Annotated in this window: 37 protein-coding genes, 1 pseudogene and 1 CRISPR repeat array; of the genes and pseudogenes, 25 read left to right on the top strand and 13 right to left on the bottom strand. The window is 42.6% G+C overall.

The window, feature by feature from the left end; all coding sequences use genetic code 11:
• From BV372_RS26965 to rpsT, 4 genes and pseudogenes are all read right to left on the bottom strand, one after another.
• Positions 1–5,643: pseudogene (locus tag BV372_RS26965) on the bottom strand (DNA-directed RNA polymerase subunit beta''); the annotation flags it as partial.
• Positions 5,644–5,874: 231 nt separating this feature from the next.
• On the bottom strand, positions 5,875–9,174 hold the full coding sequence (gene rpoB / locus BV372_RS26975; protein WP_086689561.1) for a DNA-directed RNA polymerase subunit beta: 3,300 nt from the start codon (positions 9,172–9,174) through the stop codon (positions 5,875–5,877).
• A 799-nt stretch (positions 9,175–9,973) separates the two neighbouring features.
• A complete protein-coding gene (locus BV372_RS26980; protein ID WP_086689562.1) occupies positions 9,974–10,759 on the bottom strand; it encodes a TatD family hydrolase in 786 nt (261 codons plus the stop codon).
• Positions 10,760–10,820: 61 nt separating this feature from the next.
• Positions 10,821–11,117, bottom strand: coding sequence for a 30S ribosomal protein S20 (gene rpsT / locus BV372_RS26985; RefSeq protein WP_179198250.1), 297 nt, complete (start codon positions 11,115–11,117; stop codon positions 10,821–10,823).
• A 953-nt stretch (positions 11,118–12,070) separates the two neighbouring features.
• Here rpsT and hisD point away from each other — a divergent pair.
• The 3 genes from hisD to BV372_RS27000 all read left to right on the top strand — a co-directional run bounded on the left by hisD (position 12,071) and on the right by BV372_RS27000 (position 15,486).
• Complete coding sequence (hisD, locus tag BV372_RS26990) at positions 12,071–13,372, top strand: histidinol dehydrogenase (protein WP_086689564.1); 1,302 nt, start codon at positions 12,071–12,073, stop codon at positions 13,370–13,372.
• A gap of 182 nt (positions 13,373–13,554) precedes the next feature.
• Positions 13,555–13,980: a universal stress protein gene (locus BV372_RS26995; RefSeq protein WP_086689565.1), complete on the top strand. Its 426-nt coding sequence runs from the start codon at positions 13,555–13,557 to the stop codon at positions 13,978–13,980.
• Between the two features lie 171 nt (positions 13,981–14,151).
• Positions 14,152–15,486, top strand: coding sequence for an HlyD family efflux transporter periplasmic adaptor subunit (locus tag BV372_RS27000; protein ID WP_086689566.1), 1,335 nt, complete (start codon positions 14,152–14,154; stop codon positions 15,484–15,486).
• A gap of 67 nt (positions 15,487–15,553) precedes the next feature.
• Here the strand turns inward: BV372_RS27000 and BV372_RS27005 are convergent, their stop codons facing one another.
• Positions 15,554–15,937: a hypothetical protein gene (locus BV372_RS27005; RefSeq protein WP_086689567.1), complete on the bottom strand. Its 384-nt coding sequence runs from the start codon at positions 15,935–15,937 to the stop codon at positions 15,554–15,556.
• Between the two features lie 468 nt (positions 15,938–16,405).
• Here BV372_RS27005 and hslO point away from each other — a divergent pair, with 468 nt between their 5' ends.
• Together hslO and BV372_RS27015 are read left to right on the top strand one after the other, a co-directional pair.
• Entirely contained in the window at positions 16,406–17,311 is a 906-nt protein-coding gene (hslO, locus tag BV372_RS27010) for an Hsp33 family molecular chaperone HslO (RefSeq protein ID WP_086689568.1), read from the top strand.
• A gap of 153 nt (positions 17,312–17,464) precedes the next feature.
• A complete protein-coding gene (locus tag BV372_RS27015; RefSeq protein ID WP_086689569.1) occupies positions 17,465–19,522 on the top strand; it encodes a chromosome segregation ATPase in 2,058 nt (685 codons plus the stop codon).
• A 43-nt stretch (positions 19,523–19,565) separates the two neighbouring features.
• Here BV372_RS27015 and crtD read toward each other — a convergent pair whose 3' ends face one another.
• Positions 19,566–21,098: a C-3',4' desaturase CrtD gene (crtD, locus tag BV372_RS27020; RefSeq protein WP_086689570.1), complete on the bottom strand. Its 1,533-nt coding sequence runs from the start codon at positions 21,096–21,098 to the stop codon at positions 19,566–19,568.
• Between the two features lie 240 nt (positions 21,099–21,338).
• Between crtD and BV372_RS27025 the strand changes: the two genes are divergently transcribed.
• The 4 genes from BV372_RS27025 to BV372_RS27040 all read left to right on the top strand — a co-directional run bounded on the left by BV372_RS27025 (position 21,339) and on the right by BV372_RS27040 (position 24,251).
• The gene (locus BV372_RS27025; RefSeq protein ID WP_086689571.1) at positions 21,339–22,619 is read left to right on the top strand and encodes a pitrilysin family protein; all 1,281 of its coding nucleotides are present in this window, start codon (positions 21,339–21,341) and stop codon (positions 22,617–22,619) included.
• 82 nt (positions 22,620–22,701) lie between these two features.
• Positions 22,702–23,583 (top strand): fructosamine kinase family protein, encoded by an 882-nt coding sequence (locus tag BV372_RS27030; RefSeq protein WP_086689572.1) that lies wholly within the window; start codon positions 22,702–22,704, stop codon positions 23,581–23,583.
• Positions 23,584–23,595: 12 nt separating this feature from the next.
• Entirely contained in the window at positions 23,596–23,850 is a 255-nt protein-coding gene (locus BV372_RS27035) for a hypothetical protein (RefSeq protein ID WP_086689573.1), read from the top strand.
• Positions 23,847–24,251 (top strand): type II toxin-antitoxin system VapC family toxin, encoded by a 405-nt coding sequence (locus tag BV372_RS27040; protein WP_086689574.1) that lies wholly within the window; start codon positions 23,847–23,849, stop codon positions 24,249–24,251. Before BV372_RS27035 ends, BV372_RS27040 begins: the two co-directional genes overlap by 4 nt.
• 296 nt (positions 24,252–24,547) lie before the next feature.
• Here the strand turns inward: BV372_RS27040 and BV372_RS27045 are convergent, their stop codons facing one another.
• A complete protein-coding gene (locus BV372_RS27045) occupies positions 24,548–25,414 on the bottom strand; it encodes a YafY family protein (protein ID WP_086689575.1) in 867 nt (288 codons plus the stop codon).
• Between the two features lie 100 nt (positions 25,415–25,514).
• Between BV372_RS27045 and cas3 the strand changes: the two genes are divergently transcribed.
• The 7 genes from cas3 to cas5d all read left to right on the top strand — a co-directional run bounded on the left by cas3 (position 25,515) and on the right by cas5d (position 34,863).
• Positions 25,515–27,692: a type I-D CRISPR-associated helicase Cas3' gene (gene cas3 / locus BV372_RS27050; RefSeq protein WP_086689576.1), complete on the top strand. Its 2,178-nt coding sequence runs from the start codon at positions 25,515–25,517 to the stop codon at positions 27,690–27,692.
• A 390-nt stretch (positions 27,693–28,082) separates the two neighbouring features.
• Entirely contained in the window at positions 28,083–28,310 is a 228-nt protein-coding gene (locus BV372_RS27055) for a hypothetical protein (protein WP_086689577.1), read from the top strand.
• Positions 28,311–28,561: 251 nt separating this feature from the next.
• On the top strand, positions 28,562–28,783 hold the full coding sequence (locus BV372_RS27060) for a DUF433 domain-containing protein (RefSeq protein WP_086689578.1): 222 nt from the start codon (positions 28,562–28,564) through the stop codon (positions 28,781–28,783).
• A 17-nt stretch (positions 28,784–28,800) separates the two neighbouring features.
• The gene (locus tag BV372_RS27065) at positions 28,801–29,820 is read left to right on the top strand and encodes a YhcG family protein (protein ID WP_086689579.1); all 1,020 of its coding nucleotides are present in this window, start codon (positions 28,801–28,803) and stop codon (positions 29,818–29,820) included.
• 17 nt (positions 29,821–29,837) lie between these two features.
• Positions 29,838–33,089, top strand: a complete 3,252-nt coding sequence (gene cas10d / locus BV372_RS27070) for a type I-D CRISPR-associated protein Cas10d/Csc3 (RefSeq protein ID WP_086689580.1) — start codon at positions 29,838–29,840, stop codon at positions 33,087–33,089.
• Positions 33,090–33,139: 50 nt separating this feature from the next.
• Positions 33,140–34,156: a type I-D CRISPR-associated protein Cas7/Csc2 gene (gene cas7d / locus BV372_RS27075; protein WP_086689581.1), complete on the top strand. Its 1,017-nt coding sequence runs from the start codon at positions 33,140–33,142 to the stop codon at positions 34,154–34,156.
• Positions 34,156–34,863 carry a type I-D CRISPR-associated protein Cas5/Csc1 gene (gene cas5d / locus BV372_RS27080; protein ID WP_086689582.1) on the top strand — a complete coding sequence of 236 codons (708 nt, stop codon included), beginning with the start codon at positions 34,156–34,158 and terminating at the stop codon, positions 34,861–34,863. The genes cas7d and cas5d overlap by 1 nt, the downstream gene beginning before the upstream one ends.
• Here cas5d and BV372_RS27085 read toward each other — a convergent pair whose 3' ends face one another.
• Positions 34,864–35,274: a hypothetical protein gene (locus BV372_RS27085; protein WP_086689583.1), complete on the bottom strand. Its 411-nt coding sequence runs from the start codon at positions 35,272–35,274 to the stop codon at positions 34,864–34,866.
• Positions 35,275–35,420: 146 nt separating this feature from the next.
• On the opposite strand from BV372_RS27085, the gene BV372_RS27090 reads away from it, so the two are divergent.
• The 6 genes from BV372_RS27090 (at position 35,421) to BV372_RS27115 (ending at position 41,473) form a co-directional block, all read left to right on the top strand.
• Positions 35,421–36,041, top strand: coding sequence for a 2OG-Fe(II) oxygenase (locus BV372_RS27090; protein WP_086689584.1), 621 nt, complete (start codon positions 35,421–35,423; stop codon positions 36,039–36,041).
• Positions 36,031–36,867, top strand: a complete 837-nt coding sequence (cas6, locus tag BV372_RS27095; protein WP_086689585.1) for a CRISPR-associated endoribonuclease Cas6 — start codon at positions 36,031–36,033, stop codon at positions 36,865–36,867. The genes BV372_RS27090 and cas6 overlap by 11 nt, the downstream gene beginning before the upstream one ends.
• A gap of 104 nt (positions 36,868–36,971) precedes the next feature.
• Complete coding sequence (gene cas4 / locus BV372_RS27100) at positions 36,972–37,565, top strand: CRISPR-associated protein Cas4 (protein ID WP_086689586.1); 594 nt, start codon at positions 36,972–36,974, stop codon at positions 37,563–37,565.
• 177 nt (positions 37,566–37,742) lie between these two features.
• Positions 37,743–38,747, top strand: coding sequence for a type I-D CRISPR-associated endonuclease Cas1d (cas1d, locus tag BV372_RS27105; protein ID WP_086689587.1), 1,005 nt, complete (start codon positions 37,743–37,745; stop codon positions 38,745–38,747).
• Positions 38,748–38,756: 9 nt separating this feature from the next.
• Positions 38,757–39,029: a CRISPR-associated endonuclease Cas2 gene (gene cas2 / locus BV372_RS27110; RefSeq protein ID WP_086689588.1), complete on the top strand. Its 273-nt coding sequence runs from the start codon at positions 38,757–38,759 to the stop codon at positions 39,027–39,029.
• 255 nt (positions 39,030–39,284) lie between these two features.
• Positions 39,285–40,772: direct repeats of the CRISPR family, unit length 37 nt; unit sequence GTTCCAATTAACAATAATCCCTATCAGGGATTGAAAC.
• 332 nt (positions 40,773–41,104) lie between these two features.
• The gene (locus tag BV372_RS27115; protein WP_086689589.1) at positions 41,105–41,473 is read left to right on the top strand and encodes a Dethiobiotin synthetase; all 369 of its coding nucleotides are present in this window, start codon (positions 41,105–41,107) and stop codon (positions 41,471–41,473) included.
• Positions 41,474–41,573: 100 nt separating this feature from the next.
• Here BV372_RS27115 and BV372_RS27120 read toward each other — a convergent pair whose 3' ends face one another.
• The 4 genes from BV372_RS27120 to BV372_RS27135 all read right to left on the bottom strand — a co-directional run bounded on the left by BV372_RS27120 (position 41,574) and on the right by BV372_RS27135 (position 44,789).
• Positions 41,574–42,185, bottom strand: coding sequence for a hypothetical protein (locus BV372_RS27120; protein WP_086689590.1), 612 nt, complete (start codon positions 42,183–42,185; stop codon positions 41,574–41,576).
• Between the two features lie 121 nt (positions 42,186–42,306).
• The gene (locus BV372_RS27125) at positions 42,307–43,338 is read right to left on the bottom strand and encodes a zinc-binding dehydrogenase (protein ID WP_086689591.1); all 1,032 of its coding nucleotides are present in this window, start codon (positions 43,336–43,338) and stop codon (positions 42,307–42,309) included.
• Positions 43,339–43,479: 141 nt separating this feature from the next.
• Complete coding sequence (locus BV372_RS27130; RefSeq protein ID WP_086689592.1) at positions 43,480–43,665, bottom strand: hypothetical protein; 186 nt, start codon at positions 43,663–43,665, stop codon at positions 43,480–43,482.
• Positions 43,666–43,721: 56 nt separating this feature from the next.
• On the bottom strand, positions 43,722–44,789 hold the full coding sequence (locus tag BV372_RS27135; protein ID WP_086689593.1) for a glycosyltransferase family 4 protein: 1,068 nt from the start codon (positions 44,787–44,789) through the stop codon (positions 43,722–43,724).
• Between the two features lie 449 nt (positions 44,790–45,238).
• Between BV372_RS27135 and xth the strand changes: the two genes are divergently transcribed.
• The 3 genes from xth to BV372_RS27150 all read left to right on the top strand — a co-directional run bounded on the left by xth (position 45,239) and on the right by BV372_RS27150 (position 48,654).
• Complete coding sequence (xth, locus tag BV372_RS27140; protein ID WP_086689594.1) at positions 45,239–46,021, top strand: exodeoxyribonuclease III; 783 nt, start codon at positions 45,239–45,241, stop codon at positions 46,019–46,021.
• 153 nt (positions 46,022–46,174) lie between these two features.
• Positions 46,175–47,050, top strand: coding sequence for an SDR family oxidoreductase (locus tag BV372_RS27145; RefSeq protein ID WP_086689595.1), 876 nt, complete (start codon positions 46,175–46,177; stop codon positions 47,048–47,050).
• Positions 47,051–47,157: 107 nt separating this feature from the next.
• The gene (locus BV372_RS27150) at positions 47,158–48,654 is read left to right on the top strand and encodes an HlyD family efflux transporter periplasmic adaptor subunit (RefSeq protein ID WP_086689596.1); all 1,497 of its coding nucleotides are present in this window, start codon (positions 47,158–47,160) and stop codon (positions 48,652–48,654) included.
• A 216-nt stretch (positions 48,655–48,870) separates the two neighbouring features.
• Here the strand turns inward: BV372_RS27150 and BV372_RS27155 are convergent.
• Positions 48,871–51,245 (bottom strand): Ser-Thr-rich GPI-anchored membrane family protein (locus BV372_RS27155; protein ID WP_306299018.1); only part of this gene is annotated, 2,375 nt, incomplete at its 5' end.

Raw genomic sequence — 51,245 nt, forward strand, 5'->3', positions numbered from 1 at the left:
TCGTCCGATAATCACGTTTTCTTTTAATCCCCGCAACCAGTCAGATTTGCCTTCAATGGCGGCTTCAGTTAATACCCTGGTGGTTTCTTGGAAGGAGGCAGCAGAAATAAAGCTATCTGTGTTCAAAGATGCTTTAGTTATCCCTAACAATACGGGGGTATACTGTGCCCGCGCACCGCCAGTAATTGCCATTGCTTCATTCACCTGCTCAACTTGGCGCAATTCGACCAATTCCCCAGGAAGCATGGTGGTGTCTCCACCATCATCAATCCGGACTTTATTGGTCATCTGGCGAACAATCACTTCTATGTGTTTGTCAGCAATATCAATACCTTGGGACTGATACACTAACTGCACTTCGTTCACGAGAAATGTTTGCACTTTCTGTAAAGCATGGCTAGCACAAGCATAGACTCCATCTTCAGAACCCAGGCTGAAGAAGATTTCCAAAATTTCATGTGGGTTGGAAGGGCCATCAGTCAGGGGTTGTCCCGCTATTACATGAGACCCATCTGTCATCACTAAATTTTGTCCTGGGCCTAGGGGATAATCTGTGACTACTCCATTGGGTTCTACTACTTTAATTGCGATCGCTTCATCGCCATCGCCGTAAACTACCTTCAATTCGCCAGTACGACGACATAAGATACAAGCTTCTTTGGGTTTCCGGGCTTCTAGTAGTTCCTCAATCCGGGGCAAACCTTGAATAATGTCCCCAGTTTTGGCACGTTCAAATACCAGCAATACCAAATTATCACCACGCTGTACCAAATCACCATCCTCTATCTGCAACACAGCACCAGGGCTGACTCGATAGGGACGACCAACGCGCAGAGAAACCGAGTATTTTTGAGTACTGAGAGCTGATTCCCCATTCCCAGCCGCAGCTGCACTATTCTTGACATTGATGACTTGCCCAGATTCGGGAGCAAAGACTCCAGGGGCGATTTCTGCGCCTTCGACTAGCAAGTCTCCCACTTTTACATTGGGTTGGACATTAGTATTGATTGTAATTTTGTCAACACTGTCGCGTAACACCAAACAGCGGCGGACATTTTCTGCGCCTTTTTGCACACCCCGGACTGTACCCCCTTCTTTACACAAGATTTGGGTACGGGCGACTACTGCACCAGGGGCGATGCTTTGCCCATCATGTACTTCCAGCGAGGTTTGGGTACTACCTTGGGTAGCGTCGGCAGCGATATCTCGACGAATTACCAAGGATTCCAAAATCACCAACTGCAAGCGTTGAACATCTGGGTCTTCGGTATCGGGTACTAATTCAATATCAGCAGCTAGGGGAGAAGCGTTATGGTCATGTTCGCCTTCCTGCTCGATTTCCAATACTAGTTGGGTACGTAGCAGTTCTACACCTTCCACAGACTTGACACGTTCGGAATCTTTGTAAGGTAGTCTTTGTACTGCTCGTAACTGAATTGAACGCCCAGTTTGTTGGCTTACAGATGTAGTAGAAGGCACATCTGGATTGCTGGGGACAGCAAACTCCACTACTGGACGGCTCAATAGTGCTGGACCTTCTGGTGACTCCACATACTGGATATAGCGTAATTCGGTGGCAACTGTGCCTTGGAATTCTTCACCTGGCTGAATAAAGGTGTTGTCTCGGCCGATGACTGCTTCGGGATCGTCTACCATCAGCAGTTCACCTGGCTTAATCACTACTTCCCGTAGGATGTCGTTTTTCTGGGTGACTTCCACCACACCGCTATTTTGGCAAAAGATATCCTTAACTACTTCGGTACCGGCTTCAACAAACTGTCCGTCTTCGACTAATAGCAAGGAGATGTCTTTATTGACTTCGTGGCTTTCTTCGGGAATCCACAGCAAGGTGCCTCCCTGTACCACTTCATAACCTAGTTTGGCTTTACCTTTTTTCTGGACTTCTACGCCGGCAAATTTCAGGAAGCCCCCAGTGGTGGTGCGATAGCGGTCATCAATTAATTCAGCTACAACTTGACCATTTTGTACTTTTGTGCCTGGGGTGGCTCTGAGGTTAAAAACCTGGTTGTTACCAGTGGAGACTAGGTAGTTATTACGACCTTGAGAGCTTTGAACGGTGACTGTGGCTTGGTCTAAGACCACAGAAGCAGTGATAATCTCGATTTCTCTGGTACTCTTGCCGGGAGTAGCTTCTGGCAAACGGACTGCACCACCGTGTAAAGTAGTTAATTTGGTTTCTGCCAATACACCATTTGAGGCGATCGCATCTCCAGTTTTGACAACTAATTCTGCACCAGGAGGTAAGTTGTAAACTTCCCCAGACAAAATCCAAATCAAACCACCCCTTGCGGCTGTGGTTGTGGTATTACCTTGGCGGTCTGTTTTTTGTTCGGGAACAACTTCGGCAAACTGTACTTCCCCAGCCAAGTCTGTAGCTACATCTTTCACCGCTTTTTCGGTGTTAGCACGAGTTGTCCGTCCACCGAGGGCAACTTCTGCCAGCAACTGACCCTGTTTTACTTGGTGTCCGTCGAAGACATATAGTGTCGAACCTTGCGTTAGATGCACTTCTTGGTGAGGTGGAATATCAGTTCCTTCTTTTTTTGGTTCCAGATGCAGGATACCATTGGCCTCAACATACAGAGCCTCTTCACCGTGCCGAGTGCGATATGGTCTGACTTTTAGTTTCCGAGGAATCTTAACAGTACCATCGATTTTTGAGCGTACTTGCTGTGCTACTTCCCCAGTAAACACACCACCAGTGTGGAATGTCCGCATGGTTAGCTGGGTTCCGGGTTCCCCGATACTTTGAGCGGCAATAATCCCAACGGCTTCGCCTAAGTCCACCATCTTGGCATGGGCTAAACTCCAGCCGTAACAGTGTTGGCAAACTGAACGTGCCGCTTCACAAGTCAAGGGCGATCGCGTGAAGACTTCACTCACGCCAGATTTTTGAATTTTTGCGGCCAATTCATCTGAAACTGGGGTATTACGTGGGGCTATCACTTCTTTTGTAGTGGGGTGCACTACATCTTCAGCTATTACCCGTCCATGTAAGCGTGTAGCTAGAGGAATTTTAGTTTTTCCACCTTCTACCATTGCCCGTATGGGAATACCTCTGGTAGTACCACAATCAAATTCCCGGATAATCACATCCTGGGATACATCTACCAGACGACGGGTGAGATAACCAGAGTCAGCCGTCCGCAAGGCAGTATCTACTAAGCCTTTCCGGGCACCGTAAGACGAAATAATGTATTCTGTGACGGTGAGTCCTTCACGGAAGTTGGTTTTGATCGGTAAGTCAATAATTTCCCCTTGGGGGTCTGCCATCAATCCCCGCATCCCCACCAACTGCCGTACTTGGGAGATGTTACCCCGTGCGCCGGAGAATGCCATCATATATACGGAGTTGAGAGGATTGGTTTTTTTAAAGTGAACGACTACTTCGTCTTTTAAAGCTTCACTGGTACCGTTCCAGGTATCAATTACTTTTTGGAAGCGTTCGACTTCTGTGATTTCCCCCCGTTGGTAACGAGCCTCGGTAGCGCGAATTTCTTCTTCGGCTGCTTCCAGGAGCGCTCGCTTGGAAGGTGGCACCATCAAATCATCTACACTGATGGACACCCCAGCTTTGGTGGCATAGCGAAATCCCAAGTCTTTCAATTTGTCCGCCATAACTGCGGTACGCGCTGTCCCGTAATTTACAAAGGACCAGGAAATTAAATTTCTCAATTGGCCTTTATCAACTACGCGATTGCGAAAAATCGTGTTTTCATTAGTCATGAGTGATTCATCCCCAAGTTAGCTTGCCAGTGCTTCCTGAATTGCCTTGTTGTAAATAACGCGACCTGGTGTGGTGCGGACATACTGAGACAGCAAATTCCCCTTAGCGTCTTCTCTGACTCGGCGGTATTTATAGAGCAAAGTCCGGCTGCCATCGTTGTTTTCGGTAACTTCTAGCGGTTCTGTATCTGGCCCGTCTGATTCTACTTCCCCGTCAAACCGCACATAGATATAGGCGTGCAAGTCAATTTGCTCTTGCTGGAAAGCCATAATTACATCTTCGAGAGAAGCAAAATACCGTCCCGCCCCTTTGGTAGCATCGGGATTTTCTGCGGTTAAGTAATATGCCCCCAACACCATGTCTTGGCTGGGTGTAATAATTGGTTTTCCAGTAGCTGGCGACAATATATTGTTAGAAGCCAGCATCAACAACCGCGCTTCTGCCTGACTTTCTAAAGACAGGGGAACGTGTACCGCCATTTGGTCGCCGTCAAAGTCAGCGTTAAATGCTGGACATACTAATGGATGGAGTTGAATTGCTCTACCTTCCACTAAAATTGGCTCAAATGCCTGAATACCTAAACGGTGCAGTGTTGGTGCCCGGTTGAGCAGTACTGGGTGTCCTTCAATCACTTCTTCCAGTACATCCCACACACTGGGATCGTTGCGTGATATGAGTTTTTTCGCGGCTTTGATGTTGTTGACCATACCGCTGCGAATCAAGCGATTGATCACAAAGGGTTGAAATAGCTCAATTGCCATTTCTCTAGGTAAACCGCACTGGTGGATATTTAGTTTTGGTCCGACTACAATTACGGAACGACCAGAGTAGTCAACCCGTTTACCCAACAAGTTTTGCCGGAAGCGTCCTTGCTTACCCTCAATAATGTCGGACAAGGATTTCAAAGGACGGTTATTTGCTCCTACGACAGTGCGACCCCGGCGACCATTGTCAATCAAAGCGTCTACTGCCTCTTGCAACATCCGCTTTTCGTTCCGCACAATAATTTCTGGTGCCAAAATTTCTTGTAGGCGTGCCAGACGATTATTTCGGTTAATTACCCGTCGATATAAATCATTCAAATCACTGGTTGCAAACCGACCGCCATCAAGTTGCACCATTGGACGTAAGTCAGGGGGGATCACAGGAATGACTGCCATCACCATCCACTCTGGTTTAGAACCTGTGGCGATAAAGTTGTCAATTACCCGCAACCGTTTAATTAACTTTGCCCGCTTTTGTCCTTTGGCATTGCCAATTTCTTCGCGTAGGCTTTCAGCTTCTTGTTCTAAATTAATATCGGCGAGCAAGTGTAACAGGGCCTCAGCACCAATTCCTACCTCTACACCCTGTAGCTGGGAATCTTCACTATAAATTTGGTCTTCAATTTCCAGCCACTGGTCTTCACTGAGTAACTGTTTGTAGGATAAGGTTTCGGCGTTACCTGGGCTAAGAACAACATAAGAGTTGAAATAGACGATTTGCTCCACATCCCGCAAGGGCATATCTAGCAGAATGGAAATATAGCTAGGAATACCCTTGAGATACCAGACGTGTGCCACTGGGGCGGCGAGTTTAATATATCCCATGCGGTGCCGCCGCACCCGTGACTCGGTGACTTCTACACCACAGCGTTCGCAGACTATACCTCTGTGACGCACTCTTTTATATTTGCCGCAATGACATTCCCAATCTTTTGCCGGACCAAAGATGCGTTCGCAGAATAAACCGTCCATCTCTGGCTTGAGAGTACGGTAATTAATTGTCTCTGGCTTGGTAACTTCACCGACAACCTGACCGTTAGGCAAAGTGCGTTCGCCCCATTGTCGAATGCGTTCTGGTGATGCCAAGCCGATTTTAACGTAGTCAAACTGATTAGTTTGGGCGTTTCTCATACTTAAGTACTGAGTTCTGAGTTATGAGTATATTTAGTTTTTAGGTTGAAATTTGGCATCGGGCATTGGGCAGCCAGTCGCGTGGGCGGGTTTCCCGACTTGAGGAGCCACTGCGTTGCGGGGGTTCCCCCCGTTGAAGCAAGTGGCGTCGAACTGGCGTCATTAGGCATCGGGCATTAGGCATTAATATTTATGCCGTTCCCCTATTACCCATGCCCTATTACCTAATGTTTACTCGTCATCTTCCAGTGATTCACGGGAAAGAGATTCATAGGTGGGTCGAGGCGGTGTGCGACGGGCTGATTGGTCTGCCATCAAATCGACTTCCACATCTAAGGAGCTGCCATCTGCTTGGGTTTCTACTTTGTGGACGGCAATATCTAACCCTAAGGATTGCAGTTCTCGCATCAACACTTTAAAGGACTCTGGTGTTCCAGGCCTGGGGATTGCCTTACCTTTAACAATGGCGTTGAGGGCTTCATTGCGTCCCTGCATATCGTCAGATTTAACTGTCAACAATTCCTGCAAGGTGTAAGCTGCACCAAAGGCTTCCAATGCCCACACTTCCATTTCTCCAAAGCGCTGACCACCTTGTTGCGCTTTACCACCCAAGGGTTGCTGGGTAACGAGAGAGTAGGGTCCTGTTGAACGGGCGTGGATTTTGTCATCCACCAAATGCACTAGCTTCAACATGTAAGCTACGCCTACGGTTATAGGACGGTCAAAGGGTTCGCCTGTGCGACCATCAAACACCATGATTTTGCCAGGATCATCGGGGTTGTATACCCAATTTCTGCCGGTTTCATCTCGTGCTTCTTGCAATTTGCCATGTACAATGCGGCGGGATGATTCTTCCCCATACATTTCATCAAAAGGAGTAATCTTAAACCGCACGCCCAAGTTCTGACCTGCCCATCCCAACAGACACTCAAATACCTGTCCAACATTCATCCGGCTAGGTACACCCAAGGGATTGAGGACAATATCTACTGGTGAACCATCGGGCAAGTAAGGCATGTCTTCCAAGGGCAAGATGCGGGAAATAATCCCCTTATTGCCGTGCCGTCCTGCCATTTTGTCGCCGACTTGGATTTTCCGTTTCTGGGCTACATACACCCGGACTACCATGTTGGCTCCTGGTGGTAGTTCATCCCCTTGTTCACGGGTAAATAGACGTACGTCAACGACGCGCCCTTTTTCACCGTTGGGAACTCGCAGGGAGTTATCACGTACATCCCGCGCTTTTTCCCCGAAAATCGCCCGGAGCAGTTTTTCTTCAGGAGGTTGATCGGATTCACCTTTAGGTGTAACTTTTCCGACTAAGATATCACCAGCTTCTACCCATGCCCCAATGCGAATGATTCCCTGTTCATCAAGTTGGCGCAGAGCATCTTCCCCAACGTTGGGAATTTCTCGCGTAATTTCTTCAGGACCGAGTTTTGTCTGCCTAGCCTCAATTTCATATTTTTCAATGTGAATTGAAGTGTAGACATCATCCTGCACCAATCTTTCAGAAATCAAAATTGCGTCTTCGTAGTTGTAGCCTTCCCAAGGCATATAAGCAACGACGATATTTTGACCAAGGGCCAATTCTCCACCTTCTGTGGAGGAGCCATCAGCTAACACCTGACCAGCAACAACTCGCTCACCTATACGCACGAGGGGCTTTTGGTTGAGGCAGGTATCTTGGTTGGAGCGCTGATATTTGGAAAGGGTGTACTTAATTTCTGAATTTGAGTTCTTGACTCGGACACGTATTTCTGTGGCATCGACATAAACCACATCGCCATCGGTGCGGGATACGATTACCATCCCGGAATCCCTTGCACCTTGGGCTTCTAAGCCTGTTCCCACTAACGGACGCTCTGGTTTGAGCAGGGGTACTGCTTGCCGTTGCATGTTGGAACCCATCAGTGCCCGGTTAGCGTCGTCATGCTCCAAGAAGGGAATCATGCTTGTAGCAACAGATACAATCTGTACTGGAGATACAGCTACGTAGTCCACTTGCTCTGGGGTGGTGGTGGAGAATTCCTGGCGATAGCGCACTGGCACTTGAGGGCCAATGATCAGGCCATTTTCATCAATGGGGATATCCCCGGGAGCGACTCGTAAGTCGTCTTCTTCATCGGCGGTCATGTACGCTGGCGGCAGGTCAAACCTCACCCGGGCATTTTCTACTGGTCTAAATGGTGTTTCCAAAAAGCCGTATTGGTTTACCCGCGCATGAGTTGCTAAGGAGCCAATCAAACCAGCGTTGGGTCCTTCAGGAGTTTCAATGGGGCAAATCCGTCCGTAGTGACTGGGATGAATATCCCGTACAGCAAACCCAGCCCGTTCTCTGGTTAAACCACCAGGACCAAGAGCAGAGAGGCGGCGTTTGTGTGTCAGTTCTGCTAGAGGATTGGTTTGATCCATGAACTGACTTAATTGGCTAGAGCCAAAGAATTCTTTAATTGCGGCTACCAGTGGTTTGGGATTGACTAGGGAAGCTGGGGTGAGAACTTCCGCGTCAGATACAGTCATCCGTTCCCTAATAATTCTTTCTAGGCGGTTTAAGCCTACCCGCACTTGGTTTTGCAGTAGTTCACCGACACTTCGCACTCGGCGATTTCCTAAGTGATCAATGTCGTCAATATTACCAATGTCATATTCCAAGTTAATTAGGTAGTCTACTGCTGCCAAGATATCCCCTGGAGTCAAGACGCGCATGGTGTCGGGAACAGACAGCCGCAATTTTTTGTTGAGCTTGTACCGCCCCACACGACCTAAATCGTAACGTTTGGGATCGAAGAATCGAGAGTCTAATAGTTGTTGTCCACCCAATACTGTGGGTGGTTCACCAGGACGCAATTTGCGATATAACTCCATCAGGGCTTCTTCTTCCGAAAATTGCCCTTCTTTTTCGATGGTTTTTTGGAAATACTCAGGGTGACGTAAAGCGTCAAAAATTTCGTTATCTGATAAACCCAAAGCTTTTAATAGTACTTGGGCTGAGAGTTTACGGGTTTTATCAATCCGTACCCACACCAAATCGTTACGGTCTGTTTCAAATTTCAGCCACGCCCCTCGGTTAGGAATTAAGCTAGCTGAATAAGTGCGTCGTCCGTTTTTATCAATTTCCGATTTGTAATAAACTCCAGGCGATCGCACAATTTGGTTGACGATTACCCGTTCGGCTCCGTTAATAATAAAGGTGCCACGATCGGTCATCAAAGGCAGATCGCCAATAAAGACTTCTTGTTCTTTGATATCCCCAGTTTCTTTGTTGAGTAGCCGTGTGGGGACATACATTTGTACGGCATAGGTACTATCCCGCCGTTTGGCTTCTTCGACACTGTACTTCGGTTCTTTGAGTTTGTAGTTTTGACCTAAAAAGTGCAGCTCTAGTTTGCCAGTGTAGTCTGTGATCGGACTAAAGGAGTTAAGTTCTTCTATTAGCCCTTCTTCTAAAAACCAACGGAAGCTTGAACGCTGGATTTCAATCAAGTCGGGCAACAGAAAGGCGGGTTCCATATATGTTTCGTTCGTCATGCCTCTACCTTTGTCAACCTGGTTAAACTTACCATTGGACACTGCTTTTTAACGTTTCCCACCGCTAGCCAGTGTCCGTAGCTGTTTGGGAACTTCTCCTTACGACCACCTGGGATTTACAGGTGTGGGCAAACGCAGAAATTGAAGCGGGAAAGTGCTATCTTGACAAGGGGGAAAACACCCTTCATGGAGTGACAATTATAACTAATAACCAGCTACTAGATTGATTTCTCAAAAGCAGATGGCTGAGATAGTCTGAAATTAAATTTGCTTTCGTCACTTCCCCTCCCAAAACCGCGTTAATTAGCCTCCGCAGCTTTATACTGTTGTGTCGTCAATACCCCTCTATATTTAAATTCACGGTGATATCCTAAAACTAAGGAACCGATCGGCTTGTAACCGACTCTGATTTAGTATGGGTTTATCTTGCTGGGTTATACTCACAAGGCAATTACGTTTAACAGTTTTCTATAGGGTAAATACGGAAAAGGGAATCTTCTGAAAGATTGTAGATCAACGCCAGATTATCAGGCTTTGCGATCGTCGAATAACATCCGCTTGTAGAGAGAGGAGGATGGTCAACCCCTGCGGAGAAGGAGCGTAGACACCCAGAGGGTGAGTTCTTTCAGAATTGGAATGGTCAAGTTGGTAACAGCCCAAAATTAAGCTTAGGAGTTCTAATTTCCTTCCTTTATCATTATGGCGCAAGCAAAATGTTTTGGAGGAAATAATTTTAGCATATTCTTGTCCTCCTAAGGTTTTATTTTTTTACACACCCAGACACAGTTACTGAGAAACTCTATAGTACAAGACCAAATAATTCACAAGCATTCTGGGTGGTTTGGTTTGCGATCGCCTCCACAGATTCCCCACGCAGATGAGCTAGGTACTCTGCTACATAACGGACGTAGGCTGGTTCATTTCTACCTACGCCTCGTTTAGGAACGGGAGCCAGAAAAGGACAGTCTGTTTCAATTAGCAGGCGATCGCTCCTCACCATAGTGGCTGTAGATTGGATCTGCTTGGCGTTTTTGAAGGTAACTGTCCCACTAAAACTAATGTAGAAGCCCAAGTCAATAACCCATTGCGCTTCTTCTGGTGTTCCCCCCCAACAATGCATCACACCCCGAACACTGTCTCCTTTTTGTTCCCGCCATTTTTGCAACACATCTCTTACTTGAGGTGCGGCATCACGGCAGTGGATAATCACAGGTAAGTTGAGTTCACTGGCAATTGCTAGTTGCGCCTCAAATACCATGCGTTGTTGCTCGTAGTTATCTGCTTTGTGCAAATCCAGCCCCATTTCTCCCATCGCTACTACTTTTGAGTCAGAACGAGCTAAATTTAAAATTTCATCGCCTGTCTGGCTATTCCATTGCTTAGCATCTAGAGGATGTAAGCCTACGGCAAAGCTGAGTTCGGGAAACTCGTGCGCTATGGCTTGGATACTGGAAAATTCTGATGGCTCTACACAGGAATGTACTAAACGTACTACACCTGCTTCTTGCCATCGCAATCGCACTGCTGCTAAATCTGGCTGGAAAACGTCAAAATTGATGTGAACGTGGGTGTCAATTAGCTGCATCTTGGTTAAAAGTCATTAATCATTGTCATTAGTACAAGACTAATGACTGAATGATTTTGGACTACTGTGCTGTTTGTGTAAGTGGTTTGATTTTATGAGCCAATCTTGACTTTTTCCTTGCCCCGTTGTTGGGGTGAAGCACACCTCGCTTTACGGCTTTGTCGATTTTGCTGTAAGCCTCAGCTAATCGCTCCTGTACTTGTTGATTTAACTCGGGAGTGGGATTAGCTGAATAGACTTGTACTGCATTCAGGTATTTCTTCATCAGCGTCTTGACAGCTGATTTGTATGCTTTATTACGCAGTCGATTGCGTTCTGCGATTTGGGCGCGCTTAAGAGAGGACTTTGTATTCGCCACAGTCAGTTCCAAAAAGACTATTAATATGTACACACACTACTAGATTTACTAATATAGCATCCATATTGCCAATGTTAAGATTTCCGAAAAAATATCATTGTCTTAATTTTCTTGATATCTAGCCGCAGGTCGGGAAAAAATGGCAACGACACTGAGTGACAAGCTGGTTAATCTCTCCAGTTGCAGTCGCAGCGCCAACTCTCGTTGTATCCTGATTTACCTCTGTAGTCTTCACAGTTACATACTATTGTCGCTGTGCAAAATTGAAGAACCAATTCGCTTGCGCTGAGAAACATAGGCTCCTTGTTGCAACTGATTCATAATTTCGCTGGGCATTGCCTACCCTGAAATTACGATTTTTGAGCTTTGACTTTCAAAGGAGCGGTAGTAGGTGTGCTGTCGATCTGAGAAATGCGTTAATATAAGTTACTTCAATATAACTATTCTAGCTCACCATTTGTATGGGTTGGAAGTAAGGCTGACAATGTAGTCTGTCTTCCACATCAGAATATATTGTTGGAGGGAAAAACTGTAAAATAACTGAAGTTCAAGGCTTAAATTGAGAGAAACGACTGATCGAGTTTCTATACATTTTTAGCTACTAAAATTAGGAAAAGTAAGTAAAAATTATACTCAGACCCTAACTCCTTTCCAATTCAGGGTGAGTCAATGTACAAACACATTATATCCATTCTGGCAAGTGATTAATGGATGGGGTAAAAGGGTGGTAGGAATTGGCACGCCTACTCCTTGCTGCAAGCCAAGACTTGGCTTGTCAGACTGAGCAATGAAGTCGCCTACTCAAGCAACCCAGATGTAAGAACCCTGGAAGTATCAAAAAAATCCAGGTTAAGCTAGAGAAGAGAATTAGAGTAAGCTTGGTACCTCCTTTGGGAAAAAGCAAGACTAATTCTCAGGCGGGAACATTCTAATTTTGGCATTGTCCTTACTCCATGCTGCGAATTATTACTCAGCAGGCAGACGTTAGAGCAGAACTACAACGTATCTGCGATCGCACCCATGACGAACAGGTGCTTCACAAAGAGGCGACGGTGCGAGAAGTGTTACAAGCAGTGAAGCGCCAAGGTAACAAAGCTGTGTTGCATTATACAGCCGAATTTGATAACCAAACCCTCAAGCCAGAAGAACTGCGTGTTACAGGTTTAGAACTGGATGCGGCTTACCAACAAGTGTCCAAGGAGTTGCTGGTGGCAATTCGGCTGGCTTGCCAACAAATTGAAGCGTTTCATAATCAGCGAGTCCCTAAAAGCTGGGTGCACTTTGGCGATAACGATGTAGTGCTGGGCAAACGCTACACTCCAGTGGATCGTGCAGGCTTGTATGTGCCTGGTGGTCGTGTTGTCTATCCCAGTACAGTACTGATGAATGCAATTCCAGCAAAAGTAGCTGGTGTACCTCGGGTGGTAATGGTAACACCGCCAGGAGTAGGAAAAGCAATTCATCCGGTTGTGTTGGTAGCTGCCCAAGAAGCCGGAATACAGGAAATTTATCGCGTTGGGGGCGCTCAGGCGATCGCGGCTTTAGCCTATGGTACAGAAACGATTCCGAAAGTGAATGTGATTGCTGGTCCAGGCAATATTTATGTCACCTTGGCAAAAAAATTGGTCTACGGCAACGTTGGCATTGATTGTTTGGCAGGACCAAGTGAGGTGCTAATTATTGCTGATGAAACCGCAAATCCCGTACATGTTGCCGCTGACTTATTGGCACCAGCCGAACACGACCCGATGGCGGCAGCGATTTTGCTGACTACGGATGCTGCTTTGGCTAAAAACGTACAAGTAGCCGTGGAAAGACAATTAGTAGATCATCCACGGCGGATAGACACGGAAAAAGCGATCGCTCATTATGGTTTGATTGTGATTGTGGAATCCCTAGAAGCAGCAGCAGAACTCTCGAATGAGTTTGCCCCCCAGCATCTGGAATTAGAAATTCAAGACCCTTGGGAACTACTGCCGAAAATTCGCCATGCAGGAGCAATCTTTTTGGGTGACTCAACACCAGAAGCGGTAGGGCACTATTTGGCAGGACCTAATCACACCTTGCCAACTTCTGGTGCTGCCCGCTACGCTTCAGCATTGGGTGTGGAAACTTTCCTCAAACACTCCAGTATTATCCAATACTCGCAAACTGCACTCGAAAAGGTGGCTGGTACAATTGACATACTAGCAGCAGTAGAGGGTCTACCCTCCCATGCCGATTCAGTAAGACGCCGAATTCAGCGTGAAGAGTGATTGAGAATGTTAAATTTTTGCTTATACTTTTGGTAAAAGTCAACTCAGTGCCTGCAAACTAGAATTTTGGGGAATTGAGTACTATATAAACTCGGTTTACATCTGGAAAATTATTGGTGTAGTTACCAATAAACTTCACCAGGTATTTATTTAAGAGGTCTACTCTTGAGGAGACGGGAGCGGTGCTAAAAACTATTTTGGTAGCTCTGGACGGTTCGGAAATTGCAGAACGAGTAATTCAGAGTTTAAACGAGTTTGTTTTATCAGAAGACACCAAAGTTATTCTTTGCCATGTGTTTTCTACACCAGAGTCAGAGATGGAACTGCCCGCTGATCGGCCTCATTCAGAGTCACCAACATTTTCTTTTTTCCAAATTGAAAAACAGCTGCAATCATACCAAGAAAATTTATCAGTTAAAAGCGAATTAGAACTAGTAACTGGCGATCCGGCTGACGAGATTATTCGCCTTGCCAATATTTACAAGGCTGATTTGATCGTCATTGGCAGTCGTGGGTTAACTGGGATGAAGCGAATTGTCCAAGGTTCTGTTAGTAGCCAAGTGGTAGAAGAGGCTGCTTGTTCAGTGTTAGTGGTAAAGCCAAATTAGAATTAAGTAAAGGCAAATTTTGCAGAGTTAGAGTTAACAGTTGAGCAAGTATTAACCACCAAAGGTTAGAGTTAAATTCAGGCAGCCTAAGTTAACCCAGTGATATTTCCATTGGCTCTACTTGGTTATTTATGTGTAAATTGATATACTGCCTATTTAATCCTCGCGCTCATGCATAGCGAACCCAGTCCAGACTTAATTCGCCCAATCAGTAGTGACCAATTTCTACCGCCAATTAGCCTTTGGACAATATTAGGGGGTTTCTTTCTCATCGGGACTATGAGTGCAGCAGTTATCTTAGCTGCGCTGACTCGATATAATGTCACCGTTAAAGCATTAGCTACAGTCCGCCCTGCTGGGGATGTACGGTTAGTACAAGCAACTAGTGAGGGAATCGTCAAAAGTATTGTAGTGAAAGAAAATCAGGTGGTGAGTCAGGGAGATGCGATCGCTTACATTGACTCTTCTCAACTTGAGACTAAAAAAAGCCAAATTATTCACACTATTCGGCAGAATAATTTACAGGTATTACAAATCGCTGCCCAAATCAAGGCTTTACAAACACAAATCACTGCTGAATCCAATTCCATGCAAAGGGCGATCGCCTCTGCTCAAGCTGACTTAAGTCGCAACCAACGAGATTATCAAGACCAAAAGATTACTACTCAGACACAAGTGCAAGAAGCAGAAGCCTCTTTGGAATTGGCTAGGGAGGAAATGAAACGATATCAACAGTTGGGAAATACAGGCGCGATCGCAACTCTACAAATTAAGGAAAAAGAACAGACTTTTAAAGCGGCAATGGCTAGACTAGAACGCGCCAAAGCTGGACTTAACCCTAGTAATGCAACAGTGGCGATCGCAACTGAACGTATTGCCCAAGAAAAAGCTAAGGGTGAATCTACCTTCGCAATTTTGAAGAAAGAAAAAGAAGAATTAATTCGCCGTCAACTTGAAATTCAAAACCAAATTAATACTGCTCAAACAGAATTTAAACAAGTCTCAACAGAACTGCAAAAAACTATTATTCGAGCCTCAGACACAGGTACTATTCTGAAACTAGAAATCAGAAATGCTGGACAGGTTGTCAGATCTGGTGATGCGATCGCTCAAATCTCCCCAAATCAAGCGCCTTTATTGATTAAAGCCCGTGTAGCTGCTGCTGATATTAGTAAAGTACGCATCTGCAAAGCCACCCCGGTAAGTCAATGTACACAGGGTAAAGTTATTATGCAGTTCTCAGCTTATCCTTACCCAGATTATGGCACACTCAATGGTGCTGTTAGAGCCATAACTGCTGATGCAATTACACCGCAAGTTCACAATAATCTTCTAGATCAGCCTTACTATGAGGTAACAATTCAACCTGATAGGCTGTATCTGATCAAAGGTAATCAATCCTATGCCATTCAAGCAGGTATGGAAGTTACAGCCGACATTGTTGTTCAAGAAGAAACAGTATTGACATTTATATTAAGAAAAGCAAGGTTACTAACAGATTTGTAGATTAACTGAGAAGGATGATAAGTTTGGACTCAGGGCTTTAGTCCTTAACTATTAAGCACTCAAATGATTACTTCTGAGTCGCCAAAAACTGACGCAAACTCAACAAACTTAGAGTTTGCCCCAAATTCAAGGGTAGTATTGATACCCCTTCTAAGCGGGATTGCACCCAACCTTCTCCCCAATACCATTCGTGAAATCCATCAATTCCTCCACTCAGTAAAAAGCGGAGGCAATTAGGTTTGGCGACGTTTACTTGATGATGAATCGCGACTGGCCCAGTCCAAGTAGTAAACTGAAAACCTGAGTGTAGTTCTTCTGGCATTCCGGGGGCAAAACGTTGCCCTAACAGCCATTTTTGTAATTGCACAGGACGCAGCAGACTGTCGTGAATTGCACTTGCTGATGCTTCGATTTCTATTCGCAGTTGGCTTTGTTGAAAAGTACCCAGCATTTTTGGAGGATTGCACTCAACCCAAACAAGTTGTTATTTTTAGTATGGCAAATACCGTAGTAAAAAGCAGAAAACAATTGTTTAATATTTGCTTTTATATCTTGAATAATTAATTTTATAATTTATTGGTTAATCGAGAAAGATGTATTCACCTATAAAATATCAACATTGACAAACATGAGCTTGCTTGCAAGAGTCATTGTTTGCTTATCACTATGATATTAGCAAATAATTATATAAACTTTCGATAAATTATCTTTAGTAAAATTCAAATTACTGGTTTTTTCATATAAACCAGTAATGTAGAATTGCCAAATTGCAAATGAGAAACAATACTGTTTTCCCAACTAAGTAGCAAATGATATGTTTAAGTTAAGTTGATTTATACTAAGTTATACTAAATAGTACTTTGATTCCCGTGCCTCACAGCAGGGACGTTTAGTAAGATACTATTTGGTAAGGTTTTTCATGGCGGATCAATTAATTCGCGCCACGGCAGCTGAAGGTGGGATTCGAGCCGTAGGTGTTATCACTACGCGCCTCACGGACGAAGCAAAACAGCGTCATAAGCTATCCTATGTGGCGACAGCAGCACTGGGTCGGACTATGGCAGCCGGCTTGTTGCTAGCTTCTAGTATGAAGCGAACTGGGTCTAGGGTAAACCTCCGAGTCAAGGGTGACGGACCCTTGAGTGGCATTTTGGTAGATGCTGGGCTAGATGGTACGGTACGCGGCTATGTAGGCAACCCATTTATAGAATTACCACCCAATGCTAAAGGAAAGCTAGATGTTGGTGGTGCAGTGGGTAAAGGCTTCCTCTACGTTGTGCGTGATATTGGTTATGGCTACCCTTACTCTAGTACCGTAGAACTTGTTTCTGGTGAAATCGGTGATGATGTGGCTCATTACCTAGTAAATTCTGAGCAAACACCTTCAGCTATGGTTTTAGGTGTATTTGTTGGAGCAGGCGGGGTAACTGCTGCTGGTGGCTTGTTAGTGCAAGTGTTACCCAAAGCAGCCAGAGATGAAGCTTTAGTAGCAACCTTGGAATCACGGGTAGCAGGCTTGGCAGGATTTACGCCATTGCTGCAAGCAGGTAAGACTTTGCCAGAAATATTCACAGACCTGCTAGGAGATATGGGCCTAACAATCTTTCCCGAAAGCCAAATTCTGCGCTTCCACTGTGGTTGCTCCTTTGACCGGATGTTAGGGGCATTAAAAATTTTGGGAGAAGCCGAACTACAAGATATGATCGTTAAAGATGATGGCGCTGAGGCAACTTGCGACTTTTGCGGCCGAGTTTACCAGGCAAGCAGCGATCAGTTGGCTCAGTTAATTGTCGATTTGCAGACGGAATCTTCGGCTTCAGGTTAAGGTATAAAAGCGCACTGATTGTTGAAATTGTTAATGGTATCTGTGGAGAGAGATAATAAAAAAGGTAGCTTTTTAATAATGAGAAAGTTACTATGGCAACAATGGAATTATCGATCTACAACAGATCGCTATTCAATTATTTTGGTGTGAGAGATGACAGAGCGGGATATTACAGACAGTTGGTCCCGAGGCAGATCCAGAGATCCGGATGAAATCAAGAGATTATCCGAAACAGAACAATTCGGTGAAACTAATTTATTCGGTATTCCAGCTACTGGTTCTAACTCTAAGTCAGTGAAGCGGCAAACAGACAATAATTCCGAAGGCTTTCCTTTAAATAATCAGTCAGAAAAAACTGTTTCACCCAATTATATTTTCAGTAAATTGCCCCGCTGGATGCAAAATTGGGTGTTGTGGTTAGTATTATTAACCCTAATTCCTGGTGGAATAGGATTCCTGGCTATGGCAATGTTATTCAAGTTGCCAGCAGCTCCCAACTGCCCAAAAATTTTCTGGCCTTTAGCTAGTGAATCGGTACGGCTACACTGTGCTCAGTTAGCAGCTTCTAAACAAACTGTAACTGATTTACTACAAGCTATCGGGCTAGTAAAGCAACTGCCAAAAAATCATCCCTTGCGGGGAGAAGCAGATCGTTTTATAGAACGGTGGTCGCAGGATATTTTGCAACTAGCCGATCAAAGTTTTCAAGCAGGAAACTTAGATGAGGCGATCGCAACTGCTCGTAAGATACCTGACGATTTAGCTGCGTATAAATTGGTAGAAGAAAAAATTACCAAATGGCAGTCGATCTGGTCAAAAGGCGAAGAGATTTACCAGCAAGCGGAAGCCGAATTGCGGGAAAGGCACTGGCAATCAGCTTTTATGCTGTCTGCTAAATTGCTGCGTCTGGACAATAAATACTGGGCAAGTACTAAGTACGATCAATTAAATCAGCTAATTGCCACAGCCAGGGAAGATGGTGAAAAGTTAGCCAAAGCTGAGAGTTTAGCTAAGAGTGGCGTCGCAGATAAGATACTTGAAGCCATCAAAATCGCTGAATCAATTAGTCAGGTTAGTTACGTTTATCAGAAAGCTCAAGAGTCAATTCCGACATTTGGACGTAAGATGTTGGATTTGGCACAGACGAACTTGGATAAGCGGGATGCAGATACAGCGCTAGATATTGTCAGACAAATACCCGAAAATACCGGACTGCAAACGGAAGTTGAAGACTTTATCAGCTTAGCTGAAGCCCAAAGAAGTGCCTGGCTCGGGAATATTTCCGGTTTAGAGACAGCAATTTCCCAGGCCCAACAAATCGCTCCTACTAGGGCTGTGTATAACAAAGCACAACAATTGATTGCGCGATGGCAGTTGGAAATTGAAGATGTTGCCCGCCTAGAAAAAGCACGAACCCTAGCTAGCCAAGGAACAGTTAGCGATTTAACAGCAGCGATCGCCCAAGCGCAGCTCATCCCTAATAGTAACCCCCGCGCTACAGAAGCCAGACAAGAGGCGGGACGCTGGCAAACCCAAGTTGAGACAATCCAAGACCGACCTTTCTTGGAGCGTGCCGATCAAATAGCATTGCTAGAAGATGTTAACTCTTTGCAAGCTGCAATCTCCGAGGCTAGCCAAATCCGTAATGGTCGTGCATTGTATCCAGAAGCACGCAGAAAAATCCGCAATTGGATAGCGAAGATTCAGCGAATTCAAGATCAGCCTTACTTAGATCAAGCAAGAGACTTAGCCCAGAGTGGAAATCTACCTGCTGCTATTAGCGCTGCTGAACAAATTGCCTCATCGGGACGGGCACTTTCGGGTGAAGCACAAGAGGCTATAGATGATTGGCGAGGGCAAATCCGCGCCAGAGAAAGCTGGCAGAAAGCGCGGGATACAGCACTAGCTGGTACGCCACAAGCCTTGGTGGATGCAATACAATTAGCTCAACAGGTTCCCAGGCGTAATATTTTACGTATGGATGCCAATATAGCCATTGACCAATGGAGTCAACAGTTGCTAGATATTGCCCGATCTCAGGGACAGTCTGATATTTATAAGGGTATTGAGACTGCTAAATTGGTTCCCAGAGGTAGTTCGGCTTACAGTGCGGCACAAGAGCAAATTAGAACTTGGCGGCAATTTCTTAATCCTGAACCTCAACCAGTGCCTGAACAATCGCAGCCGTCACCGACTATTACTGGATTGTAATCTGGGATTTTCTAGATAAGGGATTGGGGCAAGGGAGAAATAACTAATAACTCTTGCCTATTGCCTGATTACTGGCTATTTGCCTAACCACAGTCAACGCTGAGTAACTCACCCCAGCGGTCCCTTCACCTGGGTGAGTAGAGTCACCAACTAACCAAAGATGGTTGATAGGTGTACGATTGGCAAAACCAAAGGGGCCAAAGGTAGGTATGCGTTGACCAATGCCACCGACTATACCGCGATCGCGTGCTGTGTAATGAGCAAAAGTTCGGGGTGTGGCTGCTTCTTGATGCACTATCGTTTCTGGTTTGAGATAGAAGTATTGCCCTAAACGCGCGATCGCTTCTTCTGTATACTTTTGTTTGAGTTCTTCATAATTCTCAGTCCGCCACCACTTCAGTGGATCTACAAAAGAAGAAGCAATAATTGTCGCTTTCCCATCTGGTGCGCGGCCATCTCCGGAATGACTGACAGAGACAAATAGCGAATTATTTTCCCCAATTGGCCCATCGGCATCGTGTAAAAATTGCAGGTGGGGAGGACATTCAGGCGGAATAGCGCTGGCGTCTACACCTAAATACACAACAAACGCGCCGGATGCTGGGGGCAATTTTTCCACGCGCTGTTTATAGCCAAATGGAGCCTGTTCGCCCAATAGTTGTACTAGGTTTTGTACAGTAACATTAGCAACTATGTGGTCAGCTGTTTCTGTCCAGACTTCACCGCTTTGCTGATTGCGAATCGTTACAGATGTGGCTTGATTATTTTCTACTGTAATTTTTTCGACAGTGTGGCGCAGTAATAATTTGCCACCATCTCTTTCTAAGGATTCTACTAGGCGATCGCTTAGTATCTGCATACTACCTTGGAGGTGAAATAAACCTTGGGGTAGCTGAGATACGCTTAATGCAGTTGCAGCATACAGTAAGGCTGTCTCCTCTGCATTGACTTGGGAATACAGCTTCAGTTGTAAATCTAAAAAAGTTCGCAAACGGCGATCGTTACTTAGTCCATATAGACGTAGCGCATCACCTACGGTAAACAAGGTAAAGGGGACAGTAATTAATGTACTCGGACGTACTGCCTGAGTTAGCTGCCATAAGTCCCATAAATTGCGTGGGGGTAGCACCGGATCGCGTCCTTGAAATTCCCAACTAGCTTGAAACAAAGTCGCCAGCAATTGCCAAAACCGTTCGCTACCTGGAAATTGTCGTTGACGTTCTTCCCGCCATTTTTCTGGGTCGCGCCAGACGTTGATTGGGGATAATTCACCAGGTAGGTACACTGCACAAGCCGGATCGCATGGTGTCGCTTCGGGAATATCTATTTCTAATTCTGAGAATATCCGGTGATGGATTCCTCCTGGTTCCAACCCAGCGACTTGAGTTGCTCCCACATCAAAGGTAAATCCTTTGCGTTTAAATGTAGAGGCACAACCTCCAGGCACGAGGGCTTGATCTACAATTAAGACGCTGTAACCTCGATGAGCTAATAATGCTCCAGCAGTCAATCCACCAATTCCCGCACCAATGACGATGACACGGGATGCTTTTTTGTCAAGCGAAGACCTGGACATTGATATTGGTTTTTATAATTCTTAATATTACTATTCATAATTTTACAACGCTGTTGAACTGAATAATTTGCTCCTCAAACAGTTAATTCGTAAAGAAAGTCAGTACTAAAAAAATATATGTGATCGTTTCTACAGAGGATAAGCAAATTCTCAGCATTGAAGTAATCACGTTACTTGTTTTCAGTGGTAGATAAGATAAAGGAGTAAGCAAGCTTTTCACCTCACCACTCACAACTACCAATGACCTCAACCCTGGTAAAATTTCCTCGTCTTAATGCTCCAAAGCTGCATCAGTTACCCAACGGTTTGACAATAGTAGTAGAGCAAATGCCGATTGATGCTGTTAACCTGAGTTTGTGGATTAAGGTTGGCTCGGCGGTAGAATCCGATACCATTAACGGCATGGCTCACTTCTTAGAGCATATGATTTTTAAGGGAACAAAACGCCTAGCTAGCGGCGAATTTGAACGTCGAATTGAAGAGCGGGGAGCCGTTACTAATGCGGCTACTAGCCAAGACTATACTCACTACTATATAACCACTGCTCCCAAGGATTTTGCCGATCTGGCTCCACTACAAATAGATGTAGTATTTAATCCCAGTATTGAGGATGATGCTTTTGAGCGGGAACGCTTGGTAGTTCTGGAAGAAATTAAGCGTTCAGAAGATAATCCCCAACGTCGGACTTTTCGGCGGGCGATGGAGATGGCGTTTGAGCGGTTACCCTATCGCCGTCCGGTATTGGGGCCAGAATCAGTGATTTCCCAACTCCAAGCCCAGCAGATGCGAAATTTCCATAAGGTTTTTTATCAACCTCAATCAATTACGGCTGTGGCTGTAGGTAATTTGCCTACAGAAGAATTAATTGAAATTGTTGCCCAAGCAATTACTCAAACTACTAAAACCAAAGACGCTGAAATCTGGATAGACTCAGGACTTAATCCCGAACCGGCGTTTGAAGAAATTGTCCGTCAAGAATTCATTGATGAAGCTCTCCAGCAAGCACGGCTAGTAATGGTGTGGCGGGTTCCAGGGTTGTTCCCAATTGAACAAACTTATGCATTGGATGTTTTAGCAGGAATTTTAGGACACGGACGGACATCAAGGCTAGTGCAGGATTTGCGGGAAGAACGGAGACTGGTGTCTTCGATTTCTGTAAGTAATATGAGTAATCAGCTGCAAGGGACGTTTTTTATTTCGGCTAAGTGTGCAGTAGAAAACTTACAGGCAGTAGAAGAGGCGATCGCTCAACACATGCGCATGTTACAAACAGAATTAGTGAAAGAATCGGAAATTGCGCGGGTGCGGCGAAGAGTAGCCAACAGATTTATTTTTGCCAATGAAACACCAAGCGATCGCGCTGGCTTGTATGGTTACTATCAGTCCATGCTAGGAGATTTAGAACCAGCCTTTAACTACCCTGCGAATATTCAAGCCCAGGAAGCAACCGACTTGATGCAAGCCGCACAACAGTATCTTTCTCCCGATGCTTATGGTGTAGTTGTCCTCAAGCCAGCATAGGGCATAGGGCATTGAGCATTGGGTATGGGAAGGAGGACAAGGGAAGGGGAACAAAAGCAACAAATGACAAATGACAAACACGATGTGGACAGAAATTGATGCCCATATTAGCCAAGTGATTGGCGAAAAATTTCAGAGTCAGCAAAAGCGGTCTGTGAGTGGTGGGTGCATTAACCAAGGCTACGCTGTCTCTGATAATCAACGCACTTACTTTGTCAAGCTCAATCAAGCATCTCAAATCGCCATGTTTGAGGCTGAGGCGCTGGGGTTGGAGGAAATGCTCATCACAGCTAGTATTCGTGTTCCTCAACCCTTGTGCTGGGGTACGGCGGGTAATTCTGCCTACATTGTGTTGGAATGCTTGGAAATGGGAGGTGCTTCGACTACGCTCAGCAACCGTAATAGCAAATCTTGGTCTGAGATGGGGCGGAAGCTAGCGGCGATGCATAAAGCGACTAGCAGTCAAGGTTTTGGTTGGAAAATTAACAATACTATTGGTTCCACACCCCAAATCAACACTTGGACAGCAGACTGGGCACAATTTTATGCTAAACATCGCTTGGGTTATCAATTTCAGTTAGCTAGGCGGCGGGGGGGTAATTTTCCCAAGCAAGAGAAGTTACTAGCTGCTATCCCGGAATTATTGGCAGATCATCAGGTAGAACCTTCCTTGGTACACGGCGATTTATGGGGAGGGAATGCTGGGTGTACTGTTTCTGGAGAACCAGTGATTTTCGATCCTGCAACTTATTTTGGCGATCGCGAAGTTGATATCGCCATGACAGAATTATTTGGTGGTTTCCCAGCAGCTTTTTATCAAGCTTATAACGAAGTCTTTCCGTTGGATGCAGGTTATGAGCAAAGAAAAACACTTTATAACCTGTATCACATTCTCAATCACTTCAATTTATTTGGCGGCGGTTATGGTTCCCAGGCGAACCGGATGATTGACCAAATTGTATAAGGATAAATAGAAATGCAAAGTATTAAAATACGTTCCCGTGTAGGACACGATGGCATTTTACATTTAGAAGTTCCGGTAGACTTGAAGGATAAAGAAGTAGAAGTAATGGTAATTTATCAGCCAATTGAAGCCACTACCCTAACAAAAACACTAGAAGAATTAGGATGGCCTCCCGGTTTTTTTGAACAGACTTATGGCAGTTGTCAAGATGACCAAATTGTTATCGATTCTGAAGGAGATTTTGAAAATAGAGAAGAAATTGTGTGAGGTATTTGTTAGATACTAATGTTTGCGCTCGTTATCTCAATGGTAAATCGCCAGCAGTCAGGCAACGTTTACGGGCAACAAATAGGGAAGATATTGCTGTTTGTTCTGTAGTCAAAGCAGAACTATTTTATGGTGCAATGCGGAGTAATAATTCTGAAACCACACTCACCAGACAGCAACAGTTTCTCAATTTATTTGTTTCTTTCCCCTTTGATGATGTAGCAGCAATAATTTATGGACAAGTTCGTGCAGAATTGGCAGCTAAGGGTACTCCTATTGGCCCGAATGATTTGCAGATAGCGGCTATAGCGATCGCTAATAATTTGATATTAGTAACGCACAATACGGGAGAATTTGGTCGTGTAAATGGATTACAAATTGAAGATTGGGAAGAATCTTGAACCAGATATGCACGAATAACAAGATAACTACCCTTTACTAGCATAATTTCTCTTATTCGGGCAAATTTATACTTTTATTATAGCTTTTATATGCTGCAAGGCTATATAAGTTGATTTAGGAGTCATGACGTTAATAGACGATTCAAAAACTTAAAATACGAATCATAAACTTGATTTGCGAGCCAGAAACTTAAAATACGATTCAAAAACTTAATTTGCGAGTCGCAAACTTAAAACATGAGTCAGAAACTTAATTTACAAGTCGCAAAAGTTGATTTGCAACTCGTAAATTTAATTTACTTCCTGGTTTCAATATCGTACAACTGGCATAGAGTGCGGAGTTTTTGTTTAAGGCGATCGCGTAAATTCTCCGGTGACACCACTACACAATCTGGGGCGTACTGCATAACTTCGCGGCTAAACCAAAAGGTATTAGATACTCGCCTGATAACTCGCTTAACTCGTGGTTGATCTGGTAGCCATTCGTTGATATCGTCTTCTGGTTTGACTTGATAGGCAAAAGCTAAACCTGCAAATAAGTGCATTTCTACTGTTATTTCATCCAAATTAGTACGCCATTTACCAGAAATTGAAGTCACAGCAGCATCGGTAATCCGGTCTAATCGTAAACTCCAGTTGTGAAGTAGTTCTGGTATATCAAAGTTTCCTTCAGTTTCCTCACACCAGCAATCAAGATATTGACGCTTTTCGTGCGGAGTAACTTTGGCGTGACGAACTGTGAAATTGAGTAAGCGCCCTGCTGCATCTTGATAAGAAAGCTGAAATGGTTGGTTTCGCAGGATGTAGTTATCTATTTGTAAGCGCCAAGCTGGGGGCAGATTTTTTAGGAAACCTTCGATTTCAGTTCGCAGTGGGATTGATAATTCGCTGCGTTCTAAAAGTAAGTTTGCAATGATTTGGGCTTGTTCGATTTGTCCAATATCGGTTAATGCACCAATACAGCGATGTAACGCCCTGATGCGGGATTCTGACCAGTTGTTGTTATTACCGATGAGTAACTTACGTTGGGCGATCTCTTCTATCAACTTGGATATGTTCGGGCGATCGCCCCACTTCATACCGAATTCTAGAGCGATCGCTTCTAGCTCGGCTTTATCACGTTCTGATATCGACAGTGTAATAGATTGACCTTTTCGACTCATTAAAAATGTCCGTATACTTTGTACATATCTTCTCTTGCTAACTTCTATTTTGCGTGCCAATATGGATTTTAACAACCAGTTACGGACACTATTTAAGTGTATGTCCGAAAATTACAGAATTACTCTCAAGCCTGTTTACTCGCAAACCGTCCCGACACCTGACGGGGTTAAATTACCTAAAGATTGGTTACTTTCTTGGCATCAAACCGCAACCTTAGAAGCATTGCGCGATCCAAATATTGATGTCGTATTCAACACTGCGATGACTGGCGATGGTAAAAGTCTAGCGGCTTATTTGGAGGTTCTTCAGGGTGAATTTTCTGCAATCGGACTTTACCCAACCAATGAACTCGCCCGCGATCAAGAAATGCAGATTAGAGGATATGTTGAGAAATTTCAGCCAGAGAATCAGCCGCGTGTAGTGCGACTGAGTGGGGCTGATTTAGAAATTTATGCTGAAAATGAAGGATTGAAAAAAGGAGCTGCGATCGCAACTCTGACTAACCAGAGAGAAGCATTATTAACCAACCCTGATATTTTTCACTACCTACATCGAGGTGCTTATATAATTCGTGGCGATAGTCCAGATAAACTATGGGGCAGAATTGATAAAGATTTTGACTTGTTTATTTTTGATGAATTTCATGTTTTTGCTGCTCCCCAAATTGCTAGTGTTATTAACACAATGTTGTTAATTCGCTGTACTAATCGCCGCAAGAAATTTCTGTTTCTCTCAGCCACACCAGATACAAACTTAATTGGGCGATTAGAAAAAGCAGGATTTCGTTGTAAAGAAATTGATCCTCTAAAACAAAATAAATATCAGTTTCCCGACACACCAGAGCAAGGTAAGCAACTGCAAACACAGGGATGGCGGCAGGTAGCACGGACAATTTCTTTGAAATTTATTCCTTTAGAACCATCATTTAAAGCTTCGGAAACCTGGCTAAAAGAAAATACTGATTTGATTTTGGCTCAGTTTCAGCAGTATCCAGGAAGTAAAGGCGCAATTATCCTTAACTCAATCGCAGCAGTCAAACGCCTAACTCAATTTTTTCGGGGAATATTACAACCTTACGGATTGAAAGTTGGAGAGAATACAGGGCTATCGGGGAAAGGAGAAAAGGAACGAAGTCTTTATGCTGACTTGGTTATTGGTACTAGCACAATTGATGTTGGAGTTGATTTTAAAATAAATTTTCTAATTTTTGAATCATCCGATGCAGGTAACTTTATCCAACGTTTAGGACGCTTAGGAAGGCATGACGAATATGAAAAAGATGGACAAATAGTTAAGTTTGAGAATTTCACAGCTTTTTCTCTAGTTCCTAACTTTTTGGTAGAGCGATTATTTAAGGGTGATACTCCACCGTTAGAAGTGAATAATATTTATGATCGCCCCTCTTTTCACAATACAATTACTGAGAATTATCGACAAATCAACGATTTTCGTGGTTATTATCGTCGTTGGGGGGCTGTGCAATCATTTTGGTTATGTTATCAACTGAGCGATCGCACAATTAAACAACAGTATGCACAAAGCCGAGACAAGTTTCAAGAAGCCTGTGAACAAGTATTTGACGCGAGTTTGAAGTCACAAGCTGGGCGCATTAAAGGATGGGCGAGAGACTGGCAAGAACTTTCCAGTAAATCAGGAAATCCTATTGCTGAGGATGCTGCTAGTTTTCGAGGTTCAAGTCCTTTGCAATGTGGTTTATATGACTTAACAGAAGAAAACGAGGCAGATAGATTTAAAACCTACGATTTGCCGGGTATTTTGGGCAATTTAGAAATTGAAATGTGGACGGAAGCGGCATTTATACGGACACTCAAAGAAACCGCAGAACGCACCGGACAACCTATTGCCAAAGGTAGATTTGCTCATTGTCTAGCATTTATGAGGTTGCGTTCCTACCGAGAGGAACGGCTGAACTGGAAGTTTACCTATTCTGGAAACTTGCAGCCAATTGCTGACGCTTGGAAAGTTCAGGTTTTGACTGGTGTAGAAATTTGGCAACCTGACAACTATTGGGTTGGGGAAATTAACAAACGCCTCAAAAAGGAAGGTTTGGTTTGTTACGTGATTCGCCGTCCTCTTGCTGAAGTGCGGATGCGGCTAAGGCTACCGATGAATTTTCAGATTTATGGCATTAGCGATCAGTATAGCTTTCATGATGCTACTGCACCCTATGCGATCGCTTTTGGTCACTCTGCACTACTGCTGGATACGCTTGCTTATACGTTTAAAAGCAAAGGAGATGAGATATGGATTGCTTGAGGTTTCAATCCCTGATAGGGATTTTGGTTAATGTATGACAAGAGCTTACGGTTTTAAGCACAGACTTATTCGTTTCAATCCCTAATAGGGATTTTAAAGGATTGTTTTTTGTGCGCGTAAAGCTCCTCATACATTAAGGATTTCATGAATAGTCAAATAAATCAAGGCTTTTAGTTTTAAGTACATTGAAGTAGACATCTATCCGTTTCAATCCCTAATAGGGAATTTAATAGGTGGTTGAATACGTCAAAGCTTACAACTTGTTGAATAGGTCTAAGCTTAATCATAAAGTCAAAAAAATGCTTGACAACAGCTATCGCATTATGTAGCGTCAGATTATACAAATTACTGAAGTCCATGCAAAACAAGCATTTGGGCTGAAGTATTCGTATGACAAAGTTTTTAAAGGAGGTGATAATCATACTTGTTAAATTGACAAACCTTGACCGACTAATTTCACTTCTCAAAGATGGTAAGTGGCATTCAAGCGACGAACTAGCCATAAAAGTTAGTTGGCGATTTGGACACACGGTGTTTGAAGCTCGCAAGAAAGGCTACTTAATTGAAAAGCGAAAAGTTGCTCATAACCAATTTCAATATCGGTTATTGGCAGCATAACTGATGCGATAGCTTATCTGGGGATTTCTCTAGCTAAATTAGAGAATCCCCATCTCAGAGGGAAGCTCATTAGCAGCTTGCGGTATTAAGGTCAGGCGTAGGTAGTCTCTATCCCCAACAGATTTAAAGCTGATGGTTGAGCGAGTCACTGGTAACACCAAATCTTAAAGCAATGAGTTTTAGTAAAGCTTCCCTCTTTCCTACCAATCACAGGAAATAGTCAATAAACTTAAACATTTTGAAGGTAAACAATGAACGAACAACAACTTTTAGAAAGAATCACAGTCAACCCCAAAATCTTTGACGGTAAACCAATTATTCGAGGTCATCGCCTTGCGGTTGAACATATTTTTGGGATGTTGGCGGCAGGAGATACTATCGAAACCTTGCTAGAAAGTTATCCCTGGTTAGAACGGGAAGATGTACAAGCCTGTTTGCTTTACTATGCGCGTCGGCTAGTCGGTGATGAATAAGTTGAACTTTTTCCGCTATGAGTAACCCTATTTCAGAAAATTACAGACATTTGCTGATGGAAATAAAACAGCGTATTCGTTCAGCCCAGTACGAAGCACTAAAAGCAGTTAATCGAGAAATGATTAACGTCTACTGGGATATTGGACAGATAATTGTTACTCAACAGCAGGGCGCTAGCTGGGGAAAATCCGTAGTAGAACAGTTAGCAAAAGACTTACAAGCAGAGTTTCGAGGAATTAGCGGATTTTCTGCCCGTAACATTTGGAGAATGCGAGATTTTTATCTGACTTACCACTCTAAAGAAATTCTGCCACCAATGGTGGCAGAAATTGGATGGACTCACAATATAGTCATTTTAGAGAAGTGCAAAGATGACCTAGAACGGGAATTCTATATCAGAATGACTCGTAAATTTGGCTGGACAAAGAATGTTTTGATTCACCAAATTGAAAATCAAACGTATGAAAAGACTCTGTTGAATCAGACTAACTTTGATAAAACTGTTCCAGCAGAGATCCGTAATCAATTAAAACTAGCTGTCAAAGATGAATATACTTTTGATTTCTTGGAACTAGCAGATGAACACAGTGAACGACAGCTAGAACAGGCGATTTTGACAAGAGTTGAACCATTCTTGCAAGAAATGGGTGGGCGGTTTACTTTTGTTGGCAGTCAGTATCGCTTAGAAGTTGGCGATAAAGAATTTTTTATCGACCTGTTGCTGTATCACCGCCAATTAAAATGTCTAGTTGCGATTGAGTTAAAAACTGGAGAGTTTCTACCTGAGTATGTGGGAAAAATGCAATTTTATCTGGCGGCTTTAGATGATTTATCTCGATTCCCAGACGAAAATCTCTCAATCGGAATTATTCTTTGCAAATCCAAAGATAAAACTATTGTTGAGTATGCACTGAGAGAATCGAATAAACCAATTGGTATAGCAACTTATAAACTGTTTTCTACGTTGCCTCAAGAATTAAAAAATCAGCTTCCGGCTCCAGAGCAAGTTGCCAAGTTGCTTGAAGGCGTGGAGTAAAAAAATGGAGGTTAAAAATGTCTAATGATGATTGGTTATCAGGTGATTTTGGTTTGGATGGCGATTCTTCAGACCGTACTATTGAAACCGAAGGTGAGTTACTAACACTCAAGCTATTACGAGAAGCAATTCAGGCTCAAAATCCAGATGATAAGGTAATGGCAGACTTTGCCGAGTATGTTTTACCAAATCTATTGCGGATAGCAATTGGTGTAACGGCGAAAGGCGGTAAGTTTTTTGATGAAATTGACCAGCAGCGAGAAGCAGAAGGGAAAACTAAAGTCAGACGAGATAACGCTGCTGACCAATCACTGAATACACACTTACTCAATGGATTATTCCCAGCAAATTTAATTGAGAAACGTTTAGAAAAACTCAATACCACAGTGCAGCGAGTGGTGAAAGAGCGAGAACGGCGTTTGGTAATTGCTGGATTTATTTTACATGATTTTGAAAAGTTTCCTGATGTCCCTGAAAACTGCCGCAAACTACCGCTAGCAGAACATCGTGAAATTATTGATAAAAAAGTTCACCAGTTAGGGTTGAATAACTTTATAAATCCAGAAAATCCTGAAGCTTATCGAGAGTATCTAGATGATTTGTTGTGTATGGCTTATAATGCTCAACGTCGCTGGGATACTAACTGGAATTTTTCTGAATTTGGGTTGAATCCTGTTCTCAAAGACCGTACCCTTCGCAGTTTATCTGATTTAACTTGTTTGGCTGATTCTCTTGCCTCAATTGTTAAACATCCCCAGGACGCAGAGAACTCCAGGCTCCAAGAAATTATACATAATTTGAGTGATGGACAACTGAAATTTACTTATCACAGCATTGCTGAAAACCGGGGTGTATTAACTAATGTAGTTAATAATGCCTTGATGGAAGCACACACTAGCCTCAACACTGAGGATAAAACCTACTATGAAATACTACTTTATTTACCCACAGGAGTAATTTATTTAGCCAGAAAAGATGCTCCAAAAATTAGTAGAGAAGGATTGGGTGATCGCGTTATTGACACCATAAAACAACTCTGCGCTAATCAACTTCAACTCCGAAAAGTTGGATTCAGTCGGGGAAATATTGGGATGAAATATGCTGATTACTACAATCTTTTCCTGGACATCAGAGGCTTAATGCAGTTTACTGTTGATGCAATACCGAGTAAAGTAAAAACCAGCAAGGCAGCAGATAAAGCTACTAATTTGGCTCAATTCCAGCGTAAAGGTGTTTTAGCGAAGAATATCGAAATCGATTTTGCAGAAGATATTCGTATTGATCATTTGGCAGAACTAGGAGCTTTAATAACTGGAAAGTTTTGGAAAGAGTATCTGGACAGAGTTAAAGCCCTAATTAAAAATAACAAAGAACTCCCTCCAATTCCAACTATTAATCTTACAGAGATAGCTGTTGATTTTCTTGATTTATCTGAGTATAAATCTGAAATTACTGCACTTCAGCAACTTAAAGATACTGGAGGCATCGCGTATGATTGGTATTATATTGCAACGCAATACCTTAAACATAATCCAGGACAAGAAGACGTTCGTGAGATTTGTCAAAGTCTGGTTAATCAATGGATAAAAGTTATTGAACCGATCATTAATCAGTACAAACTACCTGATGAATGGAAAGATTTAAGGGATTGGTGCGATCGCGTGATTATGCTTCCGACCGAAACGCGACAAAAATCAGCTACCGACCAAGCCGAAATCTTTTTTAAAGAGTTGGCAAACTACAATGCTGCGAAAAAACTAGGGCGAGGGAAACAATTAATCTGCTCAATTTCTCATTCTGCTTACACGGTTACTGAGCAAATGGAATCAGCAGTTTTATTTACGCCACAAGTTTATACCAATAAGCAAATGTTAAGAGGTGCTAATGCTAAACGCAATATTTCCAGTATTGCAGGTATGGAGATGATGCTCAGGCAAATCTTGATGAATCAAACTCAAGCTGTAGGTAAGCGATTTGAAGATGGAAAATATCGCTATCTCTACTTTTATCCTACTTATTACTTTACACCAGAGACTAATAAGTTTTTGCAGAAAGCCTACAATGGTATTGCTCAAACTCGCTTTGATACCAGCGTTCGCAATCATTTTATCAGTAAGGATTTACAGGCAGACTTAGGGCGCGATCGCTACCAAAGTGTAGATAGTTTCTTAATCGATGAAAACCTCCAGCGTGACAAAGATCGCACTTTTAAGCTTTCCTATCCTGAAGACCAGCCTTTAACATTTTACTTCATGGCACTCCCGCCAGGAAGAGACAGCACCGATACAGAATCTTGGGTAATGCCAACTTGGTTAGCGTTTGCTTTCCCGATGATTTTAGATGTTAAAACTGTGGTTTCAGAGTCACCAATTCCACCTTTTAATGATGGTGCTGAGTTTGAGGAAAGCGTTTTCCTTGATAGTGCGCCTCATGCTTTCCGTGCTTTAGTAAAGCGCGATCGCTTCCGTCTTGACTACATCCTCGAAGGTTGGAATGAAAACGGCATCCAATACCCAGCGCCTTTAAATGTGCTTACCGCCGCTTATGCCATTCATTTAGATGTGAATGCTAGACAAAGTAAGACTGGTTACGATGCCAATTGGGGGAGATTTACAGAACTGGCTAAAGATTTTGAAACCAGTCCCCTGTACGTTTTTTCTTACCTTAATCGCTGGGTGCGTAACCAGGGTTCGGAAACAGCGCGAATTGAAAAAATCCGGCTTTATGCCTATCATTTTTATCCTTGTTTTGACCCTTATGTGAAATATGACACAAATATGGAGCAATTAATTGTGGGAGAAGCATCAAGTCTGAATCATCCTAAGAAATTAACAGATTTATACCGCAGATTTTATCGAGCTAATAAGCGTTATAATCCTAAGTCTAATGCTGTGTTAAAACCAGTTGATATTGCGGCTGAAACTATACTCAAAGCTGAGTCAAGTGTATTTCAGGGAGAAACATTAGTTGCGGCTGTTGCAGCAGAAGTTTTTAAACTCATGGATCGCGTTCATTCGTCTACTGCTGAGGGGCGTTGGATTATGAGCAAACGAGAAGAAGAACGACAAGCTGTTCTAGATTTTGCAAAGTATTTTGTGGTGGAGGTATTTGATAACTCATTTGCAGGCGATCGCGCTCGTTTAGCTGGTCGTCAACTCAACTTAATTCGAGATACTTGTGAATTTCTCTATCGTCTAGAAGATGACAAAGAAAATGCAGGAAGAAATGAAAATATTTCTGTAATAGATGATGTTAATGAACCGGAATAAATTCTTCCTCTATAAGTAAACAAGTAGTAAACAATTTTTTGGAGAAAATCATGGCAATTTTAAAAACTGTTGAATCCAAATTCTTTCAAACTGAGATTCCTTACAAACCAATGGGTAAATATGTTCATTTCTTGACTATTCGCATTACGGAATCTTATCCACTATTCCAGACAGATGCAGAACTGAATAAAGCACGGGTAAGAGCAGGAGTGAAAGATAAAACTACAATTAGCCGTTTGTCAATGTTCAAGCGCAAACAGTCTACTCCAGAGCGTTTAGTTGGTCGGGAATTACTGCGTAACTATGGATTAATGACGGCTGAAGAATGCGAATACAACGTAAATTTCGCAATGGATAATCCTGATTGCATCATTTACGGTTTTGCTATTGGTGACTCTGGCTCTGAAAAATCAAAAGTTGTGGTAGACACGGCATTTTCAATTACAGCTTTTGATGAATCACACGAAACATTCACCCTCAACGCACCTTATGAAAATGGGACAATGGCTTCTAAAGGTGAAAATGGTTCTAAACCTGGTGAAGTTACTAGTCGAATTAATCAACAAGACCACATCAGACCACAAGTTTTCTTCCCTAGTATCGTTACCCTTAAAGACCCAACTGAAGCTAGTTTTCTTTACGTTTTAAATAATATCTTACGGACTCGCCACTATGGAGCGCAAACAACCCGTACAGGTAGGGTGAGAAATGAGTTAATTGGTGTTGTATTTGCAGATGGAGAAATTACTAGTAATCTGCGTTGGACTCAAGCAATATACGACCAGATGAAGGCTAACAATAGTTTAAATCCACCTGAACCCCTGGATGAAGATGATGTAATGATTGCTGCGAAAAGTGCAATTGAGGCGATAATGACTGATGAATTTATCGTTCATACTGATTTCATTGGTGATGCTTTTACACCTCTGCTTAATGAAGTTAAGGCTCTCACCGGAAGCGAGAAAGGAATTCAGGCGATTTTGCAAAAAGCTGATGCAGAAGCTAAAGCTTATGCCAGTAAGCATATCAGTAAAAAGAAAACGGCTGCTAAAGCGGGGAAAGAATAATGGTATTTATTTACCGTTGTCAATTAGAACTACACGACAGTCTCTATTACGCAACTCGTGAAATCGGGCGATTGTATGAAACAGAGCCAATAATTCACAATTACGCTCTTTGTTATGCACTGGGTTTAGTTGATAGCCAAATCTACTCTACTACCGTTGCTGAAGAACATTCCTATCGCTACTTTTGCCCTGAGCAAGTGCCAAAATATGAGGAGCATTTAACGCCACTCAATCAACAGGAAATTTATGTGACCCCTGCACGTGCAATTAGCCATTCTGCCATTCTCAACACTTGGAAATATGCTAACAACAACTACCACGTTGAAATGGAGAAAACCCAAAAAAATATTCCCAGTTTTGGCAGAGCCAAAGAAATTGCGCCAGAAAGTTTGTTTGAGTTTTTTGTAATAACTCAAAGAGAACTTAAATTACCAAAGTGGATTCGCTTAGGTAAATGGATGAGTAAAGCTGAGTTGACAGTTGAACAACTACCTAAACCTAAAACGGCTGAAGGTATATTCACCTGCAAATATCCCTTAAATCCTTTAGATGTCATGTTCACTAATCAAGTGATTAGCTATGACGTGGTAAATATGCCACCAGTAAGCTTAATTCAAAATGTACAAATTTGCGGGCAATACTACCAATTTAATGGGTTGCAAGAGATAAAAATTCCAGTGCGGATGGAATACCGTTTTAAAGGTTGATTAGTTCCCAAAACCTTTACCACGCTTTTTCTTTTTCGCTGGTTCTATCATCATTAACTCTGCTGCAAAACCTGCTTCATTTTGCAACATTAATTTACGAATTCTCTGGCGTTGGTAAGCCTGCACTTCAGAAGCTAAGGGATGATTGGGGTCAATTTTTAGGTGAGTAATAGAAGAAACATATCTTTCTTTACTTTCGGGATTATTTGGCTCTTTTAGCCCGCACATAATCCCGCCTTCATCTCCTGAATAACCCACGAAATCAATTTCAAATTCTCTATCTGGATCAGCATCTTCTCCTTTTTGTTTTAATGTCTTGAGAAACTCTTTCCCAGCGCGTGCTTTAATTGGTAAGCTTTCTTTTAATTTTTCAGTTAGTGCTTTTGCTGCACTATAATCATCAATTCTCATGGCTTTTGCTCTCTATGCAGTCTGTTCTCACTTTACTATGTATGTTCTACAGAACTTAATCATTTCAGCAGTTAGAACCTTCCCCACAATTGTTAATCATTACTTAGATATCATAGTTAAGCGATCGCTCATCCCTCACAACCACAGTGAAACACTATCAACTACAACAAAACGCCTTCCCCAGCGATTACCTCAATAACTTATGGGGAGAAATCCATGCTTGTTCTTACTTTGCTGTCAACAACCTCAACCGCGATTTTGTCGGAACAAAGGGATTTTCTGTGGTGTTTCAAAAATCACATATAGCGCAGGTAGAACAAAAGTTTCCCTACTTCAAGCCTTATCTGGATTTGGCTCTCCAGCCGAGTTGTAACGCTTTTTACCTCAATCCTTTATCGCTCAAAGAAGGTTCGCGTGTCGATCCGCACATTGATCGCTCTTTGCGTTCTTACTGCAAAAACATTGAACCGCCTTTAGTTGTCAGCGTTCTTTATGTGCGCGTACCGCCTGATATGCAGGGGGGAGAACTGATACTCAAGTCGCACAAACGCCAGCTTGGGCAAATTAAGCCGCAAATGAACACTTTACTCTACTTTCAAGGTGATTTAACCCATTCTGTCAAAGCTGTGCAAACCCCCGGAAATCGCCTGAGTCTGGTTTGCGAACAATATAGCTTGAGTGAGACTGAACTCCGGGACATACCATCCTTTACTGTGGAGTCAAGAGTTACTCAGTCTAGCAAAAAGCAAAAAAAATATGCCTCATAGCCTTGTTCTTAACTTACTTCCCCAATCACCGATTCCACCCAAGTATCTCACTGGCAGACATCTGCACGCGCTATTTTTAACGCTTGTTAGTTCTGTTGATAGCACATTGGGCGATCGCTTGCACGATGCTAACGCAGATAAAGCTTTTACCCTCTCACCTCTACAAATTAATTCCCCCCTTCAAAAGGGAGGTAAGGGGGGATCTAAATTGCAATGGCAACATCAACAACCAATTCCTGCCGGAACGCCTTGTTGGTGGCGCATCTCTTTATTAGATGACACTCTTTTTGGCAGACTTACCCAACTATGGCTAAATCTCAACCCCCAACACCCTTGGCATCTTGGCCCAGCTGACTTGTACATTACCAGCATTCAAGGTACACCCCAATCAATTCAACCTTGGGCAAACGCCAGCACCTACGCTCAATTGTACGAACAAGCAAGCGATCGCGAACGCTCTCTTAACTTCACCTTCGCCACACCTACCGCCTTCCGCCAAGGACAGTTTGATACTACTCTCCCTACTAGAGAATGTGTTTTTAAATCTCTGCTTTCACGGTGGAATAAATATAGTGGCATAGAATTTTCGGAAATTGCTATCGAGTCAATATTTCCCTCTTTCGTCAACATTCATACCGAAATATTAGCCGACTCCCGCAGCAAATTTATCGGCATTGTTGGCGAAGTTGGCTATCGGATTTTAGGAGAAGTTGAACCAATACAAATTAAGCAAATTAACGCTTTAGCTGACTATGCTTTATATGCAGGTGTAGGGCGAAAAACAACAATGGGTATGGGGATGATGCGGCGGTTGTATGCTTCTTGAAACATGATGAGGGAGATAAAGGAAGTGGGACAAGGAGGACAAGGGAGAATTAAGCCATGACAAATAACAAATGACCAATGACAAGTGACAAATAACAATTAACAATGAACACCGAATACATTCCGATTGCGGCATTAAATCAATATGCCTACTGTTCGCATCGCTGTTGGCGGATGTTTTGTGCGGGAGAATTTACCGATAATCAATATACAATTGAGGGGACAAGTTTACACGATCGCGTCCACACTACAGGCGATGGACAGCGTGAAGAAACTTGGCAAATTCGGGCGATTTGGCTGAAGTCAGAAAAGTATCAATTGATCGGGAAATCGGATTTAGTTGAAGTCGAATCTGGTGAGTTTTACCCAGTAGAATATAAGCGGGGACGTAAGGGTGAATGGGATAACGATGAGTTGCAAGTTTGCGCCCAAGCTTTATGTTTAGAAGAAATGACAGGGCGAACTATCAACACTGGATATATTTATTATTCCCACTCCCATCAACGCCAATTAGTAGAGATTAATTCTGAGTTGCGGCAAAGTGCGATCGCAACAATTAATGCTGTCACAAATCTACTGCAAACTGGAATTATGCCACCAGCAGTTTACAGCAAACGCTGCAAAGGATGCAGTCTTTATTCGCAATGTTTACCTAAAGCAATAGATAAGCTCAAAAGCTATCAAGAAGCTGGGGTGTGAAGGCAGATGGCAGAAGGGAAGAAAGGTATTGTTGCTAAGCTGCACTAGTAATTTTTGAGATTTCCACTATTGCAAATATATACCTGATCCTGCCGCATTAGTCCGCGCAGGCGGACTTTGTTTGTATAGCCCCAGACTTCTAGTCTGAGGGATTATTGTTAACGTTGGAATAAAATCATGGGAACAATTTACGTCACACAAGATGATTCTTTTATCAGCAAACTTGATGAACGTCTAAACGTTAAATTTGATAAGAAAATAATTTTAGACGTACCGCTGATTAAAGTTGATGGTTTAGTAGTCATGGGACGATCTAGTATTTCTCCTGCGGCTATTGCTGAACTGATTGATAAAAAGATTCCCTTAACTTTTCTCACAAATAACGGTAAATATATTGCTCGATTGGAGCCGGAAATGAGTAAAAACATTTTTGTTCGTAATGCCCAATGGAAAGCCGCAGGTGAATCAGCCCAAGCTGTTCATGTTACGCAAGGTTTTGTCAGAGGTAAATTAAAGAATTATCGCCAGACATTACTACAATCTCAACGCCGCTATGCTGAACTAGATTTGAATGCTGGTATCACTCAATTAACTAATGCGATCGCATCCTTGGAAAAAGCCGATTCTATTAATTCTATCAGAGGCTTAGAAGGTGCTGGCAGTGCAGCATATTTTGGCTGTTTTAATCAACTAATTCGTGTTGATGATTTTAGTTTTACCACCCGTAATCGCCGCCCGCCAATAGATCCAGTAAATTCCCTCTTGAGTTTAGGTTATTCCTTGCTGCGTCATGATATACAAGGAGCTTTAAATATTGTGGGTTTTGACCCTTATTTAGGATACTTGCATACAGAGCGATATGGTAGACCTTCTTTAGCATTAGATTTAATGGAGGAATTTCGACCTTTAATAGTAGATGCTGTTGTTCTCACAGCGATTAATCGCCGGATGCAGACACCAAAAGATTTTATTACCGAACCTGTAAGTAATGCAGTTTCGCTTACTAAAGAAGGTTTGCATACTTTTCTGCGGCTATATCAAGAAAAAAAGCAAGATAAATTTAAGCATCCCGTTTTGCAGAAGCAACATACTTATCAAGAAACTTTTGAAATACAGGCACGTTTCCTTGCCAAATATCTGCTAGGAGAAATTGATAAATATCCACCTTTAGTAATGAAGTAATTAATCCTGATGTTTGTAGTAGTTTCTTACGACGTACCAGAAGACAAACGCCGCACAAAAATTCACAAGGTTCTCAAATCTTATGGACAGTGGATGCAGTATTCGGTTTTTGAATGCGACTTGACACAAACTCAGTATGCTAAACTGCGATCGCGTCTGTCTAAATTAATCAAGCCAGACCAAGACAGCATCCGGTTTTATTTCCTCTGTGCTTGCTGTCAAGGAAAAATTGAGCGCATCGGCGGCGAAATGCCAATCGATACCACGGTATTTTTTGCTTGAGTCTTGCGTCAACCTGTAGGTGTTTGAAAAATAGAGCCAAATTTTACGCCTCGAAAGCTTATCCCCTCTAGCTTTGAACCCTTTTACACCTATTTTGAGGTTGACGCAAACTCCCAAATCCTTTCTACACAAACTTTTCAGCCTTTCGCCCCAATGTCACCCTTGACAACCCAATGCCCCAAAAGCTACTTTAAGTTGAGGTTGACGCAACTGTACCTTGAAAACCAAATATATCAATACTTTCAACTGTGGGCGGTTCCAATTAACAATAATCCCTATCAGGGATTGAAACATTAAATCGGAAGTGCGATCGCGCAATACTCGAAAGTTCCAATTAACAATAATCCCTATCAGGGATTGAAACAAAGCTAACTCATCAAGATGTGGCGCAATATCTAAAGTTCCAATTAACAATAATCCCTATCAGGGATTGAAACATGATGAACGCTTATCAAGTCCAACCCACAGGACAAATCAAGGTTCCAATTAACAATAATCCCTATCAGGGATTGAAACAAGGAATCCTCCCGGTGGCTAAACGGCTGGCTAAAGTTCCAATTAACAATAATCCCTATCAGGGATTGAAACTCTTCGGTTATTGGCAGCACGATTGAGAATGCTATTGTTCCAATTAACAATAATCCCTATCAGGGATTGAAACTTCTAAATTAGAGCGTCGTTCTAAAAACTCCATAATGTTCCAATTAACAATAATCCCTATCAGGGATTGAAACATAATTCAGTGCGAGTTGTAATAAATGTGACTAAGGTTCCAATTAACAATAATCCCTATCAGGGATTGAAACTTGATTTTTCTGTGATTATGAAATTTTGATTATAAGGTTCCAATTAACAATAATCCCTATCAGGGATTGAAACTAGTAGTTCTACTTCTTTCTCGATAGCTCTTGTAGGTGTTCCAATTAACAATAATCCCTATCAGGGATTGAAACCAAATTTTTCTTTACCAACTTTCCATTGATTGCGTTCCAATTAACAATAATCCCTATCAGGGATTGAAACAGAGTTGCTGATAACCTTCCTGAGATTATCCAATGTTCCAATTAACAATAATCCCTATCAGGGATTGAAACTGCTAGGTAATGGTTGAGGAATAACCGAATATTGTTCCAATTAACAATAATCCCTATCAGGGATTGAAACCCTGTGAAGGAGCTTTCTTCAAAAGCTGAGTATGGTTCCAATTAACAATAATCCCTATCAGGGATTGAAACTGGGATTGGCTGATGGTGGAAGCTCCATTACTCGGAGTTCCAATTAACAATAATCCCTATCAGGGATTGAAACTCTACTTACAGATATCCAATCAGCGCAATCTCTACTGTTCCAATTAACAATAATCCCTATCAGGGATTGAAACACAATACTGGCATTCCATGAAGGTGTCTCCTTGAGTTCCAATTAACAATAATCCCTATCAGGGATTGAAACACGAAACTCTAAGCACTCTTTAATCTGTAGCGCCAGTTCCAATTAACAATAATCCCTATCAGGGATTGAAACACCTGTGTATTTGATTGATCTACTCTGCGAATACTAAGTTCCAATTAACAATAATCCCTATCAGGGATTGAAACAAGGCTACATAAAGTAAATTTTTTTCTTGCTCTAATTGCGTTCCAATTAACTAAAATCCCTAATAGGGATTGAAATTTAAATTTGGTTAGATATTTTTTGCATCAAAAAGTTTTAATTATCTAAAATCCTATTAGGGATTGAAACTTGTCATTGAGCTGTAAGCCACTAGATTAGCACCTAGAGCAATACTGAATTATTCGTGAAAAAATAATAATTGTGTAAGGTGGGCAATGCCCACCCTACGAAGTTTGTAGACTAATAAAATTTTTGTTGAGTTTCTGATTAATTAACATCTCTATCAGGAATGGGAACGTGAATGATGTTCAGCTTATAGAGCAAATTCAAGTTGAAATTCATTTAAATTACTAATATGGATTTCAAAGTATTTGAGTTAAAATTCATCACAATCCCTATTAATGGTGATAATTTCTAACTAAGTATTACTACTGAGACATAATCTGCTATAAGCTGAATAAATGAACTACGAAACAGCTCGCAAAATTCTTATAGACCAAGTATTACCAACCGAGGACAACCCAGATTCCTTGTTAATGCGTATGAAGCAGGGAAAACCGCCAGTTCCTGGTCAAATCACCTCGATGTTGTTGGCCTTAAAAGTGGTGTTTGAATCCCTCAAAGAAGCCTCTACTCTCGACAGAGACTTAGCTTTTGCACTTTTTGAGTTAAGCATTAAGACTCAACAGCTATTCGCCGCAGGACGCAAGGCTGGAGTTGATTGGCCGCCATTACTTAAGGAAGATTTGCTACGAATTTCTCTAGCAGCTGAAAGTATTTTTTCTGGTACATGGCAAGCCCCGCCTTCTGGAGGACTTGGCGGGTTATAAAAAGGCTGAAGTCTAAATAATAAAGTATAAAATACCCAACTCTTCAGCTAACTCTATAGTGAAGAGTTTTATCGTTTATCCTGCTTCAGCCTTTATCTATTTAACGATTTCGCAGTTCTGCTTCTAACTTGTCTAAATCGCTTTTGAGCAAAACCGTCATTTGACCAGTGAAAGCTTTGCCAGTCTTAGGCTGTGCAACTTCTATCCAATAGGCGTAGCGATCGCCTACGCGCAATTCTCCTTGCAAAGCTTCCCTAATTGGAGTTTTGGCAAATCGGGCTGAGTTAACCGCACTTTGATTGGGATATTTATAAAGTAGTTGAGCACGACTAAAATCTTGATAAATATCCAGCCCATAAATTACCCGTAAGGCCTCTTGGAAGCGCTCAAATGTCATACCGTTAACAGCATCATACATAGTAATGCGCTCGTTGCGAATCATGCTGCGGTCTTTAGCAAATGCTACTTTACCAGGAGGTAACACCGATGCTAAAAAGGTGAATCGCTGGGCGGCTGTGTCACTCTTTTGTACAAATAATCGCTCTCCACTATTGGGACGTAGAGTGGGATGTGCTTTAATCCAGGTTTCTACTTCTTCTGTTTTTTGCCCTGGTAAAGCATTGGCTTTGAAATCAGCAAGCATTCCCACAGATAGCCAGGACACTAAAGAAACAGGCAAAATCAAAAAAGTAAGCAGAGGTTTTTTTAGCATTTTCTCTTCAGGATTTACATGGAAATACCCCCGTTAGTAGTAACAGGGATGTAACCATAGTTTTCCCGTTTTTCAGCAGAATTATTTCATCTAATCTTTACGTCCCTGCTTGTTTGGGTCATCATTCAGGTGTCAGTGCTACCTTAATTACCTTACGCGCTTTCATATCACTAAACACCTGTGCTAAATCCTTTAACGGGCGATGTTCGCTGATCAGTAGTTCTAAAGGATGTTTACGACTAGTTATCATCGATAGAGCAGCCCGGACATACTCTGGAGTATTATGAAACACACCCTTGAGAGTAAGTTCGCTGTAGTGTAGCTGTTCTGTATTGATGGTAATAGTCGTATCTCGCGGACAACCACCAAATAAGTTAACTGTTGCACCAGGACGGGCAGTTGCGATCGCAGTTTCCCAAACGTTTGGTACTCCAGTTGCTTCAATCACCACATCTGCACCCCAGCCTTGGGTGAGTTCTTTCACGACACCTGGAATATCTTGAATTTGGTGATAGTTAAAAGTCTTAGCTGCACCTAATTTTTTGCCAATTTCTAGCCTTTGGTCATTACCTCCCCACAGCCAAACCTCGGCTTTTGCATCATCAGCTAAAGCTGCGACAAACATTAGCCCTATCGCCCCATCTCCCAACACAACTACCCGATCTTCCGCTTTGATTCGGGTACGTCCTACCCCATGCAATACACAAGCTAAGGGTTCAGTCATCGCTGCCAATTCAAAGGGCAACTCATCAGGAATTCGCAATAAATTATGCTGTACTATTGGCGCGGGAATTTTCAGGTATTCAGCAAAAGTACCATTATTCCAGGTCAAATTTGGGCATAGGGAATATTCTCGCCGTTGACAAAAAAAGCAATTCATGCAGGGTGCAGAGTTATTTGCTACAACGCGATCGCCTATTTGCCAATCTCTAACGCCTTCACCTAATGCAACAATTCGCCCAGCTGCTTCATGACCAAACAAAGTCGGTGGTGTCAGCATTCTGGCATGACCACCACGCCGCCATACTTTTAAATCTGTACCACAAGTTGTAGCAGCACCAACCTGAATTACCACCTCACCAGCAGCAGGAGTTGGATCGGGGACTGCCTCTAGGCGTAAATCTTCTTGACCATAAAGCAAGGCTGCCAACACAGCTTTTGACCTAAATTAATGACTTCACCTGATTTTACCAGGTGAAGTCATCATGATTTTTATTAAAAAACGGCTGATTCAGATTCCTGACTTCCTTGAATTAAATCGGGAATCTTACAACCAAATTAATTAAAAGGATCGCTATGTATTTACTGTCGGTTGGGGTAGTACTCCTGTGTTCCGAGTTTCCGCATTAGACAGACGACTCAGAGTTAATAGTGGTACTTCTTGTCGGCAAGATAGACAAAACCAATAAACTTCGCTATGCCGAATATGGCGCAGGAGGGAACCACCACAACATGGACAAGTGTTGGTTCTCATACTCATAACGATGTCCTCCTTAAAAGAAATGTTGTTGTAAGATGCAAAAAAAATTTTGTTGATTAAAACTGAATTTTGGCAGCATGAATGTGCCCATTCAAGTCTATGCGATCTTTAATAATTTGTTCATAGACTGCTTCATAACCATTAACCATTTGGGCAACGCTAAAATTCTTTTCTACGTGTTTTCTACAGGCGTAGCGATTGAGTTTTAAAGCTTTAGGAATCAGATCTGCCATTTGCTTATAGGTTTGACAGACAAAACCTGTTTCACCATGAGCAATAACCTCTGGTACAGAACCTAGATTCATGGCAATTACAGGTGTACCAGTTGCCATTGATTCAATCATTACCAAACCAAAAGGTTCTTGCCAGGTAATGGGAAAAAGAGTGATTGCAGCATTGCCCAAGAGTTCAGCTTTTTCTGCATGGTTAACTTCACCTAAATATTCAATTTGCTGACCATCTATATGGGGGGCAATCTCTTGTTCAAAAAACTTTGAGTCTACTACATCAATCTTTCCTGCCATCTTCAAGCGCCAACCACTCTGCTTAGCTATGGCGATCGCATGTTGCGGACCCTTTTCAGGGGAAAAGCGCCCTAAGAATGCCAAATATTCTGGTTCTTGAGGTTGTTGCTTAAACGGATAATCTTCCGGCTTAATTCCGTTGTAAACAGTGCCAAAATAGTTTAAATCTATCTGCCGCTGTGCGTCACTAATACTGACGTATGGTTGCTTCTTATGGTGGCTAAATGCTTTCCGGTTCTCCTTTGTAAAGCTGCCGTGCAGAGTATGCACTGTGGGAGTTGGTACTAAACTCGCTAACGATAGTGCTGAAATCCCTACATGGGAGTGAATAATATCGAATTCTTGCGATCGCTGATAAACTTGGCTCAGTTCAAGCATTTCGTACACTGCATACTCTTTGACATTCGGGTCTAAGCGCAATGCTTGCGGATAAACTGCTTCTAAATTAGCCAGAGTTTGGGAATCACTAGAGGCGAATAAAGTGACTTCATGACCGCGAAGAACTAGTTCATCGGTCAAGTGACTCACTACCAGTTCAATTCCTCCGTATGTTGGAGGTGGAACTCGTTCCCATAAGGGGGCGACTTGAGCGATCTTCATATGTTTTGGTTCAGCCGATTAAATAGCTCTCAATGTGAGAACTTACGTCAATGTTTGAGGGCAAAGAATTTATACTTAATCTTCTGAAATTTAAATTAACCAAAACTATGCTCGCAAATGCAATATCGGTTAACCGTACCGCCGAAACAGCACCCATAAATTTCAGTTATTCAGTAATTGCCGCCTAGCGACTACAATACAAAGATACAATAGACTGTTAACTCCTTTCATCTGTCTTGGGGATCATTAGACAATTGCCTATTTTGTAACTTAACCTACTGAATATCAAATTTTGTAGCTGAGAATACTAAATTTTCTTTTGGGATCAATTATTTCCAAGGCTGATTTCAGGAAAAGTGCTTCAATCCTAGAGAAACTATGAATATTAAATAAATCTAAAAACCACCTAATTATTGATTAAATAATTAATTTATGTAAATAAATCCTCAATGAAAATTGCTACTTGGAACGTTAATTCAATTCGCACTCGCCTAGAACAAGTTATTGATTGGTTAAGCCAAAATCCGGTTGATGTACTCTGCTTGCAAGAAACGAAAGTTGTAGATGCAGATTTTCCGCGATCGCCCTTTGAAAAATTAGGTTATAAACTTGATTTTTCAGGACAAAAAGCATACAACGGTGTAGCTTTCATCAGCCGTAAATCGCTTTTAGATGTCAGTACTGGCTTCACATCAATTGTGCCCAATTTACAACCAGAATGGGACGAACAAAAACGGGTAATTACGGGAATTATTGATAATGTTCGGATTGTGAATCTTTATGTTCCCAACGGTGCAGCAGTAGGTAGCGAAAAATACGAATATAAATTGCGTTGGTTAACAGTATTGCGTGAGTATTTACAGTTGCTACTAAAATCACAATCTGCCATCTGTGTATGCGGTGACTTTAATATTGCTTTAGAAGCAAAAGATATTCACGATAAAGTTAAAGCCGACAATCACATCATGGCATCAGAACCAGAACGCCAAGCCCTACGGGATATACTGACACTGGGATTTGCCGATGCTTTTCGCAAATTTACTCAAGAAGGTGGAAACTACAGTTGGTGGGACTATCGCGCCGCTTCCTTCCAGCGTAATTTAGGTTGGCGGATTGACCACCATTATCTAACACCAGTGCTGTATGAGAGCGCTAAAAGCTGCATTATCGATGTTGCACCGAGAAAATTACCCCAACCTAGCGACCATACACCAGTAATTGTGGAATTTTGAACAGGGTGCTGGCAGCAAACGGAGACGCGGAGAAATAATAAATGACAAATGACCATTGACTCTTGACAATTGCCCCATGCCCAATTCCCTTTTTTAGATTAGGGTGTAGATGGAATTTATAATCTCAAAACCTAAATCTAAAATCCTTGTTCTATGATTCTAGTCACTGGAGCAACGGGAGGAATTGGTCGCAAAGTCGTGCGACTGTTACGCCAACAGGAGAAGCCAGTACGGGCATTTGTTCGCCTGACTTCTCATTACAGCGAATTAGAACACCGAGGATCTGAAATCTTTATCGGTGATTTACGGCGGGAAAAGGATATTCAGCAAGCTTGTCGTGGTGTCGAATATATTATTAGCGCCCACGGTTCTGATAGCGATGCTTTATCCCTAGATTATCGCGCCAATATTGAACTCATTGACCAAGCAAAAGCAAATGGAGTTAAACATTTCGTTTTCATTTCTGTACTAGGTGCCGATCGGGGGTATGAAGATGCTCCTGTATTCAAAGCCAAACGCGCAGTAGAGAAATATCTGGAAGCTAGTGGCGTGAATTACACTATTTTACGTCCGGCTGGATTAGCATCGAACTTGCTAACATTAGCAGAACGGTTTCGCGAAACAGGGTTGTATCTACTCATTGGCGATCCCAAAAATCGTACTTCGATTGTAAGTACAGATGATTTGGCCAAGATGGTGGTGGATTCTTTGACAGTTGAAGGCGCTCGCAACCAGACTTTAGCAGTAGGAGGACCAGAGATTTTACTGCGTGGGGATATTCCCCAAATCTTTGGTCGCATCTTCAACAAAGAACCAATAGTAATTAACCCGCCATTATTTGCCCTTGATGGATTACGAAGTGCTTTAGGTTTATTTAATGCCCAAACACAAAAAGCTTTGGGAACCTATCGTACTTTGCTCGCCAGTGAATTTTTCTGCACAAAAGAAGAAATCGCCAAATTAGAGAGAACTTTCGACTTTAAATTGGAGACATTAGAAAATTTTGTGCGGCGTTATTTAGCAGTGTGAAGTAGATAGAAGTCATAAGTCATAAGTCATTGGTCATTTGTCATTAGCACCCAAACAAATGACTAATGACCAAGGACAAATGATAAAGGACAAATAACAAAAATTCTATGAAATATTCCCTAGTTGCGAATGCTACTCAAGCGCGTCAGACAAAACAGCGATTTGCTAAACCAGACGAACAACTATCTTACGAATTGGGTAAAGCAGTACAGGAGTTACCACCGCTATACACCAGATTGTTAGCAGGAACGATCAGCCTCATAGTATTTGGCGCGATCGCCTGGGCACATTTCTCCCAAATCGATGAAGTAGCGATCGCATCAGGGGAATTAATTGCATCTACACAAGTGAGGCCTGTCACATCCCTAGGTGGTGGCACAATTATCAAAATCAAAGTCAAAGAAGGCGATCGCGTCACCAGAAATCAAGTCTTAATTCAACGCGATCCCAACTTGAAGCAAACTGATGTGAATCGTCTTGCTAAAGCTAACAAGTTGATTCAAGAAGACTTGCAACGTTTAGATGCTGAACGCACTGGAGTTAAAACTACTGGTACTAAACTACAAGATGAACTTTTGAACTCCCGGCTTTCCGATTATCAAGCGCGTCAAGCTGCGGCTGAAGCTGAAGCAAATCGCCAGCACGCAATCATGGATCAGGCGAAAGTGCGACTAACTCGGTTGCAAGAAAACTTAGTCAGCGCTAAAAGCAGTTTCGCCAACGCCAAAACTAACCTAGTGAACGCAGAAAGCATCAGTTCTAAAACGGAAGTTAACCTGGCGATCGCCCAAAAAAGAGAAGAAAGCCTACGTACTCTAGTTTCTCCTGGCGCTGTACCTAGAGTCGATTACCTGGAGGCTCAAGAAAGATTAAATCGTGCTACTACAGACATCACCAGAGCCAAAGATGAGGTAACTAACGCCCAGAATAAGATTATAGAGGCTCAAGATAGAGTCACATCTTTAGAAAAAGATATTGCTGCCCAAGCCCAAGAAATTCGCCAAGCTGAACAAGCCTATCAAGCTGCGCGCAATCAAGCACAGCGTTTAGCATCAGAACGCCAAAGTGAAATTCTCACGCAAATCAACAAGCGCAAAGAAGAACTGACCAATGTTGCTGGTCAGTTAGAGCAAGCGCAAAAGCAAGAAGACGAAGAAACTATCAAAGCTCCCTTTGCAGGTACAATTTACAAAATCAAAGCCACCAAAGGTCCAGTACAATCGGGTGAAGAGTTACTGTCTATTTTGCCGGAAGGGGAAGAAATGCTACTAGAAGTTAAAGTCCTCAACCGCGATATTGGATTTATTCGTCAAGGGATGAAAGCTAAGGTAAAATTGGCAACTTTCCCCTTTCAAGAATTTGGTGTCGTAGATGGCGATGTCGTACAAGTCAGCCCTAATGCAACTACCGATAAAGACTTGGGCTTAGTCTTCCCCACCAGAATTAAGCTGCACAAACACTCAATTAATGTGCGGGGTCAAGAAGTAGCTTTAACTCCAGGGATGGCGGCTAATGGTGAAATTGTCACTCGCAAAAAATCAGTTTTGACATTCATTATGGAGCCGGTGACACGACGGTTTAGCGAGGCATTTTCTGTGAGGTAGATTATGAGATCAAAGTTGTATTTTAATTAACACTCACAGGAAGAGAAACTAGTATAACCTGAGTTCAGGATAAGTAATAAGGGCAGGTATTAATCTGAAAATAACATCTTTCTTCAGCAACCTGCCCTATGTTTAAGTGAAATGATGACAATTCTCATCACTTTTCATCAAAATCACCACCAGAATTTCAAGCATTTTTATTTGAATCATGCCATATCATGCAACTGTACCAGTGATAGAGTATTGCCCTAAACTACCGTAATTGCTGTATCCTGTAATCAAATCTCCTTTCCCTGTTCCTTTAAGACTCAGGTAGTATTTGCCCGCGCTGAGATACTTGTTAATACTAACCGATAGGGAATCTGTAGGATCGTAAGTTGCAATCAATTGTCCGAAACTGTCATACAGCTGGACAAGAATATCTAGGTTTGCTCCTAGTTCAAAAGCATTAATATTTAATGCTAGATTACCTCCGTTTGAGTTAAACGTAAACCAGTCAGAGTCTGTATTTCTCTCAATAATTCCGTAAGTTTTCACAGTAGAACCACTAAAGGATAGATTCGAGGCACTACTTAAGGAGCTACCATAGTCGTCTGTGCAATATCCAAAACCATTTTTTTCAGTAATGATAGCTAGATCGTCTTCTGTGTTATTAGCACCAGAGTATTGACCTTTACTCCACTGCGTTAGCTCTTGAGAGTAGCCAACCCCCATGATAGAAGCCCAGCCTTGATGACCTTGATAATATTCTGTACCATCAGTCTTACCATCGTGAGCAAGACCCAAAGTATGCCCCACTTCGTGGGATATTGCTTCAGCAACATATTTTACGTTTCCGTTAGACAAGTTATCTGAAAAGACGAAGGCAGGAGTATCACTATCCCAGTTGAATGAACCAACATAAGCTACACCACCACTAGCACCAGCACCATACCAGGAATTATTTCCGCCAATGACAACACGAACGCCCCATCGTATATCTCCACTACCACTGTTAATTAAATCAGAGGTAGAAGGACTAGCTGTGGTTACATTCACATTGAAAGGAATGAAATCTTCTGCTACTCGTCGCCAAATATTCCAGATATTCTCTAGCTCAGTAGTTGAAAAGCTGGATGTATTGCCATCTGTATCATATGCAGATGTTGTAATGCTATTAGCATAGTTATCATTCCAATAAGTGCCTGTAGTAGTGTGACCATTGAAATCTAGATAGATAGTATGGTTTGCCCCAGCGTTGCTATTGAGTGAAAAGACTTGACTTGCGTTAAAGGGCTGATAGGTAGATGGAACAGTGACAAATGGGGCAACGCTGAAATAGCTATTACCAAAATCCCCAACATTGGTGTTGCTGGTGCTAGTAATGCGGATTTGGTAATCGTTACTTGCAATTAGGTTAGTGGGGACGTACCAAGACTCAACCCCATCACTGAGTGTGGAACTGAACAAAGTACTGTAGAGACTACCTGCTTTGTACAGGTCGATTTTGACATTCTCTGCAATGTTGTCATTCCAAGTGATGTTGTAGGTCGAACCTGCTTGGAAACTTTCACCACCATTGGGACTGGTAACGGTGACAAATGGTGTGGTGACGTTGAAATAGTTATTACCAAAATCCCCAACATTGGTGTTGCTGGTGCTGCTGACGCGAATTTGATAATCGCTAGCCGCCAAGAAGTTAGTGGGGACGTACCAAGACTCAATTCCATCACTGAGTGTGGAACTGAACAAAGTACTGTAGAGATTACCTGCTTTGTACAGGTCGATTTTGACATTCTCGGCAATGTTGTCATTCCAAGCGATGTTGTAGGTTGAACCCGCTTGAAAACTTTCACCCCCATTGGGACTGGTAACTGTGACAAATGGTGTGATGCTGAAATAGCTATTGCCAAAACCCCAAACATTCGCGTTGGTGGTGCTACTGACACGGATTTGGTAATCGCTACCAGCCACTAAGTTAGTGGGGACGTACCAAGACTCAATGCCATCGCTGATTGTGGAACTGAACAAAGTACTGTAGAGACTACCTGCTTTGTACAGGTCAATTTTGACATTCTCGCTAATGTTGTCATTCCAAGTGATGTTATAGGTCGAACCCACTTGGAAACTTTCACCCCCATTGGGACTGGTAACTGTGAGATATGGTGCAGGCGTGACGCTGAAATAGCTATTGCCAAAATCATAAATATTCGCGTTGGTGGTGCTACTGACACGAATTTGATAATCGCTACCTGCAATGAGGTTGCTGGGAACGAACCAAGCCTCAACCCCATCGCTGATTGTGGAACTGAACAAAGTACTGTAGAGACTACCTGCTTTGTACAGGTCAATTTTGACATTCTCCCCAATATTGTCACTCCAAGTGATGTTGTAGGTTGAACCCGCTTGTAAACTTTCACCCCCATTGGGATTGGTGACTGCACGATATGGTGCGGGAGTGACGCTGAAATAGCTATTGCCAAAATCATAAACATTCGTGTTGGTAGTGCTACTGGCACGAATTTGATAATCGCTAGCCGCCACCAAGTTAGTGGGGATTAACCAAGCCTCAACCCCATCGCTAACTGTGGAACTGAACAAAGTACTGTAAA

This window comes from Nostoc sp. T09, from assembly GCF_002154695.1.
In the GTDB taxonomy this organism is placed as follows: domain Bacteria; phylum Cyanobacteriota; class Cyanobacteriia; order Cyanobacteriales; family Nostocaceae; genus Aulosira.

Bases quoted from the DNA above. Each gene is read 5' to 3' on its own strand.
- rpoB (WP_086689561.1), bottom strand. From the start codon at position 9,174: ATGACGAACGAAACATATATGGAACCCGCCTTTCTGTTGCCCGACTTG.
- BV372_RS26980 (WP_086689562.1), bottom strand. From the start codon at position 10,759: ATGCAGCTAATTGACACCCACGTTCACATCAATTTTGACGTTTTCCAG.
- hisD (WP_086689564.1), top strand. From the start codon at position 12,071: ATGCTGCGAATTATTACTCAGCAGGCAGACGTTAGAGCAGAACTACAA.
- BV372_RS27000 (WP_086689566.1), top strand. From the start codon at position 14,152: ATGCATAGCGAACCCAGTCCAGACTTAATTCGCCCAATCAGTAGTGAC.
- BV372_RS27005 (WP_086689567.1), bottom strand. From the start codon at position 15,937: ATGCTGGGTACTTTTCAACAAAGCCAACTGCGAATAGAAATCGAAGCA.
- hslO (WP_086689568.1), top strand. From the start codon at position 16,406: ATGGCGGATCAATTAATTCGCGCCACGGCAGCTGAAGGTGGGATTCGA.
- BV372_RS27015 (WP_086689569.1), top strand. From the start codon at position 17,465: ATGACAGAGCGGGATATTACAGACAGTTGGTCCCGAGGCAGATCCAGA.
- crtD (WP_086689570.1), bottom strand. From the start codon at position 21,098: ATGTCCAGGTCTTCGCTTGACAAAAAAGCATCCCGTGTCATCGTCATT.
- BV372_RS27025 (WP_086689571.1), top strand. From the start codon at position 21,339: ATGACCTCAACCCTGGTAAAATTTCCTCGTCTTAATGCTCCAAAGCTG.
- BV372_RS27030 (WP_086689572.1), top strand. From the start codon at position 22,702: ATGTGGACAGAAATTGATGCCCATATTAGCCAAGTGATTGGCGAAAAA.
- BV372_RS27035 (WP_086689573.1), top strand. From the start codon at position 23,596: ATGCAAAGTATTAAAATACGTTCCCGTGTAGGACACGATGGCATTTTA.
- BV372_RS27045 (WP_086689575.1), bottom strand. From the start codon at position 25,414: ATGAGTCGAAAAGGTCAATCTATTACACTGTCGATATCAGAACGTGAT.
- cas3 (WP_086689576.1), top strand. From the start codon at position 25,515: ATGTCCGAAAATTACAGAATTACTCTCAAGCCTGTTTACTCGCAAACC.
- BV372_RS27055 (WP_086689577.1), top strand. From the start codon at position 28,083: ATGACAAAGTTTTTAAAGGAGGTGATAATCATACTTGTTAAATTGACA.
- BV372_RS27060 (WP_086689578.1), top strand. From the start codon at position 28,562: ATGAACGAACAACAACTTTTAGAAAGAATCACAGTCAACCCCAAAATC.
- BV372_RS27065 (WP_086689579.1), top strand. From the start codon at position 28,801: ATGAGTAACCCTATTTCAGAAAATTACAGACATTTGCTGATGGAAATA.
- cas10d (WP_086689580.1), top strand. From the start codon at position 29,838: ATGTCTAATGATGATTGGTTATCAGGTGATTTTGGTTTGGATGGCGAT.
- cas7d (WP_086689581.1), top strand. From the start codon at position 33,140: ATGGCAATTTTAAAAACTGTTGAATCCAAATTCTTTCAAACTGAGATT.
- cas5d (WP_086689582.1), top strand. From the start codon at position 34,156: ATGGTATTTATTTACCGTTGTCAATTAGAACTACACGACAGTCTCTAT.
- BV372_RS27085 (WP_086689583.1), bottom strand. From the start codon at position 35,274: ATGAGAATTGATGATTATAGTGCAGCAAAAGCACTAACTGAAAAATTA.
- cas6 (WP_086689585.1), top strand. From the start codon at position 36,031: ATGCCTCATAGCCTTGTTCTTAACTTACTTCCCCAATCACCGATTCCA.
- cas4 (WP_086689586.1), top strand. From the start codon at position 36,972: ATGAACACCGAATACATTCCGATTGCGGCATTAAATCAATATGCCTAC.
- cas1d (WP_086689587.1), top strand. From the start codon at position 37,743: ATGGGAACAATTTACGTCACACAAGATGATTCTTTTATCAGCAAACTT.
- cas2 (WP_086689588.1), top strand. From the start codon at position 38,757: ATGTTTGTAGTAGTTTCTTACGACGTACCAGAAGACAAACGCCGCACA.
- BV372_RS27115 (WP_086689589.1), top strand. From the start codon at position 41,105: ATGAACTACGAAACAGCTCGCAAAATTCTTATAGACCAAGTATTACCA.
- BV372_RS27120 (WP_086689590.1), bottom strand. From the start codon at position 42,185: ATGCTAAAAAAACCTCTGCTTACTTTTTTGATTTTGCCTGTTTCTTTA.
- BV372_RS27130 (WP_086689592.1), bottom strand. From the start codon at position 43,665: ATGAGTATGAGAACCAACACTTGTCCATGTTGTGGTGGTTCCCTCCTG.
- BV372_RS27135 (WP_086689593.1), bottom strand. From the start codon at position 44,789: ATGAAGATCGCTCAAGTCGCCCCCTTATGGGAACGAGTTCCACCTCCA.
- xth (WP_086689594.1), top strand. From the start codon at position 45,239: ATGAAAATTGCTACTTGGAACGTTAATTCAATTCGCACTCGCCTAGAA.
- BV372_RS27145 (WP_086689595.1), top strand. From the start codon at position 46,175: ATGATTCTAGTCACTGGAGCAACGGGAGGAATTGGTCGCAAAGTCGTG.
- BV372_RS27150 (WP_086689596.1), top strand. From the start codon at position 47,158: ATGAAATATTCCCTAGTTGCGAATGCTACTCAAGCGCGTCAGACAAAA.